Source organism: Sporofaciens sp. SGI.106, assembly GCF_050314255.1.
Classification (GTDB): Bacteria; Bacillota; Clostridia; order Lachnospirales; family Lachnospiraceae; genus Claveliimonas.
This window is the reverse complement of the sequence record NZ_JBNPMZ010000001.1, coordinates 173015-230685: the sequence shown is the minus strand read 5'-3', so window position 1 is coordinate 230685 and position 57671 is coordinate 173015. Positions and strand designations below refer to the sequence as shown.

General features: G+C 43.0%; 58 protein-coding genes and 1 pseudogene (1 of these 59 cut by a window edge). 57 read left to right on the top strand and 2 right to left on the bottom strand.

Going from position 1 to position 57671, the window contains the following annotated elements:
- The first annotated feature begins 33 nt into the window (after positions 1-33).
- From ACQRCC_RS01125 to ACQRCC_RS01000, 26 genes and pseudogenes are all read left to right on the top strand, one after another.
- A complete protein-coding gene (locus ACQRCC_RS01125) occupies positions 34-2184 on the top strand; it encodes a SpoIIE family protein phosphatase (RefSeq protein WP_427848969.1) in 2151 nt (716 codons plus the stop codon).
- Positions 2185-2202: 18 nt separating this feature from the next.
- The gene (locus tag ACQRCC_RS01120) at positions 2203-4407 is read left to right on the top strand and encodes a SpoIIE family protein phosphatase (protein WP_427848968.1); all 2205 of its coding nucleotides are present in this window, start codon (positions 2203-2205) and stop codon (positions 4405-4407) included.
- A gap of 15 nt (positions 4408-4422) precedes the next feature.
- Positions 4423-5220 (top strand): annotated as a pseudogene (locus ACQRCC_RS01115) (D-alanyl-D-alanine carboxypeptidase family protein); the annotation flags it as partial.
- A gap of 72 nt (positions 5221-5292) precedes the next feature.
- Complete coding sequence (locus tag ACQRCC_RS01110; protein ID WP_427848967.1) at positions 5293-6201, top strand: metallophosphoesterase; 909 nt, start codon at positions 5293-5295, stop codon at positions 6199-6201.
- 70 nt (positions 6202-6271) lie between these two features.
- Positions 6272-7033 carry a segregation and condensation protein A gene (locus ACQRCC_RS01105; RefSeq protein WP_427848966.1) on the top strand — a complete coding sequence of 254 codons (762 nt, stop codon included), beginning with the start codon at positions 6272-6274 and terminating at the stop codon, positions 7031-7033.
- Between the two features lie 22 nt (positions 7034-7055).
- Positions 7056-7625 carry an SMC-Scp complex subunit ScpB gene (scpB, locus tag ACQRCC_RS01100; protein ID WP_427848965.1) on the top strand — a complete coding sequence of 190 codons (570 nt, stop codon included), beginning with the start codon at positions 7056-7058 and terminating at the stop codon, positions 7623-7625.
- A gap of 55 nt (positions 7626-7680) precedes the next feature.
- Positions 7681-8862 (top strand): D-alanyl-D-alanine carboxypeptidase family protein, encoded by a 1182-nt coding sequence (locus ACQRCC_RS01095; protein WP_427848964.1) that lies wholly within the window; start codon positions 7681-7683, stop codon positions 8860-8862.
- A 190-nt stretch (positions 8863-9052) separates the two neighbouring features.
- Positions 9053-11041 carry a 2-isopropylmalate synthase gene (locus ACQRCC_RS01090; RefSeq protein WP_427848963.1) on the top strand — a complete coding sequence of 663 codons (1989 nt, stop codon included), beginning with the start codon at positions 9053-9055 and terminating at the stop codon, positions 11039-11041.
- Positions 11042-11251: 210 nt separating this feature from the next.
- Positions 11252-12691 carry an acyl-CoA carboxylase subunit beta gene (locus ACQRCC_RS01085; RefSeq protein WP_427848962.1) on the top strand — a complete coding sequence of 480 codons (1440 nt, stop codon included), beginning with the start codon at positions 11252-11254 and terminating at the stop codon, positions 12689-12691.
- 14 nt (positions 12692-12705) lie between these two features.
- Positions 12706-13482, top strand: coding sequence for an OadG family transporter subunit (locus ACQRCC_RS01080; protein ID WP_427848961.1), 777 nt, complete (start codon positions 12706-12708; stop codon positions 13480-13482).
- Between the two features lie 24 nt (positions 13483-13506).
- Positions 13507-13878, top strand: coding sequence for a biotin/lipoyl-containing protein (locus ACQRCC_RS01075; protein WP_427848960.1), 372 nt, complete (start codon positions 13507-13509; stop codon positions 13876-13878).
- A 50-nt stretch (positions 13879-13928) separates the two neighbouring features.
- Positions 13929-15080, top strand: coding sequence for a sodium ion-translocating decarboxylase subunit beta (locus ACQRCC_RS01070; protein ID WP_427848959.1), 1152 nt, complete (start codon positions 13929-13931; stop codon positions 15078-15080).
- A 45-nt stretch (positions 15081-15125) separates the two neighbouring features.
- Positions 15126-16541, top strand: a complete 1416-nt coding sequence (locus ACQRCC_RS01065) for an oxaloacetate decarboxylase subunit alpha (RefSeq protein WP_427848958.1) — start codon at positions 15126-15128, stop codon at positions 16539-16541.
- A 109-nt stretch (positions 16542-16650) separates the two neighbouring features.
- Entirely contained in the window at positions 16651-17571 is a 921-nt protein-coding gene (locus tag ACQRCC_RS01060; RefSeq protein WP_427848957.1) for a MurR/RpiR family transcriptional regulator, read from the top strand.
- Positions 17572-17575: 4 nt separating this feature from the next.
- A complete protein-coding gene (locus ACQRCC_RS01055; RefSeq protein ID WP_427848956.1) occupies positions 17576-18802 on the top strand; it encodes an NAD(P)/FAD-dependent oxidoreductase in 1227 nt (408 codons plus the stop codon).
- A gap of 21 nt (positions 18803-18823) precedes the next feature.
- On the top strand, positions 18824-19483 hold the full coding sequence (gene cmk, locus ACQRCC_RS01050; RefSeq protein WP_427848955.1) for a (d)CMP kinase: 660 nt from the start codon (positions 18824-18826) through the stop codon (positions 19481-19483).
- Between the two features lie 4 nt (positions 19484-19487).
- Positions 19488-20342 carry a 4-hydroxy-3-methylbut-2-enyl diphosphate reductase gene (ispH, locus tag ACQRCC_RS01045; protein ID WP_427848954.1) on the top strand — a complete coding sequence of 285 codons (855 nt, stop codon included), beginning with the start codon at positions 19488-19490 and terminating at the stop codon, positions 20340-20342.
- Positions 20323-21408, top strand: a complete 1086-nt coding sequence (gene rpsA / locus ACQRCC_RS01040; protein ID WP_427848953.1) for a 30S ribosomal protein S1 — start codon at positions 20323-20325, stop codon at positions 21406-21408. The genes ispH and rpsA overlap by 20 nt, the downstream gene beginning before the upstream one ends.
- Positions 21409-21598: 190 nt before the next feature.
- Positions 21599-22921, top strand: a complete 1323-nt coding sequence (rsxC, locus tag ACQRCC_RS01035; protein ID WP_427848952.1) for an electron transport complex subunit RsxC — start codon at positions 21599-21601, stop codon at positions 22919-22921.
- A 29-nt stretch (positions 22922-22950) separates the two neighbouring features.
- Positions 22951-23904 (top strand): RnfABCDGE type electron transport complex subunit D, encoded by a 954-nt coding sequence (locus ACQRCC_RS01030; RefSeq protein WP_427848951.1) that lies wholly within the window; start codon positions 22951-22953, stop codon positions 23902-23904.
- The gene (locus ACQRCC_RS01025; RefSeq protein WP_427848950.1) at positions 23904-24488 is read left to right on the top strand and encodes an RnfABCDGE type electron transport complex subunit G; all 585 of its coding nucleotides are present in this window, start codon (positions 23904-23906) and stop codon (positions 24486-24488) included. Before ACQRCC_RS01030 ends, ACQRCC_RS01025 begins: the two co-directional genes overlap by 1 nt.
- 12 nt (positions 24489-24500) lie before the next feature.
- Complete coding sequence (gene rsxE, locus ACQRCC_RS01020) at positions 24501-25223, top strand: electron transport complex subunit RsxE (RefSeq protein ID WP_427848949.1); 723 nt, start codon at positions 24501-24503, stop codon at positions 25221-25223.
- 13 nt (positions 25224-25236) lie between these two features.
- On the top strand, positions 25237-25827 hold the full coding sequence (locus ACQRCC_RS01015; protein WP_427848948.1) for an electron transport complex protein RnfA: 591 nt from the start codon (positions 25237-25239) through the stop codon (positions 25825-25827).
- A gap of 13 nt (positions 25828-25840) precedes the next feature.
- Positions 25841-26632: an RnfABCDGE type electron transport complex subunit B gene (locus ACQRCC_RS01010; protein ID WP_427848947.1), complete on the top strand. Its 792-nt coding sequence runs from the start codon at positions 25841-25843 to the stop codon at positions 26630-26632.
- 69 nt (positions 26633-26701) lie between these two features.
- Positions 26702-27178, top strand: a complete 477-nt coding sequence (locus ACQRCC_RS01005) for a DUF2752 domain-containing protein (RefSeq protein ID WP_427848946.1) — start codon at positions 26702-26704, stop codon at positions 27176-27178.
- 87 nt (positions 27179-27265) lie between these two features.
- On the top strand, positions 27266-27781 hold the full coding sequence (locus ACQRCC_RS01000; RefSeq protein ID WP_427848945.1) for a hypothetical protein: 516 nt from the start codon (positions 27266-27268) through the stop codon (positions 27779-27781).
- 48 nt (positions 27782-27829) lie between these two features.
- On the opposite strand, the gene ACQRCC_RS00995 is transcribed toward ACQRCC_RS01000, so the two are convergent.
- The gene (locus ACQRCC_RS00995) at positions 27830-28813 is read right to left on the bottom strand and encodes an FAD:protein FMN transferase (protein WP_427848944.1); all 984 of its coding nucleotides are present in this window, start codon (positions 28811-28813) and stop codon (positions 27830-27832) included.
- 186 nt (positions 28814-28999) lie between these two features.
- Here ACQRCC_RS00995 and ACQRCC_RS00990 point away from each other — a divergent pair, with 186 nt between their 5' ends.
- From ACQRCC_RS00990 to ACQRCC_RS00895, 20 genes are all read left to right on the top strand, one after another.
- A complete protein-coding gene (locus ACQRCC_RS00990; RefSeq protein WP_427848943.1) occupies positions 29000-29371 on the top strand; it encodes a NusG domain II-containing protein in 372 nt (123 codons plus the stop codon).
- Between the two features lie 18 nt (positions 29372-29389).
- A complete protein-coding gene (locus ACQRCC_RS00985) occupies positions 29390-29878 on the top strand; it encodes a Gx transporter family protein (protein WP_427848942.1) in 489 nt (162 codons plus the stop codon).
- A 10-nt stretch (positions 29879-29888) separates the two neighbouring features.
- Positions 29889-30497 carry a Holliday junction branch migration protein RuvA gene (ruvA, locus tag ACQRCC_RS00980; protein ID WP_427848941.1) on the top strand — a complete coding sequence of 203 codons (609 nt, stop codon included), beginning with the start codon at positions 29889-29891 and terminating at the stop codon, positions 30495-30497.
- Positions 30498-30513: 16 nt separating this feature from the next.
- Positions 30514-31521, top strand: a complete 1008-nt coding sequence (ruvB, locus tag ACQRCC_RS00975) for a Holliday junction branch migration DNA helicase RuvB (RefSeq protein WP_427848940.1) — start codon at positions 30514-30516, stop codon at positions 31519-31521.
- 65 nt (positions 31522-31586) lie between these two features.
- Positions 31587-32000, top strand: a complete 414-nt coding sequence (gene zapA / locus ACQRCC_RS00970; RefSeq protein ID WP_427848939.1) for a cell division protein ZapA — start codon at positions 31587-31589, stop codon at positions 31998-32000.
- A 55-nt stretch (positions 32001-32055) separates the two neighbouring features.
- Positions 32056-34188 carry a DUF3656 domain-containing U32 family peptidase gene (locus ACQRCC_RS00965; protein ID WP_427848938.1) on the top strand — a complete coding sequence of 711 codons (2133 nt, stop codon included), beginning with the start codon at positions 32056-32058 and terminating at the stop codon, positions 34186-34188.
- Between the two features lie 8 nt (positions 34189-34196).
- Positions 34197-35669 (top strand): FtsW/RodA/SpoVE family cell cycle protein, encoded by a 1473-nt coding sequence (locus tag ACQRCC_RS00960; protein ID WP_427848937.1) that lies wholly within the window; start codon positions 34197-34199, stop codon positions 35667-35669.
- A gap of 37 nt (positions 35670-35706) precedes the next feature.
- Positions 35707-37041 (top strand): peptidoglycan D,D-transpeptidase FtsI family protein, encoded by a 1335-nt coding sequence (locus ACQRCC_RS00955; protein ID WP_427849089.1) that lies wholly within the window; start codon positions 35707-35709, stop codon positions 37039-37041.
- A 19-nt stretch (positions 37042-37060) separates the two neighbouring features.
- Positions 37061-37384: a hypothetical protein gene (locus ACQRCC_RS00950; protein ID WP_427848936.1), complete on the top strand. Its 324-nt coding sequence runs from the start codon at positions 37061-37063 to the stop codon at positions 37382-37384.
- A gap of 3 nt (positions 37385-37387) precedes the next feature.
- Positions 37388-38389, top strand: coding sequence for a DUF2953 domain-containing protein (locus ACQRCC_RS00945; RefSeq protein WP_427848935.1), 1002 nt, complete (start codon positions 37388-37390; stop codon positions 38387-38389).
- A gap of 34 nt (positions 38390-38423) precedes the next feature.
- Entirely contained in the window at positions 38424-38807 is a 384-nt protein-coding gene (locus ACQRCC_RS00940) for a GerW family sporulation protein (RefSeq protein WP_427848934.1), read from the top strand.
- A gap of 76 nt (positions 38808-38883) precedes the next feature.
- Complete coding sequence (locus ACQRCC_RS00935) at positions 38884-39024, top strand: hypothetical protein (RefSeq protein WP_427848933.1); 141 nt, start codon at positions 38884-38886, stop codon at positions 39022-39024.
- Positions 39025-39155: 131 nt separating this feature from the next.
- Complete coding sequence (gene rpmB / locus ACQRCC_RS00930; protein ID WP_158367841.1) at positions 39156-39344, top strand: 50S ribosomal protein L28; 189 nt, start codon at positions 39156-39158, stop codon at positions 39342-39344.
- Positions 39345-39499: 155 nt separating this feature from the next.
- On the top strand, positions 39500-39859 hold the full coding sequence (locus ACQRCC_RS00925) for an Asp23/Gls24 family envelope stress response protein (protein WP_427848932.1): 360 nt from the start codon (positions 39500-39502) through the stop codon (positions 39857-39859).
- Between the two features lie 18 nt (positions 39860-39877).
- Positions 39878-41551, top strand: a complete 1674-nt coding sequence (locus tag ACQRCC_RS00920) for a DAK2 domain-containing protein (RefSeq protein ID WP_427848931.1) — start codon at positions 39878-39880, stop codon at positions 41549-41551.
- 83 nt (positions 41552-41634) lie between these two features.
- Positions 41635-43665: an ATP-dependent DNA helicase RecG gene (recG, locus tag ACQRCC_RS00915; protein WP_427848930.1), complete on the top strand. Its 2031-nt coding sequence runs from the start codon at positions 41635-41637 to the stop codon at positions 43663-43665.
- A 92-nt stretch (positions 43666-43757) separates the two neighbouring features.
- The gene (locus ACQRCC_RS00910) at positions 43758-43964 is read left to right on the top strand and encodes a small, acid-soluble spore protein, alpha/beta type (protein WP_427848929.1); all 207 of its coding nucleotides are present in this window, start codon (positions 43758-43760) and stop codon (positions 43962-43964) included.
- Between the two features lie 155 nt (positions 43965-44119).
- Positions 44120-44689, top strand: coding sequence for a 16S rRNA (guanine(966)-N(2))-methyltransferase RsmD (gene rsmD, locus ACQRCC_RS00905; RefSeq protein ID WP_427848928.1), 570 nt, complete (start codon positions 44120-44122; stop codon positions 44687-44689).
- A complete protein-coding gene (gene coaD, locus ACQRCC_RS00900) occupies positions 44686-45174 on the top strand; it encodes a pantetheine-phosphate adenylyltransferase (protein WP_427848927.1) in 489 nt (162 codons plus the stop codon). Before rsmD ends, coaD begins: the two co-directional genes overlap by 4 nt.
- Positions 45175-45177: 3 nt before the next feature.
- Positions 45178-45795 (top strand): ATPase, encoded by a 618-nt coding sequence (locus ACQRCC_RS00895; protein WP_427848926.1) that lies wholly within the window; start codon positions 45178-45180, stop codon positions 45793-45795.
- On the opposite strand, the gene ACQRCC_RS00890 is transcribed toward ACQRCC_RS00895, so the two are convergent.
- Positions 45770-46726, bottom strand: a complete 957-nt coding sequence (locus ACQRCC_RS00890; protein WP_427848925.1) for a nucleoside recognition domain-containing protein — start codon at positions 46724-46726, stop codon at positions 45770-45772. The genes ACQRCC_RS00895 and ACQRCC_RS00890 overlap by 26 nt on opposite strands.
- A 170-nt stretch (positions 46727-46896) precedes the next feature.
- Here ACQRCC_RS00890 and ACQRCC_RS00885 point away from each other — a divergent pair, with 170 nt between their 5' ends.
- The 11 genes from ACQRCC_RS00885 to hisZ form a co-directional block, all read left to right on the top strand.
- Positions 46897-48345 carry an aminoacyl-histidine dipeptidase gene (locus tag ACQRCC_RS00885; RefSeq protein ID WP_427848924.1) on the top strand — a complete coding sequence of 483 codons (1449 nt, stop codon included), beginning with the start codon at positions 46897-46899 and terminating at the stop codon, positions 48343-48345.
- Between the two features lie 58 nt (positions 48346-48403).
- Positions 48404-49120: a M23 family metallopeptidase gene (locus ACQRCC_RS00880; RefSeq protein ID WP_427848923.1), complete on the top strand. Its 717-nt coding sequence runs from the start codon at positions 48404-48406 to the stop codon at positions 49118-49120.
- A 71-nt stretch (positions 49121-49191) separates the two neighbouring features.
- Entirely contained in the window at positions 49192-50589 is a 1398-nt protein-coding gene (locus tag ACQRCC_RS00875; protein WP_427848922.1) for an RsmF rRNA methyltransferase first C-terminal domain-containing protein, read from the top strand.
- Entirely contained in the window at positions 50589-51329 is a 741-nt protein-coding gene (locus ACQRCC_RS00870) for a pseudouridine synthase (protein ID WP_427848921.1), read from the top strand. The genes ACQRCC_RS00875 and ACQRCC_RS00870 overlap by 1 nt, the downstream gene beginning before the upstream one ends.
- A 23-nt stretch (positions 51330-51352) precedes the next feature.
- Complete coding sequence (locus ACQRCC_RS00865; protein ID WP_427849088.1) at positions 51353-52024, top strand: HAD family hydrolase; 672 nt, start codon at positions 51353-51355, stop codon at positions 52022-52024.
- Positions 52021-53961 (top strand): YgiQ family radical SAM protein, encoded by a 1941-nt coding sequence (locus tag ACQRCC_RS00860; RefSeq protein ID WP_427848920.1) that lies wholly within the window; start codon positions 52021-52023, stop codon positions 53959-53961. The genes ACQRCC_RS00865 and ACQRCC_RS00860 overlap by 4 nt, the downstream gene beginning before the upstream one ends.
- Before the next feature lie 20 nt (positions 53962-53981).
- The gene (locus ACQRCC_RS00855) at positions 53982-54752 is read left to right on the top strand and encodes an SDR family NAD(P)-dependent oxidoreductase (RefSeq protein ID WP_427848919.1); all 771 of its coding nucleotides are present in this window, start codon (positions 53982-53984) and stop codon (positions 54750-54752) included.
- A 43-nt stretch (positions 54753-54795) separates the two neighbouring features.
- On the top strand, positions 54796-55371 hold the full coding sequence (locus ACQRCC_RS00850; protein ID WP_427848918.1) for a hypothetical protein: 576 nt from the start codon (positions 54796-54798) through the stop codon (positions 55369-55371).
- A gap of 9 nt (positions 55372-55380) precedes the next feature.
- The gene (locus ACQRCC_RS00845) at positions 55381-56364 is read left to right on the top strand and encodes an RluA family pseudouridine synthase (RefSeq protein WP_427848917.1); all 984 of its coding nucleotides are present in this window, start codon (positions 55381-55383) and stop codon (positions 56362-56364) included.
- A 4-nt stretch (positions 56365-56368) separates the two neighbouring features.
- Positions 56369-56905 carry a Holliday junction resolvase RecU gene (locus ACQRCC_RS00840; RefSeq protein WP_427848916.1) on the top strand — a complete coding sequence of 179 codons (537 nt, stop codon included), beginning with the start codon at positions 56369-56371 and terminating at the stop codon, positions 56903-56905.
- A 133-nt stretch (positions 56906-57038) separates the two neighbouring features.
- Positions 57039-57671: the 5' portion of an ATP phosphoribosyltransferase regulatory subunit gene (gene hisZ, locus ACQRCC_RS00835; RefSeq protein ID WP_427848915.1), read on the top strand. Its footprint extends 615 nt past the window's final position; the window shows 633 of its 1248 coding nt (coding positions 1-633); its start codon is at positions 57039-57041; the stop codon falls past the right edge of the window.

Here is a 57671-nt window from a genome sequence, read left to right as displayed (position 1 = left end):
GAAAGGCAAATATTTATCAGAAGGAATCGCAATATGATATTTTCATTTCTGATAGGAATGTTGATGAGTATCATTACAATAGAGGTTTTAAATCCATTCAGTGATTATATTGAACCGATTTTCTGGATAACGGTTCCACAGGTTTCCATTTCTCTTGTTTTGGGTATCGTGTTCGGGATTCCTGCCGCATTTGGAAGTGTGGCAGGAAATATTATAGTAAGATGTATTCTTGGTGAAGATGTAGTATTTATTCTTATCAGGAGTGCGCAATGGCTTGTCCTGTGTATAGTTTCATATATCATGTGGCAAAAAATGAATGGTGGCAGGAATTATGATGAATTTCGATTGGACAGGGTATCCAGGGTACTTAAGTTCTGTCTGGCTGCGGTGGTTGTGTCAGTATTGTGCATTATTTTTAATATAGCTGCCAGTGACTATCTTTCATTTAGCACTTATCCGTGGTTATATGGTTTTGGCTGTTATTTTGATTATGGGGTGATGACAGGCATCATACTTCTGCCAATAGCATACCGGCTTCGCAGAAAGCTTGGGATGTCAGAGAAGAAGGAGCCTTTTATCTACCATACAAATGAGAAAGTTATTTTTTTCATTGTTGTAATAGGAGTTTTCCTTGCGGCGCTTACAGGTGTCTTTATATATTATTCTTATATCCTTGATGAGGCAATAACACAAGACTGGTGGTTTACGATTACATATTTTCAGAGGGTAGCACTGCGGTTGTTTCTTCTTATTACTGTAGTGTTTGTGTGGATGCTGGAAAGACGTTTTACCCGTCCGATAGACAGATTAATCAGTATTACCGGCAAATATTACGACGAATCTGTTGATGACAAAATAAGAGAAGAGATGCTGGAAGATTATAAATTACTTGCAGCTGATGATACGGATGTAGGCAAGCTTGCTGCTGCATATGTGAGGATGACTGATAATCTGAAGATATATATTGAGGATGTAAAGAGAATTACTACCGAAAAAGGACGTATTGATGCAGAGCTGAATCTTGCGTCTGAGATACAGGCGCAGATGCTTCCCCGTGTTTTTCCGGAACATGATGAATTCGATCTGTATGCCAGTATGACACCGGCAAAAGAAGTTGGCGGTGATTTTTATGATTTCTTTATGATTGGAGAGAGATATCTTGCTGTTGTTATAGCAGACGTATCCGGGAAAGGTGTGCCTGCTGCAATGTTTATGGCATTAGCTAAAGCATTGATTAAAAGCCATGCAAAGATGTATATGGATGTACATGAGGTGTTTAAAGCTGTGAACAGAGCTCTGTGCGAAGGAAATGACGCCGGTCTTTTTGTTACTGCGTGGCTGGGTGTTCTGGATTTGAACGATGGAAAGCTCAGTTATGTGAATGCCGGGCATAATCCGCCCCTCATTCAAAAAGAGAATGGGGAATTTGAGTATCTGAAAATGCGTCCGGGCTTTATTCTTGCAGGAATGGAAAATACTGTCTACAGAAAACATGAGATGTATCTTAAACCCGGCGACCGCCTTTTCCTGTATACAGATGGAGTAACAGAAGCCACGAATGCCAGTGAAGAACTGTACGGCGAAGAGCGGCTTCAGACATTTCTCAATACGAACAGGGGACTTACACCTTATGAAATGATACATGGATTAAGAGCTAATATTGATGCATTCGTGGGAGAAGCCCCTCAATTTGATGACATTACAATGCTTATGCTGGATTATAACAAGTATGCAAAAGAAAAACGTATTGCAGAAAGGGAATTTGCAGCAAATGTTGGGGAACTTCGGGAAGTGTTAGGTTTTGTAGAGGCAGAGCTTAGAATGGCTTCCTGTTCGACTGGTTTGATAATGCAGATTGCAATGGCAATTGAGGAGATGTTCTCAAATGTGGCTTCGTATGCTTATCCGGGAAAATCAGGAAAAGTGAAAATCTGCATTGACAGTGATGGAAGATGGGTGAAATCGGGACAGGACAACTCAGACGCAGCGGTCATAATTCGCATGATCGACAGGGGGATTCCATTTGATCCGCTTACATATGAGATGACAGATATCCAGTCACTGATGAATGAGAAAGAGACAAAAGGAATGGGAATTTTACTGGTGAAAAAGCTTATGGATCACATAACCTGTTCCCGTGAAAATGATGAAAATATTCTTACAATGATAAAGATCAAAAAATAAAGGAGTTGAAGGGACGCAATGACAGAAGACAAGTGCTCGAAAAAGAAATTTCAAATCAGATTAGACCACAGGACATTTGTTTCATTTATGGCAGGGGTCATTGTTACAGCCGTAACCGTCATAGCTGTTACAGAATTCAGAACTTTTTTTGATGTAAGCTATAGTTTCCGTCCTGAAATTGCGATAGTAACAGCGCAGGGTATGGCATTTGGAATTCCGGGAGCCCTGGGAAGCATGGTGGGAAATGCAATTGTTATGCTCATGAATGGACGTGAATTAATGTATACTTTGTTCAGAAGTTTGCAGTGGTTTTGTTTATGTGCTCTCCCGTATTTTCTTTGGATGAAGCTTAATAAAGGCAGAAAAGGAGAAGAGTTTCGTCTGGACAGATTTTCCAGAGTATTAAAATTCTGTGGTGTTATCCTGGTAGTATCTGTCGTCAGTGTACTGATTAACGCGGCGGCTATCGGACTCTATAATCTTTCAGCTAGTATTGTAGGTACGATTTCTATGTTTGATTATGGGATCATGATCGGTATTGTTTTGTTGCCGTTATTTTACGAGGTTCGGAGAAAATTAGGGATAATTGATGAAAATAAGAAGGTTGTATTCCATCTGAATGAAAGAATTATTTTTTTCGTCTTTTTAATAGCTATTATTCTGGTAATATCAGCAAATTCGTGGATATATTTTATGTATACCATAGATGAAGAAATAACAAGTGATTGGTGGCATGTTCTGAATACATATCAAAGGAATGGAATCCGGCTGTATCTCATCCTGGCAATGATAGTAATCAGGCTTTTGGAAAAGCGGTTTATTCGTCCGATTGACCGTCTTGTTTATATCACAGGTAAGTATTATGACAAATCGGTAGACGATACCATGCGGGAGAAACTGGCGGAGGATTATAAATCTCTGGCAAATGCAAAAACTGATGTCGGTAAGCTTGCAGGGGCTTATGTAAGAATGACTGAAAATCTTAAGAATTATATTGAAAATCTTAAGACGCTGACTACGGAGAAGGGACGTATTGATGCGGAACTGGAATTTGCATCTGAGATACAGGCACAGATGCTGCCCCGTATTTTTCCGGCTTTTCCGGAACATGAAGAATTTGATCTTTATGCCAGTATGACACCTGCGAAAGAGGTTGGCGGTGATTTCTACGATTTCTTTATGATTGGTGAGAACCATCTTGCTATTGTCATTGCCGATGTATCCGGAAAAGGTGTTCCGGCTGCCATGTTTATGGCATTGTCGAAGGCTTTGATCAAAAACTATGCAAGAACACAGATTGATGTAAATGAGGTGTTCGATTCAGCTAATCAGGTTCTCTGTGAAGGAAATGAGGCTGGTCTTTTTGTAACGGCGTGGTTCGGTATATTGGATTTGAGAAACGGAAAGCTCAGCTATGTTAATGCGGGTCATAATCCGCCGCTTCTTCGAAAAAGAGGAAAGGGATTCGATTATGTCAGAAAACGTTCCGGGTTTATACTTGCAGGCATGGAAGATACTATTTACAGAAAAAATGAGATGTATCTTGATCCGGGTGACCGTCTGTTTTTATATACAGATGGTGTGACGGAAGCTACAAACACAGGCGAAGAGCTGTATGGCGAAGAAAGACTTCAAAAATATCTGAATAGTCATATGGATGATACGGCCTTTGAGATGATAAACGGTCTGAAAAAAGACATAAATCTATTTGTAGGAGAAGCCCCACAGTTTGACGATATTACAATGTTAATGCTTGATTTTTACCAGGTAGATGAGGAAAAACGTGTGGCTGAAAGACAGTTTTCTGCAGACAGGGAGGCATTGCAGGATGTCCTGGAATTTGCAGAAAAGGCTTTTAAAGAAGGATCCTGTCCGATAAAAGTTTCGTTGCAGATTTTAATGGTAATTGAGGAACTGTTTCTGAATGTGGTTGATCGTGCCTGTCAGAGAAAGGGTGGCAGAGTCAGAATCAGTATTAACTGTAATGGAAAGTTTGTAAAAGAAAGTAGTGGGGATGAGAAAAGAGCAATCATCATATGTTTGATTGACGGTGGAATACCATTTAATCCATTGATTGATTCAGTGGTTGATTTTGACCAGTTGATGGAAGATGATGAAATGAAGGGATTTGGAATTTTCCTGATGAAAAAAATTATGGACCATGTGTCTTATTCATATGAGAATGAAGAAAACATTCTTACAATGATTAAAATCAGAGAATAAGCTCTACCATTTTTAAACGAGGCATGTGTGGCAATGGCAGAATTTATCTGTGGCAGTGAGTCGGAATTCGTAAAAAAGATGAATACAAGAGCAAAAGAGCTGGGCATGGAAAATACAAACTTTGTTAATTGTAACGGACTGGATACAGAGGGACATGTGACAACGGCAAGAGATATTGCTCTGATGTCCAGGGAACTTATCAGCAGATATCCGGAGATACAGAATTATTCGATGATCTGGATGGAAAATATTACTCACACAACAAAGAAGGGAATCAGTGAATTTGGATTAACGAATACGAATAAGCTGGTACGACAGTATGAGTACACGACAGGGTTGAAAACCGGATCCACGAATGAGGCGAAGTTCTGTGTCTCTGCTACTGCAAGGAAAAATGACATGGATCTGATTGCGGTTATTATGGCTGCTGAAGACTCTAAAACCAGATTCCGGGATGCTATGAATCTTCTGAATTATGCATTTGGAAAATGTATGAAATATTCAGATGATGGAATTGGAAGAATATCTGATGTCCCGGTTGTACAGGGAAAAGAAGATTCGGTGGAAGTCAAACAGGAGAAAGCATTTCAATATATCGATACTACAGGTACTGATTTGTCTGCAATTGAGAAGAATCCGGTTCTATATAAGTCTCTGAAAGCTCCGGTTAATAAGGGGGAGAAAGCAGGAGAGATGGAATACTACATGAATGGCAGTAAGATTGGTTCTGTAGATATTGTGACGCGAAAAAGTGTGGAAAAAATGAATTACATTCATGCACTGGAACGGGCTTTGGATTATTTCTTCCTCTGAAAATCTTTGTAAATCATTGATTATATGCATCATTCTGAAAAAGTATGAACAAGGATAGGGTAAGAAGTTCTAATGTTAGCTAAAATAAAGAATAAAGAAGAAAAGATGAAAAAAACACCAATTTGGATTCTCATGCTGTCTGTTACAACGGTATGTATAGAAGTATTGAGGGAACTTTCTTCGTTTTGTATTAGAAAATACGAGATAAATCAGAAAAGTAAGGACGATCAGACGGCAAAAGGTGACATACGTCTGATTTTCCTTTCTGATCTGCATGGGAAAAATTATGGCAGTAAAAATGTGAAGCTGGTAAAGGCTGTTAAAAAGCAACGTCCGGATGCCATATTGATAGGCGGAGATATGCTTACAAGAACAGAAAAAGATACAGATTGTACGGCGGTTTCCCTGTTAAAGGAGCTGGCTTCGATTGCTCCGGTATATGCGGCTAATGGCAATCATGAGCAGAAAATGAAAGACGAACCGGAATTCTATGATGACCGATATGCCAGATATAAAGAGCAGCTTCTGGACTGTGGAGTTCATATTCTTGAAAATGAATCCTGTGATGTGCAGTGGAAAGGGATGCCTGTGACGATTACCGGTCTGGAGATACCAATTTCCTGTTACAGCCATTTTCGTGAACGTCCGCTTGCAGTAAAAGAAATTGAAGCACGAATTGGAAAACCGGATCCTTCCCGTTATCAGGTTTTACTTGCGCACAATCCGGTCTATATGGAGCAATATTCAAGGTGGGGAGCGGATCTGACATTTTCCGGACATTTACACGGGGGAATCATCCGGCTTCCATTTATCGGAGGGCTAATTACTCCTCAGGCACAGCTTTTCCCACGTTTTTCCGGCGATATCTACCAGACAGAAGGGTGTTACGGAATCGTAAGCCGGGGACTTGGTACGCATACCGTGAATCTGCGATATCTGAATATGGCAGAGCTGGTGTCTGTCACCCTGAAAAAAGAATAGTATGGACTTGTGTATCAATGGAAATTTAGGTATAATATCAAAGTTAGGCTATGAAAGACGAGGGATATCTATGGGAATACCGGTAAAACTGCAGGTTTTTGAGGGACCGCTGGATCTTCTGCTGCATTTGATTGATAAAAATAAAATAGATATTTATGATATCCCGATTGTGGAAATTACGAATCAGTATATGGAATACATCCGCGAGATGGAAAAGCAGGACCTGAACGTGATGAGTGAATTTCTTCTTATGGCAGCAACTCTTCTGGATATTAAATGCCGGATGCTGCTGCCAAAAGAAGTGAATGAAGAGGGAGAAGAAGAAGATCCGCGTGCGGAACTGGTCGAACAGCTTCTTCAGTACAAGATGTACAAATATATGTCTTATGAGTTGAAGGATCGGCAGGTAGAGGGAGAACGTTTACTTTACAGGGAACCTCAAATTCCGGATGAGGTGATGAATTATGTAGAACCTGTAGATCTGGACAGGCTTCTCGACGGGCTGACTCTGCAGAAACTTAATATCATTTTTAAAGAAGTAATAAGAAAGCAGAGTGACAAGATTGACCCGGTAAGAAGCAGATTCGGAAAAATAGAGAAGGAAGAAGTCACACTTCCTGAGAAGCTGGATTATGTTGAAGAATATGCCCGGGAGCACAGGATATTTAGTTTTCGGAATCTTCTGACCAGACAGAGCTCTAAGATTCAGATTATCGTAACATTTCTGGCAATTCTTGAACTGATGAAGACCGGAAAGATACGGATAGCACAGGAACAGCCTTTTGATGATATTGAGATAACCTCCATGATTACAGAGTCGGAAGAGGATTAGGGGATGCAAAGGAGTAAAGGGTTTGGAAATAAAAAGATTAGAGGGAGTTATTGAAGCAATCCTGTTTACGATGGGAGATTCCGTTGAACTTTCCAGAATCGCAGCAGCGATTGAGCATGATGAGGAAACTACACGTAAAATCATACACAATATGATGGATAAGTATAAGAAGCAGGATCGCGGCGTGCAGATTATTGAACTGGATGGGGCATTTCAGATGTGCACCAAACCGGATATGTATGAGTATCTGATCCGGATTGCAAAACAGCCGAAAAAATATGTTCTTACAGATGTTCAGCTGGAGACACTTTCTATTATTGCTTATCGCCAGCCGATTACGAAGATTGAGATAGAAAAGATCCGCGGTGTCAAATCTGATCATGCTGTGAACAAACTGGTGGAGTATAATCTGGTATGTGAAGTGGGGAGATTGGATGCCCCCGGAAGACCGATTCTTTTTGGAACTACAGAAGAATTCCTTCGCAGATTCAGTGTGCATTCACTGGATGAGCTGCCAAGTCTGAATGCGGAGCAGGTGGAGAACTTCAAATCGGAGGCAGAGGAAGAAGTTCAGATGAAATTGAATATTTAGTTTTTTCCTGACATAGATTTACAGTAACGATGGAAGACAGAAGTGCTGTGAGAGTATGAAAATATGGAAAAAATTTTTTGCGATAGCGGCAGGGTTTCTGGCTGTTCTTGTTATTTGTGGGGCAGGAACCGAAGAGAACCCGGAGGAGCTTTCAGATTTATACGCCCGGTCAGCGGTCCTGATGGATGCAGACAGCGGGCGTGTTTTATTTGGAAAAGAAGAAACTGCGGTCCTGCCCATGGCCAGTACTACGAAGATTATGACCTGTATATTGGTGTTGGAAAATTCACAGACAGATGAAATTGCCAGTGTGTCGCAAAACGCAGCGTCTCAGCCGAAGGTCCGGCTGGGTGTACAGGAGGGGGAGCATTATCGGATTGAACATCTGCTTTATTCTCTGATGCTGGAATCCCATAATGACAGTGCTGTAGTACTGGCGGAGCATGTGGCCGGTTCTGTGGAGGAATTTGCAAAGCTTATGAATCAGAAGGCTGTGGAACTGGGATGCAGGCATACATATTTCATTACACCAAATGGTCTGGATGCTGAGGACGAAAAGGGAAAACATGCTACCACTGCTGAAGAACTGGCAAAGATTATGCGTTATTGCATTATGGATTCCACAAAAAAAGAAGAATTTCTGCAAATTACCGGAACGGCTGAGTATGAATTTCAGAATGAAGAGGGGAACAGAAGCTTTCATTGCAGTAATCATAATGCATTTCTCACCATGATGGAGGGGGCCTTATCAGGAAAAACAGGTTTTACTGCGGATGCGGGGTATTGCTATGTGGGAGCTCTCAGAAGGAATGAGAGAACTTTTATTGTAGCCCTCCTGGCATGTGGGTGGCCGAATAATAAAGGATACAAGTGGTCGGATACCAGAAAGCTCATGGAATATGGGCTTGAGCATTATCACTATCGCAATGTATGGCATGAAATCAAACTATCGCCGGTTACTGTAGAGAATGGCATAGTGGAGCAGACAGATATCATAATTCAGAATGAACCGGAAGAATGGAAGCTTTTACTTCATGAGGATGAGGAACCGAAACGGGAAGTGGAAGTGAAAGAACAGCTTCGGGCTCCTGTTAAAAAGGGAGAGCAGGTGGGAATTCTGCGGTACCGGCTAGAGGACGAGGTGATAGGAAGCTGGGAAATTGTAACCTGCAGTACAATCCGAAAAAGAGTGTTTTGGGATAATGTGGAAGATATTTGCAAAAGTTTCTTTTTATGACAGATTGATATGAAAAAGTGTCATCAAAAGAAACATTAAATTACATCAATAAAAATGATTAAAATTGCCCCTTTTCTTTTTGAAAAGTCTATGTTAGGATAAGGGGGAGTTAAAAATGAACAAGAAAATTGATAATAATTTATCTTTTGCTGATGAGGTGATTATTTCAATATAAAGGAGAGGATTGAAGATGGATAATTGCAAGAAATACGAACGACAATATTTTATGCCGCCGGAGGTTACATACGACTGGGTAAAAAAAGAATATATTGAAAAGCCGCCGATCTGGTGCAGCGTAGACCTGCGTGACGGTAACCAGGCATTGATCGAACCCATGAGTCTGGAAGAAAAGTTAGAGTTCTTTGAGATGCTGGTTAAGATCGGTTTTAAGGAAATCGAGGTGGGATTTCCGGCTGCGTCCGAGACAGAATATCGTTTTATGCGAACTCTGATCGAAAAAAATATGATTCCGGACGATGTGACGGTTCAGGTACTGACACAGGCAAGAGAGCATATTATTAAAAAAACATTTGAAGCTGTAAAAGGTGCTCCTCATGCAGTCATTCATCTCTATAATTCTACATCCGTTGCACAGAGAGAACAGGTATTTAAGAAGAGTAAAGAAGAAGTAATGAAGATTGCAATCGACGGTGCCAAACTTCTGAAGCAGCTGGCAGATGAGACGGAAGGCAACTTTACCTTCCAGTACAGCCCGGAGAGCTTCCCGGGCACAGAGGTTGATTACGCTGTGGAAGTATGCAACGCTGTTCTGGATATCTGGCAGCCGACACCGGAAAAGAAAGCAATCATTAACATACCGACTACGGTTGAAAATGCGATGCCGCATGTATTTGCAACTCAGCTTGAATATGTACATAAGCATTTGAAATACAGAGAGAATGTTATCCTTTGCTTACACCCGCATAACGACAGAGGATGCGGTGTAGCAACTGCAGAAGTAGGCATCCTTGCAGGAGCTGACCGAATCGAAGGAACACTGTTCGGAAATGGTGAGCGTACCGGTAACGTGGACATCATTACACTGGGAATGAATATGTATTCCCACGGAGTGAATCCGGGACTGGATTTCTCTAATATGGCAGAGATCAGAGAGACCTATGAACGTTTGACCAGAATGCACGTATATGAGCGTCAGCCATATGCGGGAGACCTGGTATTTACAGCATTTTCCGGTTCTCATCAGGATGCGATTGCAAAAGGAATGGCATGGAGAGAAGAGAAAAACTGTGAAACATGGACGGTTCCGTATCTGCCGATCGATCCGCAGGATGTGGGAAGAAAATACGATTCTGATGTTATCCGTATTAACAGCCAGTCCGGAAAAGGCGGCGTAAATTATATTCTGAAACAGAGCTATGGAATCAACCTGCCTGAGAAGATGCGGGAGGAAGTTGGATATCTGGTGAAGGACGTATCCGACAAAGCGCACAAAGAGCTGACACCGGAGTGGGTATACCAGATTTTCAGCGACAGCTATGTCAATGCCAAGAGTGTGTTCTCTATTGAAGAATGCCATTTCAAACAGACAGATGGTATTATCGCTGACGCAACAATTCAGCATGGCAATGACCAGAGAGTGGTAACTGCATCCGGTAACGGACGTCTGGATGCAGTCAGCAACGCGATCAAACAGTACTTTAACATCAGCTATGAACTTCGATTCTATGAAGAGCATTCTCTTACCAGAGGATCTTCTTCCAAGGCTGTGGCTTACGTGGGAATCATCTGCAAGGGCAAGACATGCTGGGGAGTTGGTATTGATGCCGATATCATCAAAGCTTCTATCGAGGCTCTGATCGTTGCGGTCAATAAACTGGATGAGATTAAGAGCTCCGAAGGCTGTAAGGATGCCCGCATGATTGAAATTATGAATTATATTCAGGCAAATTATATTGATGTTACACTGGATGATCTTTCCGAAAAGTTCTTCCTGTCAAAACCGTATCTTTCCAAATACATCAAAGAAAAATCCGGAATGACATTCGGAGAGCTGGTGAAAAAGATACGGATGAAGAAAGCTCGTGCCATGCTGAAGGGAAGCAGTATGACCGTTGAGAATATTGCACTGACCGTAGGATATCAGAATGTCGAACATTTCAACAGACTGTTCAAAAAAGCTTACGGAATCACCCCTGTACAGTTCAGAAATCAGAAATAAAAGTTTAAAAACAGAAACTTACAGGCGGCTCGAAATTTTCGAGCCGCTTTTTTCGTGAAGAAATTAACAAATAATGGAGAAAAATAGTTGAAGTTTTACATGAAAACGGATATAATATACTCGGCAGAAAATTTGGTTTTACTTTTATTAGTTTATGGTACACATAAGAAAAACCCAATTTAAATATCTGAGAAAATGGAGGGCTTGACTATGAGCAACATGGCAACAGAAAGTGCAGCAAGTCAGAGAATTGCCGCTTTACTTGATGCAGGAAGCTTTGTCGAAATCGGCGGTGCTGTTACAGCAAGAACAACAGATTTCAACATGCAGGAAAAAGAAACTCCTGGTGATGGTGTAATTACCGGTTATGGAGTGATCGACGGAAACCTGGTATACGTATACAGCCAGAATCCGGAAGTGCTGAACGGAGCAATTGGTGAGATGCACGCAAAGAAAATTGCTAATATCTACGATATGGCTATGAAGATGGGTGCACCGGTGATTGGTCTTGTGGATTGTGCAGGAATGAGACTTCAGGAAGCAACAGATGCTCTGGAGGCATTTGGAAGCCTGTATATGAAGCAGTCAATGGCATCTGGTGTGATTCCGCAGATTACTGCAATTTTCGGAACCTGCGGAGGTGGATTGTCCGTAATTCCTGCTCTGACAGATTTTACTTTTATGGAAGCTGACAAAGCAAGGCTGTTTGTAAATTCTCCGAATGCTATTCCGGGAAATGAGATCAGTAAATGTGATACATCATCCGCTGCATTCCAGAGTGAGGAAGCAGGACTGGTAGATGTTGTGGGAACAGAGGCTGAGATTCTTACAGGAATCCGTTCACTGGTATGTATGTTACCATGTAACAATGAAGAGGATGCATCCTATGATGAATGTCTGGATGATCTGAATCGTGTATGTGCAGGTATTGAGAATGCAACAGAGGATACAGCAATCGCACTTGCTAATATCTCTGACAACAGCATTTTCTTTGAGACAAAGAGAAATTATGCAAAAGATATGGTTACAGGTTTTATCCGCCTGAATGGTATGACAGTAGGAGCTGTTGCAAACCGTTCCAAGGTATATGATGCAGAAGCAAATCTTGTTGCAGAGTTTGATGGCTCTCTGTCTGCAAGAGGAGCAAAGAAGGCTGCAGAGTTTGTAGAATTCTGTGACGCTTTCAATATTCCGGTACTGACTCTGACAAATGTAAATGGATTTGCAGCAAGCAAGTGTTCTGAAAAGAACCTGGCAAAGGCTGTTGCAAAACTGACTTACACCTTTGCAAATGCAACCGTTCCGAAGGTAAATGTTGTGATCGGTAAAGCATACGGAAGTGCCTATGTGGCAATGAACAGTAAGTCTATCGGAGCAGATATGGTATATGCATGGCCGGAAGCTGAAATCGGTATGATGGATGCAGGTCTTGCAGCAAAGATTATGTATGCAGATGCGGATGCGGCTACAATTAAAGAAAAAGCAGCAGAATATAAGGAATTGCAGTCCAGTCCGTTATCAGCAGCAAGAAGAGGATATGTAGATACGATCATTCAGCCAGCTGATACCAGAAAGTATGTTATCGGTGCGTTTGAGATGCTCTTCACAAAGAGAGAAGACCGCCCGGCAAAAAAACACGGAACGGTTTAGTGAGGTGAGGCAAAGTGAAGAAAAAGATTAGCTTATTATTATGTATGCTTACAGCTGTGCTTACCTTTACCGGATGTGCAAGTAAGGTTACAACGGTAGAATATGATCAGGCAACGCTTGAACAGGTAGTGGAATTCATGATTCAGTACTGTTCTGAGGCTGATGAGGCTACCATTGAACAGTGGAAGGATATGCGTGAATTCACCTTTGAGCAGCAGCTTGCTGATTCAGGACTTCCGCTTACAACGGATTCTTTCCTTTCAGCGCTGGAATCCTGGCAGGCAGGTGAAGATGAGTGCGGTCAGTTTATTGAGCATGGCGATTACACATTTGAAGCAGATAAAGACGGCGTCTTGGTGACAACAGAAGCAAAGTTCGAGAACAGAGAAGCGACTTTGGAATTCCAGTTTGATGAAAAGCTGTTTCTTGAGTCTGTGACAGTCAGTGCACATTTCTCCCTTGGAGAGATTTTGCAGAAAGCAGGAATGAATACTCTGTTGGGTATGGGAACTGTATTTTCAGTTTTGATATTCATTTCCCTGATTATTTCTTTATTTAAATATATTCCTGCAATACAGGCTGCTTTCACTAAGAAACCAAAAGAAGCAAAAGAGACTGAAAAGGCACCTGAGGCAGCACCTGAAGCAGTGGCAGCTCCGGCACCGAAGGCTCAGGATGATGCAGAGCTGATTGCGGTTATCGCAGCAGCAATTGCGGCAGCTGAGGGAACAAGTACGGATGGTTTTGTTGTAAGAAGTATCAAACGCAGAAAATCAAATAAATGGAATTAGGATGATTACCAGGAGGATATGGAAATGAAAAATTATACAATTACAGTTAATGGCAATGTATATGATGTAACAGTAGAAGAAAAAGGAGCAGGAGCTGTATCAGCAGCGCCGGTTGCAGCACCGGTTGCGGCACCTGCAGCAGCACCTGTAGCAGCTGCACCGAAGGCATCTGCAGGAGCAGGATCTATTCAGGTTAAGGCAGGAGCAGCAGGAAAAGTATTCAAGATTGAAGCAAGCGTTGGTCAGAGTGTAAAATCAGGAGACCCGGTTGTTATTATCGAAGCAATGAAGATGGAGATTCCGGTCGTTGCACCAGAAGACGGAACAGTGGCAAGTATTGATGTGGCTGTTGGAGATCCGGTTGAGGCTGGAGCAGTACTGGCTACATTAAACTAAGAAACATAATCTTCTGATTTACGTTTCGAGATACGACTGGAGGTTAAAAAATGGAATATATAACAACAACATTAGGAAACCTCGTGCATCAGACAGCATTTTTCAGTCTTACATGGGGCAATGTAATTATGATTGCAGTTGCATGTTTTTTCCTATATTTAGCAATCAGGCATGGATTTGAGCCTCTTTTGCTGGTCCCGATTGCGTTCGGTATGCTGCTTGTTAATATCTATCCGGATATTATGCTTCATGCAGATGAATCGGCAAACGGTGTAGGCGGACTCCTGTATTACTTCTTCGTTCTGGATGAGTGGGCAATTCTTCCGTCTCTGATTTTTATGGGCGTTGGAGCAATGACAGATTTTGGACCATTGATTGCCAATCCGAAGAGCTTCCTTCTGGGAGCAGCAGCTCAGTTTGGTATCTTTGCTGCATATCTGGGAGCTATGGCTATGGGATTCTCAGATAAAGCTGCGGCAGCGGTATCTATTATCGGTGGAGCGGACGGCCCGACTTCCATCTTCCTTGCAGGAAAACTGCAGCAGACTGCTATTATGGGACCGATTGCTGTAGCGGCATATTCTTATATGGCACTGGTACCGATCATTCAGCCGCCAATTATGAAGCTTCTTACAACTGAAGAAGAGCGTAAGATTAAAATGGAGCAGTTAAGACCTGTTTCCAAGCTGGAGAGAATTCTGTTCCCGGTTATTGTAACAATCGTGGTATGCTGTATTCTTCCTACTACAGCACCGCTGGTTGGTATGCTGATGCTGGGTAATCTTTTCCGTGAGTGCGGAGTGGTAAGACAGCTTACTGAAACAGCATCCAATGCACTGATGTACATTGTAGTAATTCTGCTCGGTACATCTGTAGGAGCAACTACGAGCGCGGAAGCATTCCTGAATTTTGATACTATTAAGATCGTTGTTCTGGGTCTGGTAGCCTTCATGTTCGGTACAGCTGCCGGAGTAATCTTTGGCAAGATTATGTGTAAGGTAACCGGAGGTAAGGTGAATCCGCTGATCGGTTCCGCGGGTGTATCTGCAGTTCCGATGGCAGCCAGAGTATCTCAGAAGGTAGGAGCGGAGGCAGATCCGACCAACTTCCTTCTGATGCATGCGATGGGACCGAACGTAGCCGGAGTTATCGGTACAGCTGTAGCTGCCGGAACATTTATGGCTATCTTTGGTGTAATGTAATAACAGGAATTCTGTGCTTTGAATATATTATTGGAGGAAGAAATAATGGCAGAAATTGAAAAAAAACCAATTAAAATAACAGAAACCATTTTGCGTGATGCTCACCAGTCTCTGATTGCTACCCGTATGACGACAGAGCAGATGCTTCCGATCATTGATAAAATGGACAAAGTCGGATACCATTCTGTAGAGTGCTGGGGTGGTGCTACATTCGATGCATCCCTTCGTTTCCTGCATGAAGATCCGTGGGAGAGACTCCGTAAATTCCGTGATGGGTTCAAGAATACCAAACTTCAGATGTTATTCCGCGGTCAGAATATTCTTGGATACCGTCCGTATGCAGATGACGTTGTAGAGTATTTCGTACAGAAATCTGTAGCAAACGGAATTGATATCATCCGTATTTTTGACTGTCTGAATGACCTTCGTAACCTTCAGACAGCCGTTACAGCAGCAAATAAGGAAAAAGCGGAGGCGCAGGTAGCTCTTTCTTATACACTTGGTGACGCGTATACTCTGGATTACTGGGTAGATATTGCAAAGAGAATTGAAGATATGGGTGCTAATTCCATTTGTATTAAAGATATGGCAGGTCTCCTTGTTCCTTATAAGGCAACAGAACTGGTTACTGCAATGAAAGAGGCAGTGGATCTTCCGATTCAGCTTCATACACACTACACATCCGGCGTTGCTTCTATGACTTACCTGAAGGCAGTAGAAGCTGGTGTGGACGTAATTGATACTGCTATGTCCCCGTTTGCTCTGGGTACCTCCCAGCCTGCAACGGAAGTTATGGTAGAGACCTTCAAAGGCACACCATACGATACCGGATTTGATCAGCAGCTTCTGGCTGAGATTGCAGATTATTTCCGTCCAATCCGTGACAAAGCTCTGGAGACGGGGCTCCTGAATCCGAAGAACATGGGCGTTAATATCAAGACTCTTCTGTATCAGGTACCGGGTGGTATGCTGTCTAACCTGACTTCCCAGCTGAAGGAGCAGGGTGCAGAGGATAAATATTATGATGTTCTGGAAGAAGTACCGAAGGTAAGAAAAGACCTGGGAGAACCACCGCTTGTAACACCATCTTCACAGATCGTTGGTACACAGGCAGTATTTAACGTGCTTCTCGGTGAGCGTTATAAGATGGCAACAAAGGAGACAAAAGATATCCTGAGCGGAAAATACGGTGCAACCGTTAAACCGTTTAACGAGGAAGTAAAGAAAAAAGTTCTCGGCGAGAATCCGGATGTCATTACCTGCCGTCCGGCAGATCTGATTCCGGATGAGCTGGATACACTTCGCGAGGAATGTGCACAGTGGATCCAGCAGGATGAGGACGTGCTTTCTTACGCACTGTTCCCGCAGGTTGCTACAGATTTCTTTAAATACAGAGAGGCTCAGCAGACAAAGGTTGACCAGACAGTAGCAGATACGAAAAACGGAAGTTATCCTGTATAGAGTTTTTGAAAGGCGTGATTTGATTCACGCCTTTTAATTATGTCTTGAATTAGGTGTTAAGAAAAGATATAATGATAGAGCATGTTAATTAGAGAAAAGGACAGATAAAATGGATACAAAGAACGAACTTCTGAAAAAAATTGATGAGCGGTACAGCAAGCTCAGTAAAGGCCAGAAGAAACTGGCAGACTACATTCGGGAGGATTATGATAAAGCGGCATTTCTGACAGCGGCAAAGATGGGAGAGGTAGTTGGTGTCAGTGAATCCACAGTCGTACGTTTTGCAACGACTCTGGGCTATAAAGGTTATCCGGAATTTCAGAAAGCTCTGGAGGAATTAGTCAGGACAAAATTGAATTCCATCCAGCGGATGAAGGTAACTTATGGAAGAATCAGTCATGGAGAAATCCTTGATTCTGTGCTACAGTCTGATATTGAAAAGATTAAGCTTACCATGGCTTCCATTGATCATAACACCTTCGAACAGGCAGTTGATACCATATTGAATGCCCGGAAAATCTATGTAGTGGGTATTCGAAGCTGTGCGCCTCTTGCAAGCTTCCTGAGTTTTTATCTGAACCTGATCTGTGAGGACGTGAAAGCAGTAAACACCAACAGTTCCAGTGAGATATTTGAACAGCTGATCCGCATTGGAGAGGAAGATGTAATTATTGGAATCAGTTTTCCAAGATATTCCATGCGCACACTAAAAGCTCTGGAATTTGCAAGTAATCGAAAGGCAAAGGTGATCACTTTGACAGACAGTGTGCATTCTCCCATGAATCTGTATTCTTCCTGTAACCTGATTGCAAGGAGCGACATGGCTTCTATTGTGGATTCGCTGGTTGCACCTCTCAGCGTTGTGAATGCTCTTGTAGTTGCATTATGTATGAAGAAACAGAAGGAGGTTGTTGCGACACTGGAACGACTGGAGCAGATTTGGGATGAATACCAGGTCTACAGTAAAGATGAATTAAATATGGTGACGGATAGCGTAGAATTTTCTTCACCTGGAGATATAAAGGAATAATAACATGAGTAAGATATTAATCGTCGGCGGCGGAGCAGCCGGTATGTTTGCGTCTATATTTGCAGCAAGAAACGGGCATGAAGTGCATGTCTTTGAAAAAAATGACAAGCTTGGCAGAAAGCTTTTTATTACAGGAAAAGGAAGATGTAATATTACAAATGCCTGTGATGTGGAGGAATTGTTTCCGGCTGTTATGCGTAACTCGAGATTTTTGTACAGCAGCTTCTATGGATACACAAATCAGGATGTCATAGATTTTTTTGAGAGCCTGGGGGTTCGTACGAAAATTGAGAGAGGAAACAGAGTGTTTCCTGTGTCTGATCATTCTTCGGATGTGATAAGAGCACTGAGTGACGAGATGAGAACACAGGGGGTAAAAGTACATCTTAATACAGAAATCAGGAATATCGAAACGGATAAAGAAGAGTTTCAATACCTGGTTCTTTCAGATGGGGCGAAGGTAGAAGGAGATTCCTGTATTATAGCTACCGGTGGAGTTTCTTACCGCGCTACAGGTTCTACCGGTGATGGACACAGATGGGCTCAGAAACTTGGTCATAAGGTTACAGAACTTTTGCCGTCTCTTGTTCCTCTGGAAATTCGGGAACCCTGGATTCCGGAACTCCAGGGTTTATCTCTGCGTAATGTAAAAGTGGATGTCCGACTGGGAAAGAAAAAACTTTTTGAAGACTTCGGTGAGATGCTTTTTACTCATTATGGTGTGAGTGGCCCTGTGATCTTAAGTGCCAGCAGCGTGATTGGATCAAAAATTGATAAGCAGCTCATTCTTACGATCGATCTGAAACCGGCTCTTTCAGAAGAACAGCTTGACCATCGTGTTTTAAGGGATTTTGAAGAAAATAAAAACCGGCAATTTAAGAATGCTCTTGGAAAATTATTCCCGGCAAAGCTGATTCCGGTCATGATAGAGAGAAGCGGGATCGCACCGGATAAGAAAGTGAATGAGATTTCCAAAGAGGAAAGAAAGCAGTTTGTGAATCTGATTAAGAACTTTGATATGAAGATTGCAGGGTTAAGAGGATTTCAGGAAGCAATTATTACCAGGGGTGGCGTATCGGTAAAAGAAGTGAACCCGGGCACTATGGAATCAAAACTGGTAAAAAACCTTTATTTTGTCGGAGAAGTCCTGGATCTGGATGCGGTAACGGGAGGATACAACCTTCAGATTGCCTGGTCTACCGCATATGCTGCGGCGAATAGTCTGAGATAAACGAACAGGAGTGAGAATAATATGGGATATAATATAGCAATTGATGGACCGGCAGGAGCTGGCAAAAGCACGATAGCCAAGCAGGTCGCAAAGAAAAAAGGATTTATTTATGTAGATACCGGAGCGATGTACCGTGGTCTTGCACTTCATTTTATCAGGCAGGGAATCCAGCCGGAAGAAAGGGAAAAGATTGCTTTTGCCTGTCAGGATGTTGTCATTCGAATCGGATATGAAGATGGGATTCAGCAGGTTTACCTGAATGGTGACAATGTTACCTCCAGACTCCGTGAGGAAGCGGTTGGAAATATGGCTTCAAAGAGTTCTGCAATCCCGGAAGTACGCGAAAAGCTTCTCGAACTTCAGAGAAACCTCGCAAAAGAAGAAGATGTAGTAATGGATGGAAGAGATATCGGAACACACGTTCTCCCGGATGCGGATGTAAAGGTATATCTGACAGCCAGTGTAGCGACCCGTGCAAAAAGACGTTTTGCAGAACTAACGGCAAAAGGTGAAGAATGTGATTTTGATATAATTGCTGCTGATATCGCTGAGCGGGATGCACGGGATATGAATCGGGAAATTGCTCCGCTTAAACAGGCAGAGGATGCTGTTCTTATTGACAGTTCTGATATGACAATTGAAGAAGTGACAGATGCGATTCTGGCTCTTTGCGGAAGGTGAGATTATGGAAGTTAAGTTGGCAAAGACAGCAGGCTTCTGCTTTGGGGTAAGGCGTGCCGTGGACACGGTGTATCGTGAACTTGAGGATAAGCCTGATAAGAAAATTTATACTTATGGTCCGATTATCCATAACGGAGAAGTGATTAAGGACATGGAAGTAAAAGGCGTAACTGTGTTGAAAAATGAAGAGGAATTATGGGCTGTGAAAGACGGAATCGTGATTATCCGTTCCCATGGGGTTCCGAAATACATTTGTGACAGAATGGAGGAGCTTGGAATTCCATACGTAGACGCCACCTGTACCTATGTAAAAAAAATACATGAGATCGTTGAAAAAGAAAGCAAAAAAGGTGCACATATTGTTGTGATCGGAAATGCAGATCATCCGGAAGTAGAAGGAATCTGCGGATGGGCAGGAGAGTCTGTTACCGTCGTTTCTTCGGCGGAAGATGCAGAAAAATTTTCACCTGCTGATCATAAACCGATTTGCATTGTGTCACAAACGACATATAATTACAATAAATTCAAAGATTTAGTTGAAATTATCTCCAAAAAGGGTTATGATATAAATGTTTTAAATACGATTTGCAGTGCTACAAAAAAACGTCAGGAAGAAGCGGCGAGCATTGCGAAAGAGGTGGATGCTATGATTGTAATAGGTGACAAACATAGCTCGAATACCCAGAAGTTATTTGAAATATGCAATCATGCATGTGACAATACGTACTACATACAGACACTTGACGATTTGGATACGAGTCAATTAAGGTCCGTGGAAACAGTAGGTATTACAGCAGGGGCATCCACGCCCAAGAATATAATTGAGGAGGTTCAAAATAATGTCAGAATTAACTTTTGAACAAATGTTAGAGGAATCTTTTAAAACTATACGAAATGGAGAGGTTGTAGATGGCGTGGTTATCGACGTGAAAGCCGATGAGATCATCTTAAATATTGGCTATAAAGCTGACGGTATCATTACCAGAAGTGAATACACGAACGAACCAAATGTTGATCTTACTACTTTAGTTTCTGTAGGCGACACAATGACTGCCAAGGTTTTAAAAGTAAATGATGGAGAAGGTCAGGTGCTGTTAACTTATAAGAGACTGGCTGTAGAAAAAGGAAATGAAAGACTGAAAGAAGCATTTGAGAACAAAGAAGTTCTTAAGGCTCCTGTTGCACAGATCCTCGGTGGAGGACTGAGCGTAGTAGTAGATGAAGCAAGAGTATTCATTCCTGCAAGTCTTGTATCCGACACATATGAAAAAGACTTAAGCAAATATCAGGGACAGGAAATCGAGTTTGTAATCAGTGAGTTCAATCCTAGAAGAAACCGCGTGATCGGTGACAGAAGACAGCTTCTTGTTGCAGAAAGAGCAGAGAAGCAGAAAGAGCTTTTTGCTAAACTTCAGGTTGGTGATACTGTAGAAGGTGTTGTTAAGAATGTAACAGATTTTGGTGCATTTATTGACCTTGGCGGTGTTGACGGACTGCTTCACATTTCAGAAATGTCCTGGGGACGAGTTGAGAATCCAAAAAAGGTATTCAAAGTTGGTGAGAAGCTGAAGGTTCTAGTAAAAGATATCCATGATACCAAGATTGCATTGAGTCTGAAATTCCCAGAGACAAATCCATGGGCAAATGCAGCTGAGGATTATGCAGTAGGAACAGTGATTACAGGAAAAGTTGCAAGAATGACAGATTTTGGTGCATTTGTTGAACTTGCTGCAGGTGTAGATGCACTGCTTCATGTGTCACAGATTTCACGTGCGCATGTTGAAAAACCATCTGATGTGCTTTCAGTTGGTCAGGAAATTACAGCAAAGATTGTTGATCTTAATGAAGCTGAAAAGAAGATCAGCCTTAGCATGAAGGCTCTGGAGCCGGAAACAGCTGCAGAAACAGAACCTGTAGAAGAATAATAAGATAAATGAAAGATTTTTTACGATAGAGGCTAGAAATAGTCTCTATCTTTATGTCCGAATGCATGTTAAAAATTCGACGAGATGTATTGCAAAATATACAAAGAATTGCTGATAAAAGCTGGCGATTTTCGGCATTTTCTTGTATAGTTATAAGTAAGATGATGTAAAAGGAAGGAAGGAAAAAGGGATGGCATTGTTAACATTTAAGGGTGGTATTCACCCGGATGACGGCAAGCGTCTTGCAAAGGATAAGGCAATTGTCGAAGTGAAACCAAAGGGTAATTTGGTTTATCCGCTTTCTCAGCACATTGGTGCTCCTGCAAGTCCGATTGTGGCGGTTGGGGACCACGTATTGAAGGGTCAGAAGATTGCAGAGGCCGGTGGATTTGTATCTGCACCGATTTATGCATCTGTTTCCGGTACTGTTAAAGCAATTGAACCGCATTTCAACCCGACTGGTGCTAAAGTAAATTGTATTGTTGTTGAGAATGACGGAGCGTATGAAGAAGTAGAATACGGACCGGTAAAACCTCTTGAGGAAATGACAAAAGCAGAGGTTCTCGAAGCAATCGCAGAGGCAGGCGTTGTTGGTATGGGTGGTGCCGGATTCCCGACCAGAGTAAAATTGTCTCCGAAGGAGCCGGATAAGATTGATTATATTATTGCAAACTGTGCAGAGTGTGAACCATATATTACGGCTGACTATCGCAGAATGTTAGAGACACCGGAGCTTCTGGTGGGCGGTATGAAAGTTGTTCTCACCCTGTTTGATAACGCAAAGGGTGTGTTTGCAATCGAGGACAATAAACCGGATTGTATTGCAAAAATGAAAGAACTTGTAAAAGACGAGCCACGTATGGAAGTTCTGGCTCTTAAGACCAAGTATCCGCAGGGTGCTGAGCGTCAGCTGATTTATGCTGTAACAGGCAGAGCAATTAATTCCACCATGCTTCCGGCAGATGCGGGATGTGTGGTAGACAACGTAGAGACTATGATTAATATTTATCAGGCTGTTGCGTTGGGAAGACCTTCTATCGACCGTGTTGTTACTGTCAGTGGTGATGCAGTAAATGAGCCGGGTAACTTCAAGGCACTCTTTGGAACGAACCAGATGGAGCTTGTGGAGGCTGCCGGTGGATTTAAGAATGAACCGGAGAAGGTGATTTCCGGCGGACCGATGATGGGATTCGCCATGTTTACACTGGATACACCGGTTACAAAGACATCTTCATCTATTCTTTGTTTCTCAAAGGATGAAGTTGCAAAACTGGAACCAAGTGCATGTATTAACTGCGGACGCTGTGTAGATGCGTGTCCGAGCAGAATCATTCCATCCAGACTTGCAGATTATGCTGAACGTCATGATGAAGAGACCTTCACAAAACAGAATGGTCTGGAGTGTGTGGAATGTGGTTCCTGCAGTTATGTATGCCCTGCAAAGAGACCTTTGAAGCAGGCAATTGGTTCTATGAGAAAGATTGCGCTTGCTAACCGCAAAAAGAAGAAATAAACAAAGAAGAGAGGAAGAGGTGAACAGACGTGGAGAATAAATTAAATATTTCATCTTCACCACATATACGTTCCAAAGACAATACAGGCAAAATCATGCTTTATGTGATTATCGCATTACTTCCGGCATCTGCTTTTGGTGTATTTAACTTTGGACTTCCGGCACTGGCTATGCTGGTTACAACAACTGCAGCAGCAGTACTGACAGAATTTATTTACGAAAAATTGATGCATAAGAAAATCACGATCAGTGATTACAGTGCAGCGCTGACCGGTTTGCTTCTCGGTCTTAATATGCCTCCGACAGCACCGCTCTGGATGGGAGCACTCGGAAGTATATTTGGTATCCTTGTAGTAAAACAGTTATTTGGAGGTCTGGGACAGAACTTTATGAACCCGGCACTTGGAGCAAGATGTTTCCTCCTGATTTCTTTTACCGGACAGATGACAAAATTTATCTATGATGCAGAGACAGGTCCGACTCCTCTGGCATACCTGAAAGAGGGCGCAATGTCTGAGATCAATTCCATGGATATGCTGCTTGGTACAATTCCCGGAACGATCGGTGAAACTTCTGTGATCGCAATTGTGATCGGAGCAATCTTCCTGATTCTCATGGGAGTCATTGATCTTCGCATTCCAGGTACATATATCGTGACCTTCGTAATTTTCGTTGGTATTTTCGGTCACTTCTCAGATGCAGGTGTTGGATTCTTTGATCCGCAGTATATTACAGCACATCTCTGCGGAGGTGGATTAATGCTTGGTGCATGGTTCATGGCTACAGATTATGTGACATCACCGATTACCAAGAAAGGGCAGATTGTATATGGTATCTGTCTCGGTGTGCTGACCGGACTGTTCCGACTGTTCGGTGGTTCCGCAGAAGGTGTGTCCTATGCAATCATCATCAGTAACCTTTTTGTACCTCTGATTGAAAAGGTTACTCTTCCAAAACCATTCGGTAAAGGAGGAGAAAAATAATGAATAAGATTATTAAAAATGCGATTATTCTTACGGTAATTACACTGGTTGCAGGACTTGGACTTGGTTTTGTATATGAGATTACAAAAGATCCGATTGCTCAGGCAAAGGAATCTGCCAAGAAAGAGGCATGGCAATCTGTTTTCCCGGAGGCTTCTCTGGATGATTTCGAGTCCATGGACGTTGATCAGGATGTGGCAGATCAGGTGATCGCCGATCTGGGAGTCAAAGGTACTGTGGATGAAGTATGCAGCGTTAAAGGCGGCGAAGAAGGTTATGTGATCACTACAACAGATGGTGAAGGTTACGGCGGTAACATTCAGATTACTGTGGGAATTACAGCAGATGGAACCGTGAGTGGTATTTCTTTCCTGTCCATCAGTGAAACGGCCGGTCTTGGTATGAAAGCTACAGAGCCTGCATTCTACGAACAGTTTCAGGGAAAACAGACGGATAAATTCGTAGTATCCAAAGATGGCGGAGACGGTGAACCGATCGATGCCCTCAGTGGTGCGACTTTCACATCCAGAGCAGTAACTGGTGCTGTTAATATTGCACTTGCTTATTTTCAGAATGCATTTTAGGAGGTAGAGAAGATGAATAATTGTACCGAGAGATTATATAACGGTTTAATAAAAGAAAATCCTACCTTCGTGTTAATGTTGGGTATGTGTCCGACTCTTGCGGTTACAACATCCGCTATAAATGGTCTGGGTATGGGACTTTCCACAACCGTTGTACTTGTACTTTCAAATATGTTGATTTCCATGCTGCGTAAGGTGATTCCGGATTCTGTCAGAATGCCGGCATTCATCGTAGTTGTAGCATCATTCGTAACAATTGTACAGTTCCTTCTGGAAGGTTTTGTTCCAAGTCTTTATTCAGCACTTGGTCTTTACATTCCGCTTATCGTTGTTAACTGTATTATTCTTGGCCGTGCTGAGAGTTATGCTTCCAAGAATCCGGTTCTTCCATCCATTTTCGATGGTATCGGTATGGGACTTGGATTTACAGTAGGTCTTACAGCAATCGGTATTGTACGTGAGCTGATCGGAGCAGGACAGATTTTTGGTTTCCAGCTTCTTCCACTTGCAGATGCTGCAACAGGAAAAGCAGGTTATACACCGATTACCATCTTCATCCTTGCACCGGGAGCATTCATGGTACTTGCAGGACTTACAGCTCTTCAGAATAAAGTGAAGAATAATGCTGCAAAGAAGGGCAAGAAGGTAACAGAAGCCGCTTCCTGTGGAGAAGGCGGATGCGCTTCCTGCGGTGGCTGCAGCGGTAAAGTATTTCCGACAGGAAATGAAGAATAGGAGGAGTACATAGATGAAAGAATTACTTATTATTGCAATTGGTTCAGCCCTTGTAAATAACGTTGTACTCAGCCAGTTCCTAGGAATCTGTCCTTTCCTCGGTGTTTCTAAAAAAGTAGAGACAGCCGCTGGTATGGGCGGTGCCGTAGTATTCGTTATTACAATTGCATCTTTTGTAACAGGACTGATTTATAAATTTATCCTTGCAAACCCGGCAATACTCGGTGGTAAGCTGGTATATCTGCAGACCATCGTATTTATCCTTGTAATTGCCTGTCTGGTTCAGTTTGTTGAGATGTTCCTTAAGAAGACAATGCCTTCTCTCTATCAGGCACTTGGTGTATACCTGCCTCTGATCACAACAAACTGTGCAGTACTTGGTGTTGCACTTACAAATGTTCAGAAAGAGTATTCTATTCTGGCAGGCGTAATCAACGGTATCGGTACATCCGTAGGTTTCCTGATCGCAATCGTACTGATGGCTGGTATCCGCGAAAAAATTGAATACAATGATGTTTCTGAGTCTTTCCAGGGAACACCGATCGTGCTGGTAACGGCAAGCCTTATGGCTATCGCGTTCTTCGGATTCTCAGGTTTGATTTAGGGAGGGACGTACTATGAGTATAACAGGAATTATTCTTGCTGCAGTAGTTGTAGGCGGAACCGGATTATTCATTGGTTTGTTCCTTGGTTTTGCCGGCAAGAAATTTGCGGTAGAAGTAGATGAGAGGGAAGAAGCCATCGTAGGTGTTCTTCCTGGAAATAACTGTGGCGGCTGTGGTTATGCGGGATGTTCCGGTCTTGCAGCTGCAATCGTTAAGGGCGAAGCTGAAATCAGCGGATGTCCGGTTGGCGGTGCTCCCGTGGCAGCCAAAATCGGAGCTATCATGGGGCAGGAAGCCGGTGAGCAGGTACATCAGGTAGCATTTGTAAAATGTGCCGGAACCTGTGATAAGGCAAAGACTGATTATGAATATCAGGGACTTAATGACTGTATCATGGTAAATATGATGCAGAATGGCGGACCGAAATCCTGTAATTATGGATGTCTCGGTGAGGGATCATGTGTAAAAGCATGTCCATTCGATGCAATCCATATTGAAAATGGTATTGCAGTCGTTGATAAAGATGCATGTAAGGCATGTGGCAAGTGTATTGCAGTATGTCCGAAGCATCTGATTGAACTGGTGCCATATGATCAGAAACATCTGGTACAGTGCAGTTCCAAAGATAAGGGCAAGGATGTAATGGCGGCATGTTCCGTTGGTTGTATAGGATGTAAAATGTGTCAGAAGGTATGTGAGTTTGAAGCGGTTACCGTTGAAGAGAATATTGCTCATATTGATCCTTCTAAATGTACGAACTGCGGTAAGTGTGCTGAAAAATGTCCGAAGAAAATCATCCAGTAAAATTATAAAACAAAAAAAATAAAGAAAGGTAAGGCTTTCTTTGTTTCCCTCAAATTACAGGAGATTTTTATGAAGATTTTTTCACGTTGTTATATCAAGAAAGTTTTTTGTAAGATACTCACTGATTTAAAAACAAGCGGATGGGTGGTTGCAGTTATTGCAGCCACCTATTTCGGCTTTTTGAGAAAATATCTGTACAGTATCTGTCCGGTAGTTATGATTACCGGATATCCGTGCCCATCTTGTGGGATGACAAGAGCGGGAATTATGCTTCTTCATTTCCAATTCAGAGAAGCGTTTGAATTTCATCCTTTTATTTATGTCTTTGTATTATGGGTAGCGGCATTTTGTATCAATCGCTATCTTTTCTTTCGAAAAATAACTCCATGGCTAAAGTGGAGTGCAGGAATTGGAATTCTGGCAATGACTGTATTTTATATATGGAGAATGTATCACTTTTTTCCGGGTGATCCACCTATGAGTTATTATGATGGCAATCTGCTCAAGTTGTTTTTTCAGCGCGTCTGTGTTATACTGGATAAGTAGTTTTGGGTACGATATTTTTTTCGAATAAATCGTCAAAATGCTGATAAAAAGAATCACAAAGAGATATAACATAAGGAGGAATAGAAAATGGATGAACAGAATATGAATGAACAGAATACGAACGATCAAATCCCGGCTCAACAGAATCAGGGAAATATAGAGGAGATTACTCCTCAGAGCAATACAGCGGAAACTGTATACACCGATCCGAATGCAGATGTGATTTTTCCTGAGCAGCAGAATCAGTATTCTCAGCAGAGCCAGCAGGCTCAGCAGAATTTCCATCAGGGATCAAATGTGGAACAGGACAACTACAGATACAATGTTGGCAGCGGTATGTCCTACCAGAACACCGCTTCCGATACAGAAGATACCTCTCCCTTATCTTTGGGTGAATGGATTCTGACAATTCTAGTGATGCAGCTTGTTCCGTGCGTTGGCATCGTTATGTACTTTGTATGGGCATTCAGCAAAAACGGGAATGTAAACCGCAAAAATTTCTGCCGGGCGTATCTGATTATTACAGGAATTATGCTGGGAATCGTACTTATTATGGTAATTATTTTTGGCGGTGTATTTGCTGCAGTATTAACCAGTCATTAAAAGAAAGGGCAACAGATTGATCATAAGTGATCATTCTGTTGCCTTTAGTTATTTCTTTAGAAAATTTCTTGAATAAGTAATCTCGTTATTCGTGTCTACGAAAACTGCGTCTACATTATCCAATTGATTTACAAGCCGGAGACCTTTGTCCGGTCCCAGGAGAAAGCATGTGGTACTGAGCGCATCTGCCGTCAGCGAAGAATTGGTAATGATCGTGACACTGTTTAATCCGTTGTTGCAGGGATATCCACTTGCGGGATCAATAATGTGATGATAAAGATTACCATCTTTTTCAAAGTAGCGCTGGGAAGTCCCGGATGTCACGACGGATTTGTTCTTTATCTTTACTGTTGTAAGTGGTTCTTCCTCTTCGTGGAATGGTTTACGGATTCCGATATTGAAGGAACTTCCATCCGGCTTGCCGCCTATCGCCAGAACATTACCTCCAAGATTGATGATTGCATGTTTCACACCCTGACTTTTCAAATAATCCTTTAAACGGTCTGCGATATACCCCTTTGCAATCGCACCCACATCAATTTTTGTCTGCGGATCCGTGAGTGTAACCGTGTTATTTGAAATTACAATTTTATCATAATTGATGTGTTTCTTTGCCTCAGCAATGGATTCCGGTGAGGGGATAATCGGTTCTTCCGATTTAAAATCCCACAGGCTTGATACTGAACCAACCGTAATATCAAAGGCACCATTGGATAATTCAGAGTAGTAGATTCCTTTTTTTATCAGCTCAATGGTATCTTCAGATACGGCTACCGGTGCTCCACCCGCACTATTGATCTGGGATATTTCACTGGTTTCAATGGTAGCAGAAAATTTCTGCTCGTATTCGCTGCACATGGTCTTGCAGTGCTCCAGAACTTCTTCATCAACCGAATCATATATCTGAACCGCTATTACAGTGTCAAATGCCATGCCTGTAAATGATAAAGGCTTAGTACTGAAACGGGAACAGCCACAGGTCAGCAGGGCCGCTGCTGCCAGAAGCAGGCTGACTTGTCTTATTCTTTTCATATTATTTATCACCTCATATTACTGGTACTATAATGGTGTTGGGGGCAAAAAGCCACCCAACTATGATACTAGTATAACATACAACAGAAGTTCTGCAAACAGAAAAAGGACTCGAACATGTGGTTGCGAATACCTGGATGGTGTGTTAAAATAAAGGGCAGAGAATTCGAAGAGAGCAGGTATCCTATGAAAATAAGGTTGAAAAAAAAAGATTGGATATTGATTGTTGTGATCATATTTGTGTCGGCAGGTTCCTATTTTCTACATCAGTCTTTCCAACATATGGGGAGAGGCTGTGTTGTTATAAAGGTGAACGGTGTGATCGAGGGAACCTACAATCTGAATGAAGATCAGGAAATATCAATAAACGGAGGCAGCAATATCCTTAAGATACAAAACGGAAAGGCATCCATGATAGAGGCAGACTGTCCGGATAAGCTGTGTGTACATCAAAGACCAATTTCCCGGAATCATGAGAATATCATCTGCCTGCCAAATAAAGTGATTGTAGAGGCTGAATCGATGAGTGACAGTACTCTGGATGCGATGACGAACTAGAAACCGGGGAGGCACGTATTGAAGAACAGGGTTGCATTTTTCGGTGTTTTTGTGGCACTGGCGTTAATATTTAGTTATGTAGAATCGTTAATTCCGATTCAGATTGGTATTCCGGGTGTGAAGCTCGGTCTCGCAAATTTAATTATTGTAATAGCACTATATAAGATGAGCCTGAAAGAGGCTTATCTTTTGTCTGTAACAAGGGTAGTATTATCCGGCTTTATATTTGGAAATCTGTTCAGTATCCTGTACAGTCTTGCCGGTGGATTACTCAGCCTTTCTGTTATGGCATTATTGAAAAAACATGGAGATTTCAGTGTGATCGGAATCAGTATCGCAGGAGGAGTGTCCCATAATATCGGTCAGCTGGCAGTTGCCATGGTTGTAGTCGAGACTTTCAGCGTGGTGTATTACATACCGGTACTTCTGATAGCAGGACTGATTACAGGCCTTTTGATTGGAATCACGGCGGATGAGATGCTTCGCAGACTGACAAATATAATGTAGGGAGAATGATATGATTTCATATATAAGGGGCGAACTTTCAGTAATAGAGGAAAATAGAATCATAGTAGATGTGGGAGGAGTCGGTTACGGCATATTTATGCCGGGTCAGTCCATTCGTTACCTGCCGGCTGTGGGTAACGAGGTGAAAATACATACCTATCTGCATGTAAAAGAAGATATGATGCAGCTGTTTGGATTCCTGACCAGAGATGATATGGAAGTGTTTAAGCTGATCATCAGTGTGAGTGGAATAGGTCCCAAGGGTGGTCTTAGTATTTTATCACAGCTTTCGGCTGATGAGCTTCGATTCGCTGTATTTTCAGGTGATGCCAAGGCAATTTCAGCTGCACCGGGTATTGGAAAGAAAACGGCCGAAAAGTTGATTTTAGATCTGAAGGATAAATTGAAACTTGAGGATGTGCTGGAACGCGGAGAGGATACGACTCCTTCGGTTACGGCTCAGACAGATATGGGTATTCAAAGTGATGCGGTACAGGCACTGACAGCTCTGGGTTACGGAAGTGCAGAGGCACTGAAGGCCGTGAAAAAGGTGACGATTACGGAAGAAATGCAGGTGGAAGATGTATTGAAGCAGGCACTGAAAAATATGATGTTCTAGAGGTAACAGGTCAGGTATGGGAAGAAGAATTATTACGACAGAGAATCTGGAAGAAGATGCGAAAATTGAAAATCATCTCAGGCCTCAGCTTCTGGATGATTATATCGGACAGCAGAAAGCAAAAGAAACATTAAAAATATATATTGCAGCGGCTAAAGAAAGGCAGGAACCTCTGGATCATGTTCTCTTTTACGGACCGCCGGGGCTTGGAAAAACTACGCTTGCCGGAATCATTGCGAATGAGATGCAGGTAAATATTAAGATCACTTCGGGACCTGCCATTGAAAAACCGGGAGAGATGGCCGCAATCCTAAATAATCTTCAGGAGGGAGATGTATTGTTTGTGGATGAGATCCACCGGCTGAACCGTCAGGTGGAGGAGGTGCTCTATCCGGCTATGGAAGATTACGCGATTGATATTATGATAGGCAAGGGTGCGAGTGCCCGGTCCATACGTCTTGATCTTCCCAAATTTACACTGGTTGGTGCTACCACAAGAGCCGGAATGCTGACGGCTCCACTGAGAGACCGGTTCGGTGTGGTGAATCGACTGGAATTTTACACAGTAGAAGAACTTCAGACGATTATCATGCGGTCCGCCAATGTTTTGGGAGTTGAGATAGACAGCAGAGGAGCTCTGGAACTGGCCAGACGTTCCAGAGGAACTCCAAGGCTTGCAAATCGTCTTCTGAAAAGGGTGAGGGATTTTGCGCAGGTAAAATATGACGGTGTCATCACAAAGGAAGTAGCAGATTACGCTCTGGATCTTTTGGATGTAGATAAATACGGGCTGGATCATATTGACAGGAATATCCTTCTGACTATGATTGAGAAATTTCAGGGCGGTCCGGTGGGACTTGATACGCTTGCGGCATCTGTCGGTGAAGATGCGGGCACAATTGAAGAGGTCTATGAACCCTATCTTTTAAAGAACGGTTTTATCCAGAGAACGCCCCGTGGCCGGGTCGTAACGGAGCTTGCCTTCCGTCATTTGGGAATTTCGATGGAAAATATTGAAAAATAGTTGGTTTTTAAATCCAAATAGTTTATAATAAATGCAAAGTAATAAGGAAAGCGGGGAAGTCTTCTATGGCATCATCTAAGAATTATACAGAAGTTTTGATAGGTGGCAAGGTATTTACACTGAGCGGATTTGAAAGTGAAGAATATTTACAGAAAGTATCCACCTACCTGAACCATAAATTAGAAGAGTGTACGAATAGCGAGGGATACCGGAAACAGAGTGCAGAGACGAGAAGTATTCTGCTGGCGCTTAATATCGCAGACGATTATTTCAAAGCAAAGAAACAGGGCGGTACGCTGGAGAGCGATATTGAAGCAAAAGACAAAGAGATGTACGACCTGAAGCACGAACTGATTTCTGTGCAGATTAAGCTTGAGAATGCGGATAAGGCACTGGACAGGCTCAAGGAAGAAAACAAGGAGCTTCAGATGAAGATCGTGCAGTTGGAAACTGAGATGAAGAATAGTAAGAAAAAATAGGCTGTCATTTGACAGCTTATTTTTTCTCGATGGAAATCCTGAAAGGAATCAGAATATGATGAGAGAGATAGAAGTTCTTGCTCCTGCCGGTTCGTTTGAGACTATGAAAGCGGCAGTTGCTGCCGGGGCAGATGCGGTATATGCCGGCGGAAGCCGATTTGGAGCCAGAGCCTATGCACAGAATTTTACAGAAGAAGAGCTGCTGGAAGCAATTGATTATGTACATCTGAGAGGAAAAAAGCTTTACCTGACCGTGAATACCCTGGTAAAAGAAAAAGAATTCGGAGACTTGTACAGCTATCTGCTGCCGTATTATAAACGGGGGCTGGATGCGGTTATCGTGCAGGATGTCGGTGTGATGGAGTATATAAAAGAACAGTTTCCGGGGCTTGGTATCCATGCCAGTACGCAGATGACCATCACTAATGTACTTGCTGCTGCGCATCTGGAAATGCTTGGAGTTGAACGGGTGGTTCCGGCCAGAGAGCTTTCTCTTGGCGAGATCAGAAAAATAAGTGAAGAAACGGATTTGGAGATTGAATGTTTTGTACACGGAGCACTTTGTTACTGTTATTCGGGGCAGTGCCTGTTAAGCAGTATGATCGGCGGCAGAAGCGGGAACAGGGGACAGTGTGCACAGCCATGCAGGCTTCCATACAAAGCAGGGGATTCCAAAACGGCAGTTGATATTATGAGTCTTAAGGATTTATGCACCATAGAGCATATCCCGGATCTGATTGATGCCGGAATTACATCTTTTAAGATTGAAGGACGAATGAAACAGCCTTCCTACGTTGCAACGGTTACCGCAATGTATCGGAAATACACGGATCTGTATCTTCGGAATGGAAGAAGTGGATTCAAAGTATCCCGAAAAGATATGGAAGTTTTGAAGCAGGCATATCAAAGAAGAGGGTACTGCGACGGTTACTATTATCGCCATAACGGAAAAGAAATGATTTCATTTGAACGCCCGAAAAAAGAGACGGAAGTTCCTGCAGAAGTAACAAATATACAATCACAGGAAAAAATTAATGGTAAATTAATAATTTCTTCGGGTGAATGTGTTAAACTGGAACTTGTATATCAGAATATATCTGTGAAAATCGAAGGCACGGAAGCACAGGAGGCGCAGAAGCAGCCGGTAACCGAAGAGCGCTTGAGGAAGCAGATGCTGAAAACCGGCAATACACCATTTGTATTTGAAAAGCTGGATATTTGCCTGAATGGTAATGTATTTCTTCCGATCCAGAGTCTGAATGAGGTGAGAAGACAGGGGCTTGCGTTGCTGGAAGATCAGATCCTTCGAAAATACAGACGTAAAACACCTATAGAGATAAAATATAATGACTTGGAGAAGAATAGAGTTTATTCTGTTTCACAAAGAGAAATGAGTGTCTCTGTGGAGACGGCAGAACAGTTTTCCACCGCAGCATCCCATCCGGATGTACGCAGGATTTATGTAGAAGATTCAATGATCTCAGAGACTTCGGAAAAATTCATCCAACAGGCGAAAGCATCCGGTAAACAGGTTTATTTTGCTATGGCAAGGATTTTCCGAACCGAAGCGGAGCAGGTATATCAGAAAAAATTTACTCAGATTACAAAATTGGCGGATGGTATTCTGGTCCGGAATATGGAAAGTATTTTATATTTAAGAAAACAGGGATACCAGGGTCCGGTTGCGGCAGATGCCGGAATCTATCAGTGGAATCAGAGTGCAAAGAAATTCTGGAGTAAATACGGATTGGAATTTGGGACTGCGCCGGTAGAGCTTAATTTCCATGAGCTTCATGAACTGGGCGTTTCGGATATGGAGGTTATTGTTTATGGTCATTTGCCGGTCATGGTGTCTGCTGGATGCATCCGGAAAAACACCTCCGGCTGTACGAAGAAAAGCGGACAGACGACTCTGACAGACCGGTATCAGAAGCAATTTACAGTAAAAAACGACTGTGATTACTGTTATAATATCATATATAACACCTCACCACTCGTTCTCCTGGGACAGCAGGAAGAGATGGGCAGACTTGGCATCAGCAGGTTCCGGCTGGCATTTTCGACAGAGAATGCCGGGCAGACACGTCAGATGCTGGATCTGTTTGCTGATGAATACCTTCATGGAAGAGAAGTTACGATACCGGAGATGGATTATACGAGGGGACATTTTAAACGGGGAGTAAAGTAGGTGAAGATTTGACTAATATTATTGTAGAACTATCAAAATACTTAATTATAATTCTGATTATTATGTACACGTATCTGTGTTTTACCGTGTTTGGATACGCAGATGTGGAGAAGAAGCAGGAGATGCTGCGAAGACAGAATGTATTGATGTTTATGATGCATCTGACGGCATTTATAGTCCTGTATCTGGAGATGAATGATATAAAGGTCGTTGCATTTTATCTGGCGCAGGTAACCCTCTTTGGGGCAACTATCCTTCTGTATACCCACATTTATCCGAAAGTATCGAGGCTTGTAGTAAACAATATGTGTATGCTGCTTTGCATCGGAATGATCATGCTGACAAGACTGTCGTATACGAAGGCTGTGAAACAATTTGTGATTGCCTCCTGTGCGATTGCGCTCAGTCTGGTGGTTCCGGTAATTATACGAAAGGTAAAACTTCTTGCAGAATGGAAGAAGTTCTATGCCATAGCCGGGCTGATCTCACTGGCAGTGGTAGCGATTCTTGGTCAGGTTTCTTATGGAGCGAAGCTTGGATTTACCATTGGAGGAATCAGCATCCAGCCATCTGAGCTTGTAAAAATCATTTTCGTATTTTATGTGGCTGCAAGCTTTAAAGCGGCTACGGATTTTAAAAATGTAGTGATCACTACCGCAATTGCTGCATTTCATGTACTGATACTTGTGATTTCTACAGATCTTGGTGCAGCACTGATTATTTTTATGGTATATCTGGTTATGCTTTATGTGGCTACCAGACAGCCGCTCTATATGGCAGCCGGACTTGGCGCCGGTTCCCTGGCCTCCGTGGCGGGATATTATCTCTTTGGTCACGTGCGGACCAGGGTGCAGGTGTGGAGAGATCCCTTCGGAATGTATGACCAGGGTGGCTATCAGATTGTGCAGTCACTTTTTGCTATCGGAACAGGAAGCTGGTTCGGAATGGGGCTTTGTCAGGGACAGCCGGATAAAATACCGGTTGCGGCGGAGGACTTTATTTTCTCTGCGATTGCGGAAGAGCTTGGCATGGTATTTGCGCTTTGTCTGATCCTGATCTGCGTAAGCTGCTATGTTATGTTTTTGAATATTGCCATGCAGCTTCATAATCAGTTTTATAAGCTGGTTGCTCTGGGACTTGGAACCTGTTATATTTTCCAGGTATTTCTTACGATCGGAGGAGTAACAAAGTTCATTCCATCCACCGGAGTAACACTCCCGCTGGTAAGCTATGGCGGAAGTTCCCTGCTCAGTACACTGATTATGTTTGCGATTATTCAGGGATTATATATATTAAGGGAAGACGAGGAAGAGATTATTGAAAGAAAGAAAAAGGAACAGTTACGAGCTAAGAGAATCCGAGAAGCGCATCCGGAAGAAAGAAGAGCAAAAAGAGTTAAGCCGGAAAGAGCGCCGGGAAATAAAACGGGACGAAAAACGCCGGAAAAAGAAAAAGCGGGAAGTAAACAAAGAATTCGCTAGAGTGACTTATCTTTTTGTTGCGCTTTTCCTTGTATTAATGGTATATGTAGGATATTATGATGTTGTAAGAGGACAGGAAATCATCAACAGTCCCTATAATCCGAGGCTGGATTCTATGGCTGACCGGGTAGTGCGTGGAAAGATTCTGGATAAAGATGGTAATGTTCTGGCAGAAACGGAGACTGCCGATGACGGAAGTGAATACAGATATTATCCTTACGGAGATCTCTATGCCCATGTGGTGGGATATTCGACGCAGGGCAAATCCGGACTGGAGTCCAGTCGAAATTTTGAACTTCTGACTTCAAATGCCTTCTTTTTAGAAAAGCTGCAGAAGGAGTTTCAGGATGAGAAAAATATAGGAGATAACGTAGTTACTACGTTGGACAGTAATCTGCAGCAGGCTGCATATAATGCACTTGGAGATAACAAGGGGGCGGTGGTGATTCTGTCACCTTCTACAGGAAAGATACTTGCCATGGTATCAAAGCCTTCTTATGACCCCAATGCTGTACTGGAAAACTGGGACGCACTGAATTCAGATCCTAATAGTTCACTTTTAAATCGGGCTACTCTGGGACAGTATGCACCGGGATCCACATTTAAGATTGTGACAGCTCTGGAATATATGAGAGAACATACAGATTATGAAAATTATGGATATGACTGTATCGGAGAAATCAATTATGATGGTATTACCATACCATGTGCGGGACATACTGCTCATGGACAGGTAAATCTGGCAGATTCCTTTGCTTATTCCTGCAATTCGTCATTCTGCAATATTGGTCTGCAGCTGGATGTGTCAAAATACCGGAACACGGCGGAAGATCTTTTGTTCAATTCCAAGCTTCCTGCAGATCTGCCATACAGCAAGAGTCAGTTCCGTTTAAGCAGAAAGGATTCTGATGGACAGCGAATGATGACTGCTATGGGACAGGGAGAGACTCAGGTAAGCCCCTATCATATGGCATTGATCACATCTGCAATTGCAAACGGCGGTACTTTGATGAGACCATACCTGGTCAGTGCGGTGACCAATTATACCGGAACGGTTGTCAAAGAAGAAACACCTGAGAAATATACAGATTTGATGACATCGCAGGAAGCATCCCTTTTAAAGACTTACATGCAGGGTGTGACAAGCTACGGAACCGGATCGGTCATGAGTGGGGAAGCCTATACCGTAGCAGGTAAAACAGGAACGGCAGAATACAGTTCCGAATCCTCTGATAAAAATCATTCCTGGTTTGTCGGATTTACCAATGTAGACAATCCGGAACTTGTCATCAGTGTTATTGTAGAAGAATCGGATGGAAATACAAAAGCAGTAAACGTGGCAAAGGAAATATTTGACAATTACTATTATTAATCATATAAGGGATGATACTATGAGATACTATAAACATCTGTATCTGGCGGAAGGTCTGGAAAAGAAAAAGGAAAAGATCATTCAGAAATTAGAAGAGAATAAATTGCAGATAAGCATGCACCTGATTGTTCTGGCACAGGGGGATCATAATCAGCTTGAAATACTGAATTCTATTCTGCTTCTTCAGCCTTGCTATCCAAAAGATGACTTATTTATAGTTGGATTGGCAAAAAATTACGATGAAGCAATAGATTTAGTAGAAAAAATCATGAAAGAGGTATATGATACTACTAAGGGGACAGATATGCGCAGTTATATAATAAAAAAAGAACAGGAAGACTAATGTATGTTACATATTGTGCTGTTGATTTTGAAAATAATAGGGATCATACTGGCAGTGATACTTGGAGTACTGGTATTACTGATTTGTATTATCCTTTTTACGCCCCTGCGTTATCAGGTCAATGCACAGGGGGATGGCGAGATCAGCCACATAAAGGTATCAGCAAGAATCACCTGGTTTCTCCGACTGCTGCAGATCGATGTCCGTTATGAAAATCAGGCACTTCGATATACTGTTCGGGCGGCATGGAAGAAATTCGGGGTAAAAGAAAGTAGGGAAAACAATGGAGAAACGGATGAAGAATCAAATGAAACTACTGTTAAAAGAACTGGGGAAAATCCAGAAAAAACTGAAGAAAAATCCAAAATACCTGAGAGAAATGAAGCGGAGCCTTCGGAAATTAGGAATGATCCGAAAGCTCAGAAAGTCCAGGAAATTCAGAACACTCAAAAAGGTTTCACCGAAGCTTCAGAAAAAATGGAAGAGAAACGCGATGAAGCTCAGAAGAACATGGAAAAGGAATTCACCAAAGGTGAGAAAGGCATTGAAGAAGAACGCAGCAGTGCTTCGAAAGATTCCTTCTTCCAGAAAGCAAACCGTATTCTTAAGAAAATCCGTGATCAGGTAACGGATTTATCAGAGAAAAAAGATAAAATAACGGATTTCATTCAGGATGAGGCTCACAAGACAGCCTTTCTGAAAATCAAAGATGAGGCGTTTCGCTATTTGAAAAAACTAAAACCCAAAAAATTCCTTGCGAAGGTTCAATATGGATTTGAGGATCCCTGCCTTACCGGACAGGTTCTTGCCGGACTCAGTATTGTATATCCCTTCCTTGGAGAACATGTACAGATCACTCCGGACTTTGAACATCAGATATTTAAAGGCCGCGTGATGATGAAGGGAAATATATATGCGGCGCATGTAGCCGGAGTATTGATCCGACTGGTTCTGTGTAAAGAAATCCAGCAGTCATTTAAGGATGTAAGAGCATTCAAATTATAAAAACATTATCGGGACATAACGGGAGGACGATGAGATGGCAGATAATAATTTCAAAGGAACAGTAGAGGCACTCTTTCATGGGATTGACGGAGTGATTTCTTCCAAAACAGTTGTGGGAGATGCAATTCACATTGGGGATACCATTATCCTCCCTCTGGTGGATGTATCCTTCGCAATCGGTGCAGGTGCTTTCAACGGCGACAAAAAGGAAAAAGGTGCCGGAGGCATCGGCGGTAAGATGACCCCAAGCGCTGTTCTGGTAATTAAAAACGGTACCACCAAGCTGGTAAATATTAAGAATCAGGATACTATGACGAAAATTCTGGATCTGGTTCCGGATGTTGTGGATCGCTTTACCTCTTCCAAAGAAGACAAGATGACGGAAGCAGATGTTATGGATATCCTTGATGAGGAGTAATGCATACTTGAATCTGTAATCCGGACACGACATTTTGCATATAATGAAAAATAAGATGATTGTGTCGGAGCAGCGTATGAAGCGAGCAATTGGATATGGATGTTTTTGGGCGGCAGGCGGTTTTGTGATAGATATGATGTTAAATAATCTATTTGTACAGATACTGTGTGCCGTTCTTTGCGTATTAATAGGGTATCGGCTGTATTTTTGTAAATAATATGAAATTTGCTTTAAAAATTTGTATATTTTTAGCAAATAAGTACTTGCATTTTTGATAGACTTCTGTTACAATACCTAGTGTTGTGAGTCTGTATTACAGACTATATATGAGCGTTAGGAGGTGCAGTCATGGCTAAATGTGCTATTTGTGAAAAGGGTGCTCACTTTGGAAACAACGTAAGCCACTCTCATAGAAAAACACCAAAAATGTGGAAATCAAACGTAAAATCAGTTCGTGTTAAAACAGAAGGCGGAGCTACAAAAAGAATGTATGTATGTACTTCTTGTTTGAAATCCGGTAAAGTTGAACGTGCGTAGAGAAGAATAAAAGCTCAGGTTCGTAGGAATCTGAGTTTTTTTATGCAATGTTAATTTTGAGAAATTTCATGTTACATAAAAGCGGTTGTAAAAACCTGAAAAAAAGAGTATAATACACGTGTTAAGTATGTTTTTAAGAATTGGAGGGTGTGACTATGAAGGGAAGTATGAGTACAGATCTTGGAATTATTACAATCAACCCTGAGGTAATCGCAAAATATGCCGGAACAGTGGCAACAGAGTGTTTTGGTATTGTTGGTATGGCTGCTGTAAATATGAAAGATGGTCTTGTAAGACTGCTGAAGAAGGATAGCCTGACTCATGGTATCCATGTATCGGTTTCTGATGATAATAGAATCAAATTGGATTTCCATATTATTGTTGCATATGGAGTTAGTATTTCTGCAGTTACAGATAATCTGATCAGCAATGTTAAATATAAAGTAGAAGAATTTTCCGGAATGCCGGTTGATAAGATCAATATCTATATCGAAGGCGTCAGAGTCATCGATTAGTTAAGGAGGACTTTTAAAGTGGCTACAAATACTATCAATGTGGATATGCTTGCCAGAATGTTTCTGGCAGGCGCACAGAATATTGAAGCAAAGAAAGAATTTATTAACGAATTGAATGTTTTCCCGGTACCGGATGGAGATACAGGAACGAACATGTCCCTTACGATTATGGCTGCTGCCAAAGAAGTAACTGCTCTTGACAAACCGGATATGGTTTCTCTTGCCAAGGCAATCTCTTCAGGTTCTCTTCGCGGAGCGAGAGGTAACTCCGGTGTAATCCTGTCTCAGCTTTTGCGTGGATTTACCAAGGCAGTAAGGGATGAGAAGGAGATTACGACAGAGGTTCTTGCAAAAGCATGTGTGCGTGCAAAGGATACTGCTTACAAGGCAGTTATGAAGCCGAAAGAGGGTACGATTCTTACGGTTGCCAGAGGTATTGCTGAAAAAGCACAGGAGATGGCAGAGGAGACGGACGATCTGGAAGTGTTCATTCCGGCAGTCATCACCCACGCGGAAGAGGTCCTTGCAAAGACTCCGGACATGCTTCCGGTTCTGAAGGAAGCGGGAGTTGTGGATTCCGGCGGACAGGGACTTCTGGAAGTGATCCGTGGTGCATACGATGCGTTCCTCGGAAAAGCAATTGATTACAGTGCTATCACTCCAAGTGCAGGAAGTGGTGTGACAAAGATTTCTTCCGAAGCAACAGCAGATATTAAGTTTGGATACTGTACAGAATTCATTATTCTGACAGAAAAGGAATTTACAGAAGCAGATGAGCTTGATTTTAAAGCATATCTGGAATCTATCGGTGACTCTATTGTATGTGTTGCAGATGACGATGTCGTTAAGATTCATGTACACACCAATGATCCGGGACTTGCTATCCAGAGAGCGTTGACTTATGGACAGCTCTCACGTATGAAGATTGATAACATGCGTGAGGAGCATCAGGAGAAGCTGATCCGTGACGCGGAGAATCTGGCAAAACAGCAGAAAGCCGAAGAGGAGCAAAAGAAGAATGCTGAACCAAGAAAACCAATGGGATTTATTACCGTTTCCATCGGTGAGGGTCTCAATGATATTTTCAAAGAACTTGGTGCAGACTACATTATTGAAGGCGGTCAGACAATGAATCCGAGTACAGAGGACATGCTGAATGCCATTGATCATGTGAATGCAGATACGATTTTCATTCTTCCGAATAATAAGAACATTGTACTGGCTGCAAATCAGGCAAAGGCTCTTGTAGAGGATAAGGAGATTATCGTTATTCCGACTAAGACGGTTCCGCAGGGAATCACAGCTATTATCGGTTTTATGCCGGATGCGGATGCAAAGGAAAATGAATCAGCTATGCTGGAGGCCATCGGTAATGTAAAATCCGGTCAGGTTACTTATGCAGTTCGTGATACCCACATTGATGATAAAGAGATCCATGAAGGAGATATCATGGGAATCGGTGATAAAGGCATTATTGCGGTCGGTAAGGAAATCGAAGCAACCACAAAGGAAATGCTGGAAATTCTTGTGGATGATGATTCTGAGCTGATCAGTCTCTACTATGGAGAGGATGTAAAACCGGAAGATGCGGAGCGATTTACACAGGAAATCGAAGAGCTCTATCCGGATATTGATATTGATGCACAGTTTGGAGGACAGCCGATTTACTACTATGTTCTTGCTGTAGAATAAGAATCTGGTTATAAAGTTGAAAGAAATGGAGAAAATGACAGTTGACAGTAGGTGGTTGACTGTCATTTTTCAGGTATTAACCTATGAATGAAAAAACAGGAATCAATGCTATTAAAGGTATTGGAGAAAAAACGGAAAAACTTTTTGCAAAAATCGGTGTATATGCGGTAGGTGATCTGCTGCGGTATTATCCCAGAGGATATGATGTTTATGAGGAAGCCGTTCCCATAAGTGAGCTTGAGGAAGGGAAGATTCAGACGGTTACAGGTGTTATCTACGGAAAGGTGCAGGTATCGCCAAATCGGAAGATGCAGGTAACCTCTGTTCAGGTTAAAGATATCACCGGTTCGGTGAAAGCCATCTGGTTCCGCATGCCGTTTCTTCGAAATACCCTGTCCGGAGGCGATGTAATCACTCTGCGCGGCCAGGTGGTAAAGAGAAAGACCGGTCTTGTACTGGAACATCCGGAGATTTTTTATCCATCATCAAAATATGAAGAAAAGCTTCATACGCTTCAGCCGATATATCCCCTGACGGCAGGTTTGAGCAATAATACAGTGATGAAAGCAGTCCGACAGGCAATAGATGAATTGGATCTGAGCAAAGAGACACTTCCGGAAAGTATTCGTCTGCAATATCATCTGGCAGAGTATAATTATGCGCTTCGCGGAATTCATTTTCCAGAGGATAAAGAGGTGTTTTATCGCGCCAGAGAGAGACTGGTATTTGAAGAATTTCTGGAGTTCATTGTTTCTCTTCGTAAAATGAAAGATGGTAATGAGCGGAGCGAAAATGATTTTTCCATTCACCACTGCGCGGAAACGGATGAGTTAATCAGAAGACTTCCCTATCAGCTTACCGGAGCACAGAAAAAGGTATGGCTTGAAATAGAGCAGGATATGATGAGCAGTCATTCCATGTCCCGCCTGGTACAGGGAGACGTGGGTTCGGGTAAAACGATCGTGGCAGTTCTGGCGCTTACCATGGCCGGGATGAATGGGTATCAGGGAGCTATGATGGCTCCCACCGAAGTGCTGGCAAAGCAGCATTATGAATCTGTGACGGAGATTTTTGAGTCATATCAGATTCCATTAAGAACAGAGCTTCTGACCGGATCCATGACGGCAAAGGAAAAGCGGGAAGCCTATGGGCGAATCAAATCAGGAGAATCTCAAATCATTATCGGAACCCATGCACTGATACAGACAAAGGTGGAATACCGGAATCTGGCTCTTGTTATCACAGATGAACAGCATCGTTTTGGTGTCAGACAGAGAGAAGTTTTCACGGAAAAGGGATCTGTGCCTCATGTACTGGTAATGAGCGCCACTCCCATTCCAAGAACACTGGCAATCATCCTGTATGGAGATCTGGATATTTCAGTCATTGATGAGCTTCCATCCAACCGTCTTCCCATCAAAAACTGTGTGGTGGATACCGGATACAGGGATGCTGCTTACCGTTTTATCCAAAAACAGGTAAAAGAGGGGCGTCAGTGCTACGTGATCTGTCCTATGGTGGAAGAAAGCGAGCATCTGGAAGTGGAAAATGTTACAGATTATGCAGGTATGCTTCAGGAAGCACTGGGAGATGAAATCCGGGTTGATTTTCTTCACGGAAAAATGAAGCAGTCACAAAAGGATGAGATTATGGAACGGTTTGGCAGATGTGAGATACAGGTTCTGGTATCTACAACCGTAATTGAGGTAGGAATCAATGTGCCGAATGCAACCGTTATGATGGTAGAAAATGCAGAACGCTTTGGTCTGGCACAGCTCCATCAGCTTCGGGGACGTGTGGGAAGAGGAAGCCATCAGTCGTATTGTATTTTTATGAGTGGATCAAAATCAAAAGAAACGAAAAAAAGGTTGGAAATTTTGAATAAAACCAACGACGGTTTCAGGATTGCAAGCGAGGATCTGAAGCTTCGCGGTCCCGGTGATCTCTTTGGAATCCGTCAAAGCGGATTAATGAATTTTAAACTTGCAGATATATATCAGGATGCAAGCCTTTTGCAGAAAGCAAATGAAGCTGCAGATATTCTGATGAAAACAGAAAATGAATGGATACAGAAACTGGAAAAGGAAGCAAGAACTTCTAGTGTAATATTATAAATCCTCCATATACTATCGGTGTAACAAAATAAAGTTACAAAATAAAACGTTAGAACAAGATAAAACAAATGTTAGAAAAGGAGGAGTACAAAATGGCAAGTCGTTCATCTAACAGAGCAGCAGTACCTGAAGCAAAAGGTGCATTAGACAAATTCAAATATGAGGTAGCAAACGAGCTGGGAGTACCGCTTTCTGACGGTTACAACGGTGACCTTACTTCCAGACAGAATGGTTCTGTAGGCGGATATATGGTTAAGAAGATGATTGAACAGCAGGAAAAGCAGATGGCAGGTAAATAACCATCTGTTAAAAGAACTGTTCAAAGAGTGAAGAAAAACACCTGACGGGTTGAAAAATGTGCCCGCCAGGTGTTTTTTCTGCCTGATGAATTGACTTTTCAGAAACTTCTCTATATAATAGACGGGTAAAGTATTATGTATACAAGGAGAAGACTATGCGTGTTATAGCAGGAAGTGCAAAACGTTTGCAGCTTAAGACGATTGATGGACTGGATACAAGGCCGACTACCGACCGAATCAAAGAAACTCTTTTTAACATGATTGCGCCCTGGATTCCGGACTGTGTATTTCTGGATCTTTTTTCCGGAAGCGGAGGAATTGGCATAGAAGCACTAAGCCGCGGAGCTGCGGAAGCTGTTTTTGTGGAAAAGAATACAAAGGCAATGGCCTGTATTAAAGAGAATCTTCATCACACGAGACTTGAGGAGCGTGCTGTTACCATGGCATCTGATGCGCTGTCTGCACTGCACAGACTGAATGGTCAGAAAACCTTTGATTATATTTTTATGGATCCTCCATACAACCAGTTTTTAGAAAGGCAGGTACTGGAATATTTATCAGGATCACAGTTGCTTGCAGCGGATGGAGTGATTATCGTGGAAGCATCTCTGGATACGGAATTTGATTATCTGCCGGAACTTGGATTTACTATGATTAAAGAGAAGATATACAAAACCAACAAACATATTTTTATTGAATGTGCGGAGGAAGAACAGAACGTATGAGAGCAATATATCCCGGAAGCTTTGACCCGGTAACATTCGGGCATCTGGACATTATTCGGCGCGCAGCTTCACTGGTAGACGAATTAATTGTCGGAGTATTAAATAATAATGCAAAAAGCCCGTTGTTTTCCGTTGAAGAACGTGTTAAAATGTTAGTTGAAGTAACAAAAGATATAAATAATGTGAAGATCGTCCCATTTGAGGGATTGCTGGTAGATTTTGCGAACAGAATGGAAGCAGATATGGTAGTGCGGGGACTTCGGGCGATTACCGATTTCGAGTATGAGCTTCAGATGGCACAGACCAATCATAAGCTTTCGCCTTCTGTTGAGACCATATTCCTGACGACAAGCCTGGAGTATTCCTATCTCAGTTCTACCATTGTAAAAGAAGTGGCGGTTTTCGGAGGGGACATCTCTCAGTTTGTACCTGAGATTGTGATAGACAGAATACAAGAGAAGATGGATAAAAAAAGGAGAGTGTAAATTATGAGCAGCCGTATTGAGCAGATTATTGAAGAGATTGAAGAGTATATTGACAGTTGTAAATTTCAGCCGTTATCTACAACTAAGATCATTGTAAATAAAGACCAGATGGATGAACTTCTCCGTGAGCTTCGTATGAAGACACCGGATGAGATTAAGCGTTATCAGAAGATTATCGCAAATAAGGATGCGATTCTTGCGGATGCACAGGCAAAGGCTGACAGCCTTGTTCAGGAAGCTCAGATTCAGACAACCGAGCTGGTAAGCGAACACGAGATCATGCAGCAGGCTTATGCCCAGGCAAACGCAATCGTTACCGCAGCTACCGAGCAGGCACAGCAGATTCTTGATAATGCAACACGGGATGCGAATGATATCCGTATCGGTGCAATGCAGTATACAGACGATCTTCTGGCAAATGCAGAGAACATTATCGGACATACTTTGGATAACTATACTACCAAGTATGATGGTCTGGTAAACTCCCTTCAGGAATGTTACGATATGGTTCGCAATAACCGTTCCGAGCTTGAGATTCCTGAGCAGTCTTCCAGTGGACTGGAAGCTGAGTATGGCAATGCTGACGATGCCGATTTTACAGTGGAAGAGCCACAAGCTTAAGATAGGCGAATGAAATAAGGCTGGTTACCAGTGCGGTAATCAGCTTTTCTATTGTGTACGAACGTACAGACAGACCTGTTTCCTGTATCATTGAACCGGTCTGGGCCACAGCACACCATCCTCCGAAGGAAACGAGTGCCATTACCGAGACGAATTGCTGAACAGAGGACAGACTGTCGTCGCATAATAATTCTACTCCGCCGGTAATTTCAAGGGAGGAGAGAAGCAGGGTATGGAAATATGTGAGTGCAGGAAACCATTCCCTAATAAGTGCAGGTACAATGGAAAACAACATCATGTATCCGCCTACTTTTGTGATTGCTTCAAAGCTGTCCATCATACAGCCATCCAGAATATGAAAAAAAGGTTCCTTTTCTGATTTGGCAGGAGAAGGTTTTTTCACAAATTCGGCCTGAAAGTCACATCGTCGTTTATAATATCGTCGAAAGACTGTGCTACAAAATACAGGTGAAAAAATCAGTATCATCAAAACAGGTATTGTAAGCTCCTCTCTGTGGAGCTGCTGCCATACAACATAGCTAATGATAAACATGGGGCTGGTATTATTGCAGAAGGACAGAAGATAATTTCCTTCTGACAGACTGATTTTATGATTCCGGATCAATTCAGCTGTAACTTTTGCCCCCATAGGGTATCCGCACAGGAATCCGGCGATTACTGCAAAGGCACCATTTCCGGAAACTCCAAGGAGTCTGGAAAAAACAGGTCCTGCCGTGCGCTCTATTATAGCAAGAGCATTTGTACGTACCATGAGACTGCAGAGGATCATAAAAGGAAGCAAAGTGGGAAGGACACTTCGAAACCAGAGCAAAAGTCCTCTGCTGGCACCGGCGAAGACCGGAGTTGGAAATAAAAGCATAAGGATAAAGAAAAGAATCAGGATAAAAGGAAGGCAGGTGTGCTTCATCATGAGCCTCCTGACAGGTTTGGTTACATATAATGTATGGGACGAAATCCTGATTTATAACCGGGTTCTGAGACAATCTGCGTTCTAGCACTTACCATGTGTTGTAAATGAGCCCCCTGTGAAGTATAATGATAATGACGAAATTATATCGGAAATAAAGGAGAATTGTTAAAATGAGAGCATTAGAAGGATTAAAACCAGAAAAGGTTTTTTATTTTTTTGAGGAAATTTGTCAAATTCCTCATGGAACCTATAACACTAAGCAAATCAGTGATTACTGTAAACATTTTGCTGAAGAGAGAGGACTTCGCGTGTTACAGGATTCTGCCAACAATATTATCATATGGAAACCGGGCAGTGCGGGATATGAGAACTGTGAGCCTGTAATCCTGCAGGGACACATCGACATGGTGTGTGAGAAAACGATTGATTCAACACACGATTTTGCCACAGATCCTCTGGAACTGTATGTGGAAGATGGATTTGTAAAAGCACGGAATACGACGCTTGGTGGAGATGATGGAATTGGTGTTGCCATGGCACTGGCGATTCTGGACAGTGACAGTATCTGCCATCCGCCGCTTGAAGTGGTGCTGACTTCCGAAGAGGAATCCGGTATGGACGGCGCACTGGCTCTTGACATGTCCCCGCTAAAAGGAAAGAGGCTGATTAACATTGATTCTGAGGAGGAAGGATTTTTGACGGTTGGGTGTGCCGGCGGATGTCGTTTTGACACCACACTTTCCGTTGACCGGGAGGAACAAAAGGGTCTTGTCCTGGAGATTGGTATCAGCGGTCTTCTGGGCGGTCATTCCGGCATAGAGATCTATCGCCAGAGAGGAAACGGCCATAAAATGATGGGAAGACTTTTGTATGAGATTTCCGAATCAGTGAATCTTCGGCTGATTTCCGTGGGAGGCGGTTCCAAGGACAATGTCATTTCCAGGGAATGCACTGCACATATTATGATTTCTGAAAATATGGAACAAAAATGCATGGAAATCGGAGAGCAGATGCTTCAGGTGTGGAAGAATGAATTCGGTTCAGATGAACCGGAGCTTTCTCTGGAGATTAAAAATGAGGGAGTATCTGCGGAATCTGTATTTACAGAAACGAGTACGAAACAGGTTATTACCTATCTTTTCGGCATGCCTGACGGAATAATGTGTTATAGCCGAAATCTTCCGGGACAGGTGGAAACCTCTCTGAATGCCGGATCTGTAACAACGAACGAAAACACTGTAATCATTGCGCATCTGATACGCAGTGAAATTGACACCAAGAAATGGGCTGTGGTCAAACAACTCTCCGCGCTTGCAGAACTGGCAGGCGGAACAGGTAAACCAAGAAGCTCTTATCCGGCATGGTCATACAGAAAAGATTCAAATCTCCGTTCTGTAATGGTATCTGTATACCGGGAGTTCTATGGAAAGGAGCCTGAGATTCTGACGATTCATGGAGGGCTGGAGTGCGGATTGTTCCTGGGCAAAAAGCCGGAACTTGACTGCGTATCCTTTGGTCCGGATGTAATAGATGTTCACTCTGTAACAGAACGGCTTGATATCGCTTCCGTGGAGAGAAGCTATGAGTATCTCCTGAAAGTACTGGAAGCCTGCCGTTAAGTCTAATGTCATAATGTAATAAAAGTCTGCATATAGTAATACAAAAAGGAGTTTTTTCATGTCAAAGAATCAGAGATATAGAAAAATGCTCCTTCTTGTATTGCTGTGTGCCCTGTTCTCAGTTCTGGGTGCCAATCAGATGTATCAGACCGGTTATCAGAATCGAATGGAACGGGAAGGAATGAAAAGCTCCGATTACCGGAGGCTTTTTTTTGCGGAAAAAATGCGAACTGAAGCAGAATCACTTTCCGGTCCCTGCCAGGATTTTCTAAAAAGAGCTGAAGAAGATGCAAGATACTTCCCAATTCCGGAATCCTCCACAAATGAGTCTCTTACTGTATCTTTTGTGGATTCCTGGATGGGAGAACGCAATTATAAGGGCAGCGGAGTACATGAGGGAACCGATATTATGGCTTCAAAAAATGTAAGAGGACTCTATCCGGTAGTCAGCATTTCCGAGGGCGTGGTGACCAATCTGGGGTGGCTGGAAAAAGGAGGATGGAGAGTCGGAATCACTTCACCGGGAGGTGTCTATTTCTATTATGCGCATCTGGAATCCTATGCGGATATCCAGGAGGGAGATACGGTAATGGCAGGGCAGCTTCTGGGATTTATGGGAGATTCCGGATACGGAGAAGAAGGAACAGTGGGAAAATTCGATGTTCACCTTCATCTGGGCATCTACTCCTGGAATTCCGGGGAAGAGATCAGTGTGAATCCATATTATCTTCTTCAGTACCTGGAGGACAAAAAGTTGAAATATGATTATTCATAGGTTATACTATAAGTTATTGGAGTGCGCCTTTCGACGGGCGGCACCTTGAAAATACAGACGGAGGAAATCATATGAATCTGCCCTCAGCTTTTGAAGATAAAATGAAGCAGCTTTTAAAAGAAGAATACAAGGATTATATTGCCTGCTACGACGAGCCCAGATATTACGGGCTGCGTGTAAATACAAAGAAAATCAGTGTGGAGAAATTCCGGGAAATATGTCCTTTTGAAATATGGCCTATTCCATGGATTGAGAATGGATTTTATTATGACGGGGAATCTGTATCCCCGGCCAAGCATCCCTATTATTTTGCAGGACTTTATTATCTGCAGGAACCAAGTGCCATGACACCGGCAAGCCGATTGCCAGTGGAACCGGGAGACCGTGTGCTGGATGTATGTGCCGCGCCAGGCGGAAAGGCTACTGAGTTGGGCGCAAAGCTTGGCAACACGGGTATGCTGGTAGCCAATGATATCAGCAATTCACGTGCAAAGGGACTGCTTAAGAATCTGGAAGTTTTTGGAATCGGAAATATGCTGGTACTCAGTGAAGAGCCGGGAAAGCTGACCGAATATTTTCCGGAATATTTTGATAAGATCCTCATCGATGCACCCTGCTCCGGTGAAGGAATGTTCCGAAAAGATAAAAAAATGGTGCGTGCGTGGGAAGAACACGGTCCGGAATTCTTCAGCAAGCTGCAGAGAAGCATCGTAATGCAGGCTGCGGATATGCTCCGGCCGGGAGGAATGCTCCTGTATTCAACCTGTACTTTTGATGCCCTTGAGAACGAGGGGACCATCGAATATCTTCTGGAGCAGCATCCGGAATTCCATATCTGTGAGATGGACGGCTATGAAGGATTCTGCTGCGGAAAACCGGAGACTACAAAGAGCGGCGACAATGCATTTCTTAAGACAGTCCGTATTTTTCCTCATAAGATGCACGGAGAAGGGCACTATCTTGCCCTCCTGCAAAAGGGTGAGCCTTCCGCTGCACTAAAGGGAAGTATGAAGAAGAAATCCGGGAAAAAGCTTCCTGAGGAGCTGACAGCATTTTTAAATGAGATTGACCCTTCTGTCGCAGGAGGAGCGTGGATGCCGGAACGTTTTGACATACATGGGGAGAGGGTTTACTACATGCCGGAGGGACTGCCGGATGTAAAGGGAATCCGTTTCCTTCGTACCGGACTGCTGGTTGGAGAGATTAAGAAGAACCGTTTTGAGCCGAGTCAGGCTCTCGCCATGTGTCTGGATAAAGAAAGCTACCCTCACTGTATTGATCTGCCGGTATCTGATGACAGAATTGTGAGATACTTAAAGGGAGAAACGATTCAGGTAGATGATGTGACAAACAGAAAAGAAAAGGGCTGGTATTTGTTCTGTGTAGACGGTTATCCTCTGGGATGGGGCAAGCTTTCGGGAGGAACCCTGAAAAACAAATATCTGCCGGGATGGAGATGGCAGTCGTAATGATACGTTTAGATAAATATCTTGCAGATATGGGAATCGGAACCAGACAGGAAGTGAAGCGATACATTCGAAAAGGGGAAGTTTCTCTGGATGGCGGTGTCGTAAAATCACCGGAGCATAAGGTGGATCCCGAAAAACAGGAAGTCTGTTTCCGGGGGAAATCCGTATCCTATGCACAGTTTGAATATTATATGTTGAACAAGCCTGCTGGTGTAATATCTGCTACAGAGGATAGGAACGATAAGACGGTAATCCAGTGTATTGAAAGTAGAAAGCGCAAGGATCTTTTTCCGGTGGGAAGACTGGATAAGGATACGGAAGGTCTGCTCCTGATCACCAATGACGGAGCACTGGCTCACCAGCTCCTGTCACCAAAAAAGCATGTGGACAAGGTCTATTATGCGAAGGTGGAGGGCAGAGTAACGGAGGAGACCGGGCAGCATTTTTCCCGTGGAGTGAACATCGGGACTGCAGAAGTTCCGGAGATGACTCTTCCTGCCAGACTTGAAATCCTGAAAAGTGATGATATTTCCGAAATACGCCTTACCATACAGGAAGGGAAATACCACCAGGTGAAGCGTATGTTTGCCTCTCAGGGAATGAAGATAATCTATCTGAAACGGGAATCCATGGGTCCTCTTGTGCTGGATGAGAATTTGCGCCCGGGGGACTACCGCGCCTTAAATAATCAGGAGATAGAATGGCTCTGTAACAGTCATTCTCCGGAATTGGGAGAATAGAAGAAATGTATATACAATCAGAAATACTGAAGAATATAGAAGCAATTATTTTTGATCTGGATGGATCCCTGGTAGATTCCATGTGGATCTGGCCGGAAGTGGATGAGGAATATTTTGTAAAATACGGGCTGACCAAGCCGGAAGGTTTTTATGAGGAGATGGAGGGAAAAAGCTACACGGAAGTGGCACAGCTCTATCTGGATACCTTCCCTCAGCTTCCCTGTACGATTGATGAGATCAAGCAGGAATGGAACGATATGACCTATGAAAAATACTGTACTGAGGTGCCTCTTAAACCTGGGGCACGTGAGATGATAGAAACACTGTATGCACAGGGCGTGCGGTTCGGAATTGCAAGCAGTAATTCCATAGACCTTGTAAAAGCGGTGATCCGTGCACTGGGAGTGGAGCAGTATTTTGACTCCATCCATACCTCCTGCGAGGTTCGGACCGGAAAACCGGCACCGGATGTATATCTGCTGGCAGCAAGAGATTTACAGATTGTCCCGGAGCATTGTCTGGTATTTGAGGATGTGCCCATGGGGATTCTGGCAGGGAAAAATGCAGGCATGAGAGTCTGTGCGGTGGATGACAGATTTTCAAAGAATCTGGAGGAGAAGAAACGCTCTCTGGCAGATTATTACATAAAAGATTATTATGATATTATAAACCATACCTATGAGGTGTTAGTATGAATCAGGGATTTTTACCAATTTGCAGACAGGATATGGAAGAGCGGGGCTGGGAACAGGTAGATTTTGTCTATGTGTCAGGGGATGCTTATGTGGATCATCCTTCTTTTGGACATGCCATTATCACCCGGCTTCTGGAAGCACACGGTTATCGCGTGGGAATTATTGCCCAGCCGGACTTTCGGAACTGTGAAAGCATTATGGAATACGGAGAGCCAAGGCTGGGATTTCTGGTCTCAGCCGGCAATATGGATTCCATGGTCAATCATTATTCTGTATCGAAAAAACGAAGAAAAACCGACGCGTTTACCCCGGGAGGGGTCATGGGCAAACGTCCGGACTATGCAACCATCGTATACTGTAATCTGATTCGTCAGGTATATAAACACACCCCGATCATTATCGGCGGAATTGAGGCCAGTTTAAGGCGTCTTGCCCATTATGATTACTGGTCTGACAAATTAAAACGCTCCATTCTTCTGGATTCCGGCGCGGATCTCATTTCCTATGGAATGGGAGAACGTTCGATTATTGAGATTGCCGAGGCACTGGACAGCGGCATTGCGGTAAAGGATATTACGTATATTGACGGGACTGTATGCAAGGTCCGTGATCTGGAAAATGTTTACGACGCTGTTGTCCTTCCTTCTTATGATGAAATGAAGGAGGATAAGCTTGCCTATGCAAGGAGCTTTTATACCCAGTACTGCAATACGGATCCATTTTCCGGAAAGCGACTGGTGGAGCCATACGCCCGGCATATGTATGTGGTCCAGAATCCTCCGTCCAAACCGTTAAGTCAGCAGGAGATGGACCGGGTGTACAGCTTTCCTTATATGCGAACCTACCACCCGAGCTATGAAAAGGATGGCGGGGTTCCGGCCATCCAGGAGGTAAAATTCAGCCTCATCAGTAACCGCGGCTGTTTCGGTGGCTGCAGCTTCTGTGCACTTACTTTCCACCAGGGAAGGATTTTGCAGACCAGGAGCCACGAATCCCTTCTGGCGGAAGCCCGCCAGTTTATCTGGGAACCGGATTTTAAGGGTTATATCCATGATGTGGGAGGTCCGACCGCCAATTTCCGTCAGCCGTCCTGCAAAAAGCAGATGACCCACGGTGTCTGTAAGAACAGACAGTGTCTCTTCCCGAAGCCGTGTAAGAATCTGGAAGCCGACCATAAAGATTACATAAAATTATTACGTGAACTGAGGCAACTGCCGAATGTAAAAAAAGTATTCATCCGCTCGGGAATCCGATTTGACTATCTGATGGCTGATAAGGATGACACTTTCTTCTATGAGCTGTGTAAGCATCACGTGAGCGGTCAGCTGAAAGTTGCACCGGAACATATCAGTGATGCAGTGCTCGATAAAATGGGAAAACCACGCAACGAAGTATATCAGGCTTTTGTAAAGAAATATAAGAAAATCAATGAGAAACTGGGAAAGGAGCAGTATCTTGTTCCTTACCTTATGTCCTCTCATCCGGGTTCTACCATGAAAGAGGCGATTGCTCTTGCAGAGTATCTGCGTGATCTGGGTTATATGCCGGAGCAGGTGCAGGATTTCTATCCTACACCATCGACCATTTCCACCTGCATGTATTATACCGGTGTGGATCCCAGAGATATGAAACCGGTGTATGTACCGAAGAATCCACATGAAAAGGCAATGCAAAGAGCGCTGATTCAGTACCGCAATCCAAAGAATTACGATCTGGTTCTGGAGGCACTGAAACAGGAAGGTCGAATGGATTTGGTAGGATTTGACAAAAAATGTCTCATCCGCCCAAGACAGATGGCAGGAGAGAAGGGTGCCTTCGGTAAAAATAAGAAAAACGGCGCTCATACAGATGGCAAAAATAATGGTTCCTCAGTACGGACAGTCAGAACGAAAAAGAAGGCAATCCGTAACGTACATAAGAAAAAAGTGAAAGCGTAAATGGACAGGAGTTGAGAATCTTGAGAATTGCAATCGTAACCGGAGCATCTTCCGGAATCGGAAAGGAATTTGCCCGTCAGATTGTCCGGTGTTACCGGGAACTTGATGAGCTGTGGCTGATTGCCAGAAGTACAGAAAAACTTCAGAATCTAAAAACAGAACTGGAGGCTGGAAAAAATATAAATATCCGTATCTATGACTGTGACCTTCAGCGGGAATATCTTTATTACCGTCTGCAAAAGGATATGGCAAAGAGCGAACCGGATATCCGCATGCTGGTCAATGCGGCAGGCTTTGGCGGCATCGGAAGAGCAGATGAAATGGATGTAGATTTCCAGTGCAATATGGTGGATGTGAACTGTCAGGCCTTAACAAGAATGACTCTGCTCTGTCTTCCCTATATGTCAAAAGGAAGCCGGCTCGTGAATGTAGCATCTGCGGCAGCCTTCGCACCTCAGCCGGGATTTGTGGTCTATGCCGCAACCAAATCCTATGTATATTCTTTTTCCAGGGCACTGGGAGAAGAACTGAGAGAAAAGGGAATCATTGTAACGGCAGTCTGTCCGGGACCTGTGGATACACCGTTTTTCGAAATTGCAGGTACCACAAAAAACCCGGCGAAAAAAGCATCTCTGGCAAAACCGGAGGCAGTAGTCAGACAGGCTCTTTGTGACAGCCGCAATCAAAAGCCTGTATCCGTCTACGGATGGCAGATGAAGGGAGCAGGAGCTCTTGCCAGAATCCTTCCGAAACGATGGATTATGAGAATTATGCGGAGTCTGAACGAATAAAAAAAGTTGGGGAATTCCAATGATAAATAAAGGGGTACGAAACATGAAAATTGAAAAAGGACAGCCGGGCTATCTGAAAGCCCAGCGCAATAAAATACTGATACAGACACTGGTTGAATTTGGACTGGTACTTCTGATTCTGGTCATCGGAATTTTACACTACCATACCAGGTTGAATGTATTTACCGTTGTTGCTGTAGTCGGATGTCTTCCGGCATCCAAAGCACTGGTAGAGCTCATCGCAATTCTTCCATATAAATCAGTAGAACCACAAAAAGCGAACGAAATCGAAGAAAAATCATCTCTTCTTACGACAGCCTATGATATGGTCATGACCAGCAGAGAAAAAATCATGCCTGTTGATGCAGTTGTTATTTCCGGTCATACTGTGTTTGGTTATGCACCAAATAAAAAGACCAATCCGGAAGATGCAGCAGCATATATCCGAAAGACATTATCAAAAAATCATTTTGACAAAATGACGATTAAGATTTTTCCGGACTATGTGGCATTTCTTTCCCGTGTTGAAGGGATGCAGAGCATTATGGAGATCGAACAGAGTGACACGAAGAAAAAGGAGCAGGCAATCCGCCGTATCCTATTGAGCATCTCAATGTAGAGGAAACCGATGAAAGAGATTATTATTTCAGAAAATGAAGCGGGACAGCGTCTGGATAAATTACTTGGAAAATATCTGAATGAGGCGCCAAAAAGCTTTTTTTATAAAATGCTAAGAAAAAAGAATATTGTTCTGAATGATAAAAAGGCTTCAGGAAATGAAAAGCTAAAGATGGGAGATCATGTAAAGCTTTATCTGGCAGACGATACGATTCAAAAGTTCTCTTCCGGATACACGGAGAAATCATCACTTCCGGCTATGGCAAAGGCGAAAAAGCAGCTGGATATTATTTATGAAGATCATCATATTCTTCTTATTAATAAGCCGTCAGGGATGCTTTCACAGAAGGCTGCGATAACGGATGTGTCTGCCGTGGAGTATGTGATTCAGTATCTTCTGGATTCCGGTCAGATGACAGAGGAAGAGCTTTCTACCTTTCGGCCGGGAGTATGCAACCGGCTGGACCGGAATACCAGCGGTATTCTGGCAGCAGGCAAAACCCTTGCCGGACTGCAGGAGTTGAGCCGGATTTTTAAAGACCGGTCTTTGCACAAATACTACCGCTGTCTGGTGAAGGGAAGCATAAAAGAAGGGCAGCATATCTGCGGATATCTGGTAAAGGATGAAAAAACGAATCGAGTAATCGTAAGCAAACATCCAATAAAGGACAGCCTTCCCATCGAGACTTCCTATCAGCCGGTATCCGGAAATGACAGGGTTACTCTCCTGGAGGTGCATCTGATTACCGGACGTACGCATCAGATCCGTGCCCACCTTGCCTCCATCGGTCATCCCATTATCGGAGATTATAAATATGGAGACCGTAAGATAAACCAGTATTACAAAGAAAAATATGGTCTCACCTCCCAGCTTCTCCATGCTTACCGGCTGGAATTTCCGCAGATGTCCGGAGTACTTAAGGCTGTATCTGGAATGTGCGTTACAGCACCTTTGCCGGCCTTATTTACAAAAATTCTGGAAAAGGAAGGATAAATCTATGGGAACATGGAACAGCAGAGGACTTCGCGGATCCACACTGGAGGATTTTATCAATCGGACCAACGAGCAGTATCTGGAGAAGAATCTGGCATTGATTCAGAAAATTCCGACTCCCATTACTCCGGTTAAGATGGATAAGGAACACCGCCACATTACTCTGGCGTATTTTGAGCAGCGCAGTACCGTTGACTATATCGGGGCCGTACAGGGAATTCCGGTGTGCTTTGATGCCAAGGAATGCAACGCAGACACCTTTCCAATCCACAATATCCATGAGCACCAGGTGGTATTTATGGAGAATTTTGAACGGCAGGGCGGCATTGCTTTCCTGTTGATCTATTTCAGCATGCGAAATGAAATATACTATATGCGCTTTGAGGAAGTGCGAAAGTTCTGGAACCGCTCCATGGAAGGCGGAAGGAAAAGCTTCCGGATTGAGGAACTGGATCCGCGATTTTTCCTGAATCTGAAAAATGGCTGTTTTGTCCCTTATCTGGATGCACTGAATCTGGATCTGGAGCTTCGTGAGGAATAGATTCATTCTTCCTGCGCTTGACAAGAATGTAAAAAATACGTATAATGCAATAATGTTTTAGCGTGTTAGCACAGTAAAGTGTTTTGCTGGCAGCAGATTTGACTATAAATTAAAACGGATATAAGGAGGATTTATGAAGAAATTACTGCACACTCCTGAGGGAGTACGGGATATTTACAACATTGAATGCGGAAAAAAACTTGCACTGGAGAGCAGACTCCATAAGATTCTGCAGTTGTATGGATATCACGACATTCAGACACCAACATTTGAATTCTTCGATGTATTCCGCAAAGAAATCGGAACCATTCCATCTAAGGAATTGTATAAATTTTTTGACAAAGAGGGAAATACTCTGGTTTTAAGGCCGGATATTACTCCATCCATTGCCCGGGCTGCAGCTACACTTTTCGGAGAGGAAGAACTGCCTATCCGTTTATGCTATACCGGTAATACGTTTATCAATCACTCCAGCTATCAGGGACGTCTGAAGGAAAATACCCAGATGGGTGCAGAGTTTATCGGCGTGGATTCAGTAGAAGCTGATGCGGAGATGCTTGCAGTCGTTGTTGACTGTCTGACTACTATTGGACTGAGAGATTTTCAGCTTAGTGTAGGCAATGTGGACTTTTTCCAGAGCCTGATTGCCGATGCAGCTCTGAGCGAAGACGCAGAAGAACGGGTACGGAAACTGATCAACAACCGTAATTTCTTTGGATTAGAGGAGTTCCTGGACAGCATTCAGGTTCGACGCAGTGCAAAGGAG

Coding starts and splice junctions, on each gene's coding strand:
- ACQRCC_RS01000 (WP_427848945.1), top strand. CDS start 27,266: ATGGATGAACAGAATATGAATGAACAGAATACGAACGATCAAATCCCG.
- ACQRCC_RS01105 (WP_427848966.1), top strand. CDS start 6,272: ATGGGAATACCGGTAAAACTGCAGGTTTTTGAGGGACCGCTGGATCTT.
- ACQRCC_RS00845 (WP_427848917.1), top strand. CDS start 55,381: ATGAAAGAGATTATTATTTCAGAAAATGAAGCGGGACAGCGTCTGGAT.
- ACQRCC_RS01055 (WP_427848956.1), top strand. CDS start 17,576: ATGAGTAAGATATTAATCGTCGGCGGCGGAGCAGCCGGTATGTTTGCG.
- ACQRCC_RS00840 (WP_427848916.1), top strand. CDS start 56,369: ATGGGAACATGGAACAGCAGAGGACTTCGCGGATCCACACTGGAGGAT.
- ACQRCC_RS01060 (WP_427848957.1), top strand. CDS start 16,651: ATGGATACAAAGAACGAACTTCTGAAAAAAATTGATGAGCGGTACAGC.
- ACQRCC_RS00990 (WP_427848943.1), top strand. CDS start 29,000: ATGAAAATAAGGTTGAAAAAAAAAGATTGGATATTGATTGTTGTGATC.
- ACQRCC_RS00995 (WP_427848944.1), bottom strand. CDS start 28,813: ATGAAAAGAATAAGACAAGTCAGCCTGCTTCTGGCAGCAGCGGCCCTG.
- ACQRCC_RS01070 (WP_427848959.1), top strand. CDS start 13,929: ATGGAATATATAACAACAACATTAGGAAACCTCGTGCATCAGACAGCA.
- rsmD (WP_427848928.1), top strand. CDS start 44,120: ATGCGTGTTATAGCAGGAAGTGCAAAACGTTTGCAGCTTAAGACGATT.
- ACQRCC_RS00945 (WP_427848935.1), top strand. CDS start 37,388: ATGTTACATATTGTGCTGTTGATTTTGAAAATAATAGGGATCATACTG.
- ACQRCC_RS01005 (WP_427848946.1), top strand. CDS start 26,702: ATGAAGATTTTTTCACGTTGTTATATCAAGAAAGTTTTTTGTAAGATA.
- cmk (WP_427848955.1), top strand. CDS start 18,824: ATGGGATATAATATAGCAATTGATGGACCGGCAGGAGCTGGCAAAAGC.
- coaD (WP_427848927.1), top strand. CDS start 44,686: ATGAGAGCAATATATCCCGGAAGCTTTGACCCGGTAACATTCGGGCAT.
- zapA (WP_427848939.1), top strand. CDS start 31,587: ATGGCATCATCTAAGAATTATACAGAAGTTTTGATAGGTGGCAAGGTA.
- ACQRCC_RS01085 (WP_427848962.1), top strand. CDS start 11,252: ATGAGCAACATGGCAACAGAAAGTGCAGCAAGTCAGAGAATTGCCGCT.
- ACQRCC_RS01120 (WP_427848968.1), top strand. CDS start 2,203: ATGACAGAAGACAAGTGCTCGAAAAAGAAATTTCAAATCAGATTAGAC.
- recG (WP_427848930.1), top strand. CDS start 41,635: ATGAATGAAAAAACAGGAATCAATGCTATTAAAGGTATTGGAGAAAAA.
- ACQRCC_RS00850 (WP_427848918.1), top strand. CDS start 54,796: ATGAAAATTGAAAAAGGACAGCCGGGCTATCTGAAAGCCCAGCGCAAT.
- ACQRCC_RS00880 (WP_427848923.1), top strand. CDS start 48,404: ATGTCAAAGAATCAGAGATATAGAAAAATGCTCCTTCTTGTATTGCTG.
- ACQRCC_RS00965 (WP_427848938.1), top strand. CDS start 32,056: ATGATGAGAGAGATAGAAGTTCTTGCTCCTGCCGGTTCGTTTGAGACT.
- ACQRCC_RS01090 (WP_427848963.1), top strand. CDS start 9,053: ATGGATAATTGCAAGAAATACGAACGACAATATTTTATGCCGCCGGAG.
- ACQRCC_RS00890 (WP_427848925.1), bottom strand. CDS start 46,726: ATGATGAAGCACACCTGCCTTCCTTTTATCCTGATTCTTTTCTTTATC.
- rpsA (WP_427848953.1), top strand. CDS start 20,323: ATGTCAGAATTAACTTTTGAACAAATGTTAGAGGAATCTTTTAAAACT.
- ruvB (WP_427848940.1), top strand. CDS start 30,514: ATGGGAAGAAGAATTATTACGACAGAGAATCTGGAAGAAGATGCGAAA.
- ACQRCC_RS01015 (WP_427848948.1), top strand. CDS start 25,237: ATGAAAGAATTACTTATTATTGCAATTGGTTCAGCCCTTGTAAATAAC.
- ACQRCC_RS00885 (WP_427848924.1), top strand. CDS start 46,897: ATGAGAGCATTAGAAGGATTAAAACCAGAAAAGGTTTTTTATTTTTTT.
- ACQRCC_RS01075 (WP_427848960.1), top strand. CDS start 13,507: ATGAAAAATTATACAATTACAGTTAATGGCAATGTATATGATGTAACA.
- ACQRCC_RS00875 (WP_427848922.1), top strand. CDS start 49,192: ATGAATCTGCCCTCAGCTTTTGAAGATAAAATGAAGCAGCTTTTAAAA.
- ACQRCC_RS01025 (WP_427848950.1), top strand. CDS start 23,904: ATGAATAAGATTATTAAAAATGCGATTATTCTTACGGTAATTACACTG.
- ACQRCC_RS01125 (WP_427848969.1), top strand. CDS start 34: ATGATATTTTCATTTCTGATAGGAATGTTGATGAGTATCATTACAATA.
- ACQRCC_RS00910 (WP_427848929.1), top strand. CDS start 43,758: ATGGCAAGTCGTTCATCTAACAGAGCAGCAGTACCTGAAGCAAAAGGT.
- ACQRCC_RS00895 (WP_427848926.1), top strand. CDS start 45,178: ATGAGCAGCCGTATTGAGCAGATTATTGAAGAGATTGAAGAGTATATT.
- rpmB (WP_158367841.1), top strand. CDS start 39,156: ATGGCTAAATGTGCTATTTGTGAAAAGGGTGCTCACTTTGGAAACAAC.
- ACQRCC_RS00950 (WP_427848936.1), top strand. CDS start 37,061: ATGAGATACTATAAACATCTGTATCTGGCGGAAGGTCTGGAAAAGAAA.
- ACQRCC_RS00870 (WP_427848921.1), top strand. CDS start 50,589: ATGATACGTTTAGATAAATATCTTGCAGATATGGGAATCGGAACCAGA.
- rsxC (WP_427848952.1), top strand. CDS start 21,599: ATGGCATTGTTAACATTTAAGGGTGGTATTCACCCGGATGACGGCAAG.
- ACQRCC_RS01110 (WP_427848967.1), top strand. CDS start 5,293: ATGTTAGCTAAAATAAAGAATAAAGAAGAAAAGATGAAAAAAACACCA.
- ACQRCC_RS01065 (WP_427848958.1), top strand. CDS start 15,126: ATGGCAGAAATTGAAAAAAAACCAATTAAAATAACAGAAACCATTTTG.
- ACQRCC_RS01095 (WP_427848964.1), top strand. CDS start 7,681: ATGAAAATATGGAAAAAATTTTTTGCGATAGCGGCAGGGTTTCTGGCT.
- ACQRCC_RS00955 (WP_427849089.1), top strand. CDS start 35,707: ATGGTATATGTAGGATATTATGATGTTGTAAGAGGACAGGAAATCATC.
- ACQRCC_RS00925 (WP_427848932.1), top strand. CDS start 39,500: ATGAAGGGAAGTATGAGTACAGATCTTGGAATTATTACAATCAACCCT.
- ACQRCC_RS00940 (WP_427848934.1), top strand. CDS start 38,424: ATGGCAGATAATAATTTCAAAGGAACAGTAGAGGCACTCTTTCATGGG.
- ACQRCC_RS00860 (WP_427848920.1), top strand. CDS start 52,021: ATGAATCAGGGATTTTTACCAATTTGCAGACAGGATATGGAAGAGCGG.
- ruvA (WP_427848941.1), top strand. CDS start 29,889: ATGATTTCATATATAAGGGGCGAACTTTCAGTAATAGAGGAAAATAGA.
- ACQRCC_RS01010 (WP_427848947.1), top strand. CDS start 25,841: ATGAGTATAACAGGAATTATTCTTGCTGCAGTAGTTGTAGGCGGAACC.
- ACQRCC_RS00935 (WP_427848933.1), top strand. CDS start 38,884: ATGAAGCGAGCAATTGGATATGGATGTTTTTGGGCGGCAGGCGGTTTT.
- ispH (WP_427848954.1), top strand. CDS start 19,488: ATGGAAGTTAAGTTGGCAAAGACAGCAGGCTTCTGCTTTGGGGTAAGG.
- rsxE (WP_427848949.1), top strand. CDS start 24,501: ATGAATAATTGTACCGAGAGATTATATAACGGTTTAATAAAAGAAAAT.